This window comes from Bradyrhizobium sp. SZCCHNR1002, assembly GCF_032381435.1.
GTDB classification, from domain to species: domain Bacteria; phylum Pseudomonadota; class Alphaproteobacteria; order Rhizobiales; family Xanthobacteraceae; genus Bradyrhizobium; species Bradyrhizobium aeschynomenes.
On the sequence record NZ_JAUHIS010000005.1, the window covers coordinates 403,701 to 460,063 of the forward strand.

Consider the following 56,363-nt stretch of genomic DNA (forward strand, 5'->3'; position numbering starts at 1 on the left):
TCTGCCGTCATCGAAGGCGCGCTGCGGGGGCGATCCGGTCAGCGCTGGTCGCAACGGGAGTGCGGTATGCTCCAGGAGGCGTATGTCATGGACGTCGAGGGCGGCTCATCGCGTGTATCGGCGAGCGTCCGACCGTCGGATCCAGCCGCCGCTTCGTGGGTCGACTCTCCCGGCTATCTGCGACTGGCCGATACGCTGGTGGTGCTGACCGCGGTCGCGCTGCCGTGGTCGACGACGCTGACGGGGGCCTTGATGCTGGTCTGGCTTGCCGTGATCGTTCCGACCATCGATTGGGACGAGCTCATTCGCAGCCTGGCGCTGCCGGCCTGTGCCTTGCCGCTGGCGCTGTTCGTGCTGGCCGATGTCGGCGTGCTCTGGTCCGATGCCCCCTGGGAAGCCGGCTTGCAGGCGATCAATCCCGTATCGAAGCTGCTGCTGCTGCCGTTCCTGTTTCATCACTTCAGGCGCTCGGAGCGCGCGGCGTGGGTCTTCGTCGGCTTTCTCGCCTCGTCCGCCGTGCTCATGATGTCGTCGTGGACGATGGCCGATCTGTCCTCGACCAGGCTGCGCATCGGCTCTGCGGCCATTCCCGGCGAACCCACGCAAGGCCGAACGCTGCAATTCACGCTGTGCGCGCTGGGGCTTCTGGTGCCGGCGCTGCTCGCGCTGGTGCAACGCCGGCGGCTGATGGCGGCAACTTGGTTTGGACTCGGTCTCGCCTTCCTGGCGCACGATCTGTTCATCGTGCCTGCGCGCACCCTATGCCTGTATCTGCCGATCCTCCTGCTGGTGCTCGCGGGGCGCCATTTCAGCCGGCGCCTTGCGTCCATTCTCGTGCTGTCGGCGGCGCTCACCGGCGGCGTCGCCTGGGCGGCCGCGCCGTTTCTCGGCAAGCCGATCGCCGAGCTTGCCGCTCGGCATCGCGTCTATGTGAGTGGCGGGCCGGCGCAGGGACCCGGCGACTGGCCGCCTTCGGTCAGGGCGATCGGCGAGGCGCCGTTGTTCGGTCATGGCACGGGTTGGATCCGGAGGCCGTTCGAGCTCCAGCCCGACCGACAGGGGGCGCGCCAGACGGAGATCCGCCCGAGCGCCCCGGGCATGATGGTCGGCCTGCAATGGGGGCTTGCGGGACTGATCCTGCTTGCTGCGATGTGGATCAGCCATTTCAGGCTGTTTCGCAGCCCCGATTGGATGGCATGGGTCGGGCTGACGGTCGTCGTGCAGTCGGTCATCGGCTCGCTTCTGAGCATCAGCCTCCTCGACGTCAGCGAGGGATGGATCTACGTGCTCGGGGTCGGCGTTGCCGGCGGCGTCATGCTCGGCCGCGCCAATGCGCCGGATCGCGTCGATGGCCAACGATCCGGCGCCATTGACGGCGATCAGAGCGGTTGCCTCGATCCTCGATCGACCTGATCCCGCGCAGGCGTGCGCGCATCGTGCAGGATGAGCTGATTTGCCCGACGGGTTGAATTTCCGATAATCCGTCAAGTCGTTCAGAGAAAAAGAATTCACTTGCGCTGTCGGGCAAATCGGCCCCATTGATCGGGCGTCCCGTCCCACGAGAGGGGCGTACGCGTCGTCACGGATGTCGGGTGCGGGATGCGGTGGCCGTGAGGGTGGCGCTGGACGAGCGCCTGCTCCCGCGGACGACGAAGTCGTGTGGTCCTGGCGCCCCGATGCTGGCGTCAAGGTCGCTGGCCCGATGAGCTGCGCGGCCGACAGGGGCAAGAACGCCGGTCCCTGGGGAGATCACGTATAAGTCGTAAAGCCATCGCGCAGGGAAGGCCGGATGTTCGGCTCGTACCTGTGGCGACTACCGCGTGCTTTGTTGCACGCAACCACGGGTGCGGTCGGCACCCGGCCTTCCCTGCGCCCTCTCATTTCTGAGGGCGGATGAATGTCGCAGAGCTCGGGCCGGTGAGGTCGCGAGAGTGCGAACGCTCGTCCTCCATGCTGTTTGAGACGTGAATCGGACCCAACGCTCGCATCGGCGGGCAACGCGCCATTTCACGCGTAGTTTTAGCAATACTGGTGCTCTCGGCACGCTGCCCGTGACTGCGCCCTCGCCCCTTGTGGGAGAGGGCATGTTCGGCGGATCTACGTACTCGGTTGGGTGAGGGGTTTCTCTCCGCAATCTCGCTCGTAGATGCAGACCCCTCACCCAACCGAGCTTGCAGCTCTGTCCTACATGCCCTCTCCCACAAGGGGCGAGGGCGCAGTCGCTAGCTGTGCGACTCGCGGTACGACTTGGATGTCGACGTGATGAGTATCGCCATCGTCGTGCGAACAGAATAGTCGGCAGTAGGGTGGGCAAGGCGCTCGCTCGATGGCTGCTCCGGCCTCGCCTGTCGCGCGCTGTGCCCACCGTGCCGGCCGCGCGCGCATCTGCGATGGTGGGCACGTCACGATCGCCTCGCGATCGTGCCTTTGCCCACCCTACGATCTGAGCCGCTTGATTGCCAGCACCTCGCTCCCGCTCGCCTTGATGCGCGCGATGGCTTCCGCGATCGGCTCGAACTGAGTGGCCATGTGGAACGCGTTGGCGTGCACAAGCGTGTCGGCAGCGCTGATGATGGCGACGTGGCCCTTCCAGAAGATCAAGTCGCCGCGAGCTGACTTCTCATCATCAGCTAGCGCGCGGCCGAGCGATGCCAGCTGCATGTCGCTGTCGCGCGGGCATTCAAGCCCCGCAGCATTCAACGCCACCTGCACCAGCCCCGAGCAGTCGATGCCGAGGCTGCTCTTGCCGCCCCACAGATAGGGCGTTCCGACGAAGCGCTCGGCGACGGCGACATAGTCGGGCTCGACATGGTCGAGGCCAGCGACATGCTGCTTCGGCACGAACCAGCCTTCGGCCGCAACCACGAAGCTTGCATCCTCGTGTGTCACCGCGAGCGTGGACCCCATCAGCAACGTCTCGAGCGGCGGCAGTTTGATCGATGGTCCGGGGAAAGCGAAGGTCCGCAGCGCGATGATCCTGTGCGTCGGAGCGGCAGCGGACGCTGCCAGCGCAGCCTCCGGCAGCCAGCCGACATAGCTGTCGGCCGCGAGCTGGCCCCAAGCCCAGCCCTCGCCATTGCGGTCGTAGATCGTGACACGCTCGCCCTTCAGCGCCTGTGTCGCAAGCTCGGCGCTCGAAAACGGCTGCTGGCGCAGCGGCGCGATCGGATCGGTGACGACCAGCGTCTCGCCCTCGACGAAGCGCTCAGCGGTCACCTGTCCCTGGAGATGCCTGGCCGCGATGTCGCCGCGGGCAGGTGTGAGGCGGGGATCAGCCATAGCGCTCGCTCAGGAGCTTGTAGAGCGCGCGTGCCGCCTGGCACTCGCCGCCCTCGGGGCGGCCCGGCCTGGCCGACGGCGTCCAGGCGAAGATGTCGAGATGCAGCCAGCTCCTGGCATGCTCGACGAAGCGCTGCAGGAACAGCGCGCAGGTGATCGAGCCGGCGAAGCCGCCCGAGGGCGCGTTGTTGATGGTCGCGACCTTGGAGTCGAGCCATGAATCATAGGGCGCCCAGAGCGGCATCCGCCACAGCGGGTCGTTCTCGGCCGCGGCACAGCGCGCGACGTCGGCGGCGAGCGCATCGTCATTGGTGTAGAACGGCGGCAGCTCGGGGCCGAGCGCGACACGCGCCGCGCCGGTCAGCGTGCCCATGTCGATCAGCAGATCGGGCGTATCCTCGTCGGCCAGCGCCAGTGCGTCGGCGAGGATCAGCCGGCCCTCGGCGTCGGTGTTGCCGATCTCGACGGTGAGGCCCTTGCGCGAGGGAAACACGTCCATCGGACGGAAGGCATTGCCGGCGACGGCGTTCTCGACCGCGGGGATCAGCACGCGCAGCTGCAGCTTGAGCTTGGCATCCATCACCATCTGCGCAAGCGCCAGCACGTTGGCCGCGCCGCCCATGTCCTTCTTCATCAGCAGCATGCTGCTGGACGGCTTGAGGTCGAGCCCGCCGGTGTCGAAGCAGACGCCCTTGCCGACCAGCGTCACCTTGGGGTGTGATGGATCGCCCCACCGAAGCACGATCAGCCGCGGCGCCCGCGTCGAGGCGCGGCCGACGGCGTGAATGAGCGGATGGTTCTGGGCCAGCAGGTCGTCGCCGACGATGCTGCTGAAGCGGGCGCCGAAGCGGTCGGCGACCTGCTTCGCGGCGCTCTCCAGCTCCTCCGGTCCCATGTCGTTGGACGGCGTGTTGACGAGATCGCGCGCCAGCGCCGCCGCGTCGGCCAGACGGTTCAGCTCGGCGCCGTCGACGCCGTCGGGCGGAACGAGGCGGACCTCCGGCGTCTCGGCCTTGCGGTAGCGGCCGAAGCGGTAGCTGCCGAGTGCAAAGGCGAGCGCGGCGAGCCTGATATCATGCGGCGCGTTGGCGAAACGGTAGGTGCCCGCCGGCAGCTGGCCGGGCAGGGCGCCCGGGCGGAACAGGTCGCGGTGCTTGGCGTCGTCGTCCTCGAGGCCGAACAGCACCTGCGCGATGCGCCCCTCCGCATCGGGGAGGATGAGGCAGCTGCCGGGCTTGGCGCTGTAGCCATTGGCCTCGGCAAAGTTGCGCGCTTGCGCCGACAGGCCCTCTTTGATCCCCGGCCAGCTCGACTTCGTCACGAAGGTGATCGGGATGGCAGATGTCTCTGGGGCGGTCTCGTAGATCGACGGCATGCCTAATGGTTCCTTGACGGGCGCGCTGGCAGGCAGACTTCGCAGAGTTCGGCCGCCCCCGCAATCGCGCCGGCCGCATGGCCCGCAAGCCGACGCAGTGGCGACGGCGGCTGCCTTGCGCCATTAACCGGCTGTTAGCGTTAACAGTTTATTGCTGGCGCGTTCAATCCGCTCGTCCTTTCGAGTCCAGTGATCATGCGTCGACAGCCTCCCATCAGCCGGCTCCTCGCCTCGGCGGCGCTCGCCGCGCTCCTTGCTGCCGCTCTCGGCGGGTGCCAGACCGTGTCCGACGTCACGGGCTCGCTGGGCAGCCGTACCGCCGAGCCGCCGCCGGCGACGCCGCAGCGTGCGGCCGAGGTCTATGGCGAGCGCTATCGCGCCAACCCCAAGGATGCCGTCGCCGCGGTGGCCTACGGCCAGGCGCTGCGCAACAACGGCCAGCGCGAGCAGGCGGTCGCCGTGCTCGAGCAGGCGACGCTCGCCAACCCCGGCAACAAGGTGGTGCTCGCGGCGTACGGACGCGCGCTCGCCGACAACGGCAATTTCAAGCTGGCCTTCGACGTGCTGTCGCGCGCGCATTCGCCCGACAATCCCGACTGGAAGCTGCTGTCGGTGCAGGGCACCGCGCTCGACCAGATGGGCCGCCACGACGAGGCGCGGCGCTATTACGACAGCGCGCTGAAGATCGTTCCGGGCGAGCCCTCGGTGCTGTCCAATCTCGGCCTGTCCTACATGTTGACGCGGGAGCTGCCCAAGGCGGAGCAGGCTCTGCGCCAGGCCTACGGTTCGCAGCGCGCGGACGCGCGGGTGCGTCAGAACCTCGCGCTCGTCGTCGGCCTGCAGGGACGTTTCGCGGAAGCGGAGCAGATCGCGCGCGCCGATCTGCCGCCGGACGAGGCCGCGGCCAACGTCGCCTATCTGAAGCAGATGATCCAGGGCCAGCGCGACGGCCAGGGCAAGGGCAAGGCGCGGAACGCCGCGCCGATGGCCTCGCTCAGCCAGCCGGACTGACGATCGTCAGGCGCCCGCCAGCAGTCGCCGGCAGGTCTCGACGAACACGTCGGCGCCGGTGACGATATCAGCGTCGGACGTGTTCTCGGTCCAGTGATGGCTGATGCCGCCGATCGACGGCACGAACAGCATCCCCGCAGGCATGATGGTCGCCAGCACCTGCGCGTCATGCCCAGCGCCGCTCGGCATCCGCAGCGATCTGCCGCCGGCGAGTGCGCTGCTCGCAGCCTCGATCGCATCCTGGAATGCGCCGTCCATCATCGCCGGCGCTCCGGTGCGGATGCGTTCCACGGCGACCTGGCAGGGACCCGCCGCTGAGGCTTGCGACGCCAACTCGCGCAGCAACCCCTCGAGCCGGTCGATCACGGCGGGATTGTCGTCGCGGATCTGGAACAGCATCTCGGCCTGGCCCGGAATGATGCTCGGTGCGCCCGGATCGAGCGTGATCCGTCCCGTGGTCCACACCGTGCGCGGGCCGCAGGCGGCCGGAAAGCGCGCGTCGATCGCAACGCAGAATTTGGCGAGTGCGAGCCCGGCATCCTTGCGCACCGCCATCCGCGTCGTGCCGGCGTGGTTCTGTTCGCCGGTGAAGATGATGCGGTATTGCCAGATGCCGACGATCGAGGTGACGACGCCGACCTTGAGGTCGCTCTGCTCGAGCGTGTCGCCTTGCTCGATGTGAGCCTCGAGATAGCCGATGTGCCGGCCCCGCTCGGCCTGCAGGCGTGGTCGCCCCGCGAGGCCCATCTCGGCGAGCGCCTCGCGCATCGTGCGCGGGCTGCTGCGGTCGCGGGCGGCATCGATGTCGGCCTCGCTGACGTCGCCGACATAGGAGCGGCTGCCGAGGAAGGCGCCGAAATGGCCCTCCTCGTCGCACCAGGAGGCGACCTCGACGGCGCCTGCGATGGAGGGATCGGGATTGAGCACGCGGGCTGCTTCGAGCGCGTAGACCACGCCGAGCGGACCATCGAGCCAGCCAGCGTAGTTCTGGCTCTCCAGATGCGAGCCGGCCAGCAGCTTTGGACCCGGCCTGGTGCTGGTGCCGAGCACATTGCCGATGCCGTCGATCTCGGCCGTGAGCTGCGCGTCGGGGAGACGCGCGGCGAGCCAATCCAGCGACTGCCGGTGCGCCTCGGAAAAGGTCGGGCGGTGGACGCCGGTCTTGTAGGTGCCGAAGGCGCGCAGCGCGTTCAGGTCGGCGAGGACGCGGGCGCCATCGGCGCGGCGGAGAGTGTCGGACATCAGGCGGAGACCTCGATCATGCTCCGCCTAGCTTTCAAAGTGACGCCGCCTCCGCAAGCGATATTTCGCCGTGCGGGCCGTCGGCTACTGCATGGCCGCGACCTTGATGCCGGTCGGTCCCAGAATGACCACGAACAGCACCGGCAGGAAGAACAGGATCATCGGCACCGTCAGCTTCGGCGGCAGTGCGGCGGCCTTCTTCTCGGCCTCGTTCATGCGCATGTCGCGGTTCTCCTGCGCCATCACGCGCAGCGATTGCCCGAGCGGAGTGCCGTACCGCTCCGATTGCTGAAGCGCGAGACAGACCGACTTGACACCTTCCAGGCCGGTGCGGCGGGCGAGGTTCTCATAGGCCACCTTGCGATCCTGCAGGTAGGAGAGCTCCGCCGTGGTCAATGTGAACTCCTCCGACAGCGCGATCGACTGGCTGGAGATTTCGATCGCGACCCGGCGGAACGCGGCCTCGATCGACATGCCGGACTCGATGCAGATCAGCAGCAGGTCGAGCGCGTCGGGAAACGCGCGCTTGATCGACAGCTGGCGCTTGGAGATCGCGTTGCTGAGGAACAGCATCGGCGCCTGCAGCCCGAGATAGGCCATGCCGACGCAGATGCCGATCTTGACCGGCATCGACTTCTCGAGATGTGCGATCACGAAGACGTAGAGCACCGAGCCGACGAACAGGACGAGCGGCGTCACCAGGCGTGCGAACAGGAAGGTGATGTAGGGCGCCTGGCCGCGGTAGCCCGCCATGATGAGCTTCTCGCGGGCCGCCTCCTGGGCCAGCCATTTGGTGAGGTTGAAATCCTCCACCACGCGGGAGACGAGCTGCTTCGGCGTCTGTCGCAGCGAGACCTTTTCACCGGCATTCAGCCGCTCGCGCTCACGCTGCTTGATCCGTTCGCGCTCGCTGGCGACCGCCTTCATGCGCTTGTTCAGGTTCTCGCCCGCGAACAGCGGCATGATCAGCGTGTAGACGGTGGCCGACGCCGCGATGGCGGCGAAGAACATCGTCATGAAGTGCGGATCATGAAGCTTGGTGATCAGAAAGTCGACCATGGCACTACCTTAGAAATCGAAGTTGATCATCTTCTTCATGACCATGATGCCCATCGACATCCAGATCACGCAGCCGACCAGCATCAGCTGGCCGGTCGGATGGGTCCAGAGCAGCGAGATGTAGTCGGGCGTGCTGAGATAGACCAGCAGCATGACGATCGGCGGCAGCGAGCCGATGATGCCCGCGGAGGCCTTGGCTTCCATCGACATCGCCTGGATCTTCTCGGCCATCTTCTTGCGGTCGCGCAGCACCTTTGAGAGGTTGCCGAGCGCTTCCGACAGGTTGCCGCCGGACTTCTGCTGAATCGCGATGACGATGCCGAAGAAATTGGCCTCGGGCAGCGGCATCCGCTCATACAGTCGCGCGCAGGCCTCGCCCAGCGGCATGCCGATCGCCTGGGTCTCGATGATGGCCAGGAACTCGCCGCGCAGCGGCTCTGGCGCATCGGCGGCAACGACCTTGATGGATTCGAACAGCGGCAGGCCGGCCTTGATGCCACGCACGATCACGTCGACCGCGTCCGGCAGCGCCGCCAGGAATTTCTTCTCGCGCCGCTTCTTGAGGAAGCCGAGGATCCAGCGCGGCAGGCCGAGACCCGCCGCAAAGCCGAGGCCGAGCGCGCCGAGCGGGCCGCCGCCGGCGAAGAAGGCGATCGCGCAGACGGCAAAGCCGAGGACGCCGGAAATGATCCAGAACTTCTGAACGGTCCAGTCGAGCCCGGCCTGCGAGATCCGCATGTTCAGCGGAACCTTGCTCTGCTTCTGCGCCTTGGCCTCGAGATCCTTGAGCGAGGATTCGACCTGCTCGCGGCGCGAGCGCTGGCTGCGTTCGGCCTGACGGACCACAGGCTCCGATTTGGCGACGGTGCTGCGCCGCTGCTCCGCCTTCCGCTCGCCCGAGAGCAGAGGATAGAGGAACACCCAGGCGATGCCGCCGATGGCGGTCGCTGCGAGGAAGGCGAGTGCGAGAGCCTGAAACTTCATGGGGTCTCTCCGTTACTCCTTGCTCGCGACTTCGGCCGCATCGAGCGCAGCCGCGAGCCGCTTCTCCTCGCCGTAGTAGCGGGCGCGCTCCCAGAACCGCGGCCGGCCGATGCCGGTGGAGCGATGGCGGCCGATGATCTTGCCGTTCGCATCCTCGCCGACGATGTCATAGAGGAAGATATCCTGGGTGATGATCGTATCGCCTTCCATGCCCATCACCTCGGTGATGTGCGTGATGCGGCGCGAGCCGTCGCGCAGGCGCGCGGCCTGGACGATGACGTCGATCGAGGCGCAGATCATCTCGCGGATGGTCCGTGACGGCAGCGAGAAGCCGCCCATCGTGATCATGGATTCACAACGTGACAGCGCTTCGCGCGGGTTGTTGGCGTGCAGGGTGCCCATCGAGCCGTCGTGACCGGTGTTCATCGCCTGCAGCAGGTCGAACGCTTCGGGTCCGCGGACCTCGCCGACGATGATCCGTTCGGGACGCATACGCAGGCAGTTTCTCACCAGCTCGCGCATCGTGACCTGGCCCTCGCCCTCGATATTGGGCGGGCGGGTTTCCAGGCGGACCACATGAGGTTGCTGCAGCTGGAGCTCGGCTGCGTCCTCGCAGGTGATGACGCGCTCGTCATGATCGATGTAGTTGGTCAGACAGTTGAGCAGCGTGGTCTTGCCCGAGCCGGTGCCGCCGGAGATGAGAATGTTGCAGCGGACGCGCCCGATGATCTGCAGGATCTCCGCGCCTTCGGGCGAGATCGCGCCGAACTTGACCAGCTGGTCGAGCGTCAGCTTGTCCTTCTTGAACTTTCGAATGGTGAGCGCGGGGCCATCGATCGCCAGCGGCGGCACGATGGCGTTGACGCGGGAGCCGTCGGCGAGACGGGCGTCGCAGATCGGCGAGGATTCGTCGACGCGGCGGCCGACCTGGCTGACGATGCGCTGACAGATGTTCAGGAGCTGCTGGTTGTCGCGGAAGCGGATACCGGTGCGCTGGATCTTGCCGGCGACCTCGATGAAGACCGTGCCGGCGCCGTTGACCATGATGTCGGCGATGTCGTCGCGCGACAGCAGCGGCTCGAGCGGGCCATAGCCGAGCACGTCGTTGCAGATGTCGTCGAGCAGCTCCTCCTGCTCGGCGATCGACATCACGATGTTCTTGATCGCGATGATCTCGTTGACGATGTCCCGGATTTCCTCGCGCGCGGACTCGCCGTCGAGCTTGGCCAGCTGGGCGAGATCGATCGCTTCGATCAGCGCACCGAAGATGGTCGCCTTGACCTGATAGTAATTGTCCGAGCGCCGGGCCTCCACGACGGGGGGCGGCGGCGGAGGCGCCTGCCGGGTTGGGGCCAGAGGAGGTGCCGACACGGCCGGAGAAGCCGGGCGCGGCGCCGCCGCGGCCGGCTCGGGCGCCGGCGCGGCCGGCCTGAGGGTCCTGGTATCGCTGTCTAATCCGCTACGCTTACCAAACACGACTTAGAACTCCACGCGGGCTTATTTCGCCCTCAGCTTGTCAAGCAGAGGCGACAGGAAGGAGCCTTTCGGCTTCTTGGTCTCGCTGCGGCCGGTGAGCCGCTGCGCGACCTGAAGAAACATCTCGGTCGTCCGATGATTGGGTGACATCTCCGCAATCATCTGACCGTTGTTGGCCGCCGCGCCGAAGATCTGCGGTTCGAACGGGATCGTCACGATCGGCGGGCTTTCGATCGCCTTGGCGAACTCGCTGGCATTGATCTCCGGCCGCTTGGGCACGCCGACCTGGTTCAGGCAATAGAGCGGCGTGCGGTCATTGGGTCGCGCGGCCTTGAGAAGGTCGAACATGTTCTTGGTGTTGCGCAGCGAGGCGAGATCCGGCGCCGCGACGATCAGAATGTCGTCGGCGCTGATCAGCGCCCGCTTGGTCCAGCCGGACCATTGGTGCGGCACGTCGAGCACGATGCAGGGCATCGAGGCCCGCAGCGTATCGAACACCGAATCGAATGCCTCGGCGCCGAAATCGTAGACGCGGTCGAGCGTCGCCGGTGCGGCCAGCAGGCTCAGATGATCGGTGCATTTCGACAGCAGCCGGTCCATGAAGGCGATGTCGATCCGATCAGGCGAGAATACGGCGTCCGCGATGCCCTGGGCGGGATCCTGATTGTAGTCGAGGCCGGCGGTGCCGAAGGCCAGATCGAGATCGGCGACGACCGAATCCATCGCGAGATCGCGGGCGATCGCCCAGGCGATGTTGTGCGCGACGGTCGATGCGCCGACGCCGCCCTTGGCGCCGACGACGGCAATGATGCGTCCGACGGCCTTGGCCTCGGGAGCCGAGAACAAATTGCAGATAGAGCGGACGACGTCGATCGGCGTGACCGGGGACAGCACATAGTCGCTGACGCCGCGGCGCACGAGCTCGCGATACAGCGTCACGTCGTTGACGCGGCCGATCACGACGACGCGGGTGCCGGGATCGCAGACCGTCGCAAGGTGATCGAGGCCCGCAAGGATGTCGGTGCGGGCATCCGTCTCCAGGATGATCACGTTGGGCGTCGGCGCCGACCGGTAGGCCTCGATCGCAGCCGCCATGCCGCCCATCTGGATCTTCAGATGCGCCTTGCCGAGCCGCCGGTCCTCACCGGCGGCCTGCACGGTGGCGGCCGTTTCCACGGTCTCGCAGAACGCCTGCACCGAGACACGCGGCGCCGGCGCGATATGATCGTCGGCCGGCGGCGGCACGACGTCAGGCTGCTCCTCTTGGGTCTGTCGGGCGTAGCTGATCATTTGCCTGTGTCGCTGAGTTTGGCCTTGTCGGCTTCGGGATACGTGATCGCGGTTGACGCTCCCTTGCGGTATTTCTCGAACAACGCGGTGCGCCGGGTGGTGTAGGAGGGGGTCTCGGGTCGCGGCTGCACGAGATCGGACGGGTTGTCGACCATGGCGGCCATGTTGCGCTGATAGGCGCAGCCGAAGTTCCAATCAGGCTTGTTGTCGAACCAGTTCTTGTTCTTGATCGAGGGTCCGAGATCGTCCGGCCAGACGCCGCAGGGGCCCGCGGTGGCCGAAAGCTTCGGATAGCTCAGCCGGATCGCGGCCATCTGGCGCGGATCCTTCGGTTGATAGTTGCGGACGGTGATGCCGTGCGGAGGCACGCCCGCAGCCGCGAACAGGGACTGAATCTCGCGCATCGAGTCGGCGGCCGCGCGGGCATTCGGGGTGCCGCTCGGGACGTCGGCGCTGATCGCGCCCGTGCCTTGGCGCATCCAGCTCTGCGCCAGCCCCATCACATCGGCGCGCTGCTCGGCGGTCAAGCCGCCGCGGCCCTGGCCGACGAAGACGACCAGGGAATCCGGGGCTTCCTGCACCGCGATCGGGTGGCGCAGCCGATAGTCGTCAGGGATGCTGGCCGTGACGGCCGGATCTCTGCGGAAGTTACAGGCGCCGAGCAGGACCGCCGTGCCGGCCAGGGCGACGGCAAGCCGCAGTCGGCGGTGTCGAGCGGGGCTGGATTTCATGGTCATCGTTGCAAGTCCTTGTCCCAGCTCAGTCCGTGATGAAGCCATAGGTGCCGCGATAGTTGCGTCCGGGCTCGGTCCGGCCCGGCACGCCGTAGATGCGGTTGATGCTGCCCAGCAGGTCGGCCTGCGGGTCCGAAGCCGCCGCGAAGCCGTCATCCGGGCGGGACAGATCCTTCTGCGAGACGGCGCGCACGACGAACGGCGTCACCAGCACCATCAGCTCGGTCTGGTTGTTGACATAGTCCCGGCTGCGGAAAAGCGCGCCTAGCACTGGAAGCTGCATCAGGCCCGGCATGCCGCTGATCGCCATCTTGGTCTGCTGCTGGATCAGGCCGGCCATGGCCATCGCTCCGCCCGAGGGGATTTCGAGCGTCGTCTCGGCGCGACGGGTCTTGATCGAGGGCACGGTCAGCGAGTTCGTGGTGGTCGAGCTCACCGCCTGGGACAGCGTGATCGCATTCTCGTTCGAGAGCTCCGAAACCTCGGTCATCACCCGCATCGAGATCCGCCCCTCGCTCAGCACGACCGGCGTGAAGTTGAGCGAGATGCCGAACTTCTTGAAGCTGATCTGCGTGGTACAGACGTGGGTCGTAGGATCGCAGGAGTAGCCGGCCGGAACCGGAAACTCGCCGCCGGCGATGAAGGTCGCGGACTCGCCCGAGATCGCTGTCAGGTTGGGCTCGGCCAGCGTGCGGATCACGCCCGCGTTCTCCATGGCCCGGAGCGTGGCCTGAACCGATGGCGTCGCTCCCCCCAGCGCCGCGCTCACGGCATTGTTCGAGACAAGGTTGCTGCCATAGGCGGTGAATGGATTGGAGTTGGCGAATTTGACCACGGCCGTGCCGTAATTGAGCTGGCCCGAAAGATCGATGCCGAGCTGCTTGACGACCGAGCGTTGAACCTCGGCGACGGTCACCTTCAGCATCACCTGGTCGCGGCCGCGCACCGTGATCGAATTGACCACCTTGTCGGCGCCGCCGGCAAGGCGCGCGGCCAGCTCGCCGGCCTGCTGAGCCTCCATCTGGCTCGACGCCGAGCCGGTCAGCACGATGCCGTCGCCGATCCCCTCGATCTGGATCTCGGCATTGGGCAGCAGCTGCTTCAGCGCGGCCCGCGCGCCGTTCAGATCGCGCTTCACCGCGATGTCGTAAGCCGCGATCTGCTGGCCCTGGGCGTCGAAGAAGACGATGTTGGTCTGGCCGACCGCGGCGCCGATGATGTAGGCGCGCTGCGACGAGCGGACCACGGCGTTCGCGATCTTCGGATCGGCGACGAGGACGTCCTTGATGTCCCGCGGCAGATCGATGACCACGGACTTGCCGATCCCGAGAGCGAGGAAGCGTGCGTTGATCTGGCCGTCGGCAGCCGCGGCTGCGGCCGCCGGGCGGTAGTCCGCGGCGATCACCGGTGCAAGCGCCGGATTGAATGTCAGCGCAGCGGCGGCCGAAAACGACAGCGCGCGGACCATCAGGGTCCGCAGTTTCCGCTGATTTTCGCTGCAAATCATCTTGGTAGTCCTCTCGGTCACTTCTGCGTCGTCATCGTGCTGGGAATGCCGAAGCGAACCACGGCCACGCTGTCGCTGCGCCTGCGGCTGTTCTCGTCCGGACGTTTCTCGGCCATGTTGATATCGGCAATGCTGCGGAGCGCCAGCGACAGCGTTCCGGTCTGCCGCGCACGGGCGAGCGTCTCGGCCTGCTCCGGCTTCAGCTCCAGCGTGACGGTCTTGCCGACCACCGTCGTCTGGCCGTCCTTCTCCTTCGGAGCCTGATCGATCGCCAGCACGCGAATGTTCGACAGAATGATATCGGAGCTGACGACGTCACCCGCGTTGGGCTGATCCGGATTTCGCTCGCGCTTGGACAGGATGACGTCGACGCGATCATTCGGCAGAATGAAGCCGCCGGCACCGGTTTCCGGCGAGATCTCGGTGGAGACGGCCCGCATGCCCGCCGGCAGGATCGCCGCCATGAAGCCGGAGCCGTCGGACTTGACCAGCTTCTGCTCGCGAATGGGTTCGCCGGCAATGAACGGCGCCCGCGCGATCGTGCCCGTGACTTCGTTCTGACCTTCGGGCCGCTCGTTGCGCCTGATGAAGCTGGAACTCGCCGTCGCCGCCGGCCAGCTCTGCCATTGCAGGTGCTCGGGCTTGAGCGACTGGCCGAGGCCGATATCGGCTTTGGCGACGAGAACGTCGACGGTCGGCACCTGTGGCGCTGGCGCGGCAACCTGAGCCGGCCGATCGTCGGACCCGCTCGCCAGATATGCGGCCACGCCGCCAGCGCCCACAGCGATGGTCAGAACCACAATGCGTGCGGTATTCATACGCTTCACTTTCCACATTACGCCGCGACGCTTCCGCCGCCGTGATGGGAGTTGAGCAGTTATTCGTCAAAGCATGGTTAATGAGGCGTATCTAAATCGCCTTAACACCGCGTTCACACGGTGTTGTCAGAGAAACGCAAGACGTGCAGCGTCGATCGCCTTCACCCACTCGGTCTCCGGGTAGACCATCAAGGCGCCCAGTGCGAGCGCTATGCCATAGGGAACGCCGCTGTCCTTGGCGTGGAGGCGCGCAAGCCAAGGTTGCCCGGCGAGCATGTAGGGCAGGGGCCATTGCCGGAACTGCATGAGAGCGAGCGTGAGGACGCCGCCGAAGATCGAGGCGTACAACAAATAGTTCATCAGATGGGCGAAGCCGAACCACAGAGCGGCGGCCGAAGCGACCTTGGCGTCACCGCCGCCGATCCAGCCAAACGCAAAGCATGCGAAGGCGATCACCAGCAGCACCGCGCCAGCGCCGAAATGCATCAGCATGTCGTTCATGCTCATTCCGCTCAGCGGCGCCAGTACCAGGAAGCCCGCGACCAGCGCCAGCGAGACCCGGTTCGAAATGGTCATCGTGAACAGGTCGCTCGCCGCCGCGAAGGCCATCAGAGCCGGAAACAGCAGCAGGCGCGCGAGATCGAGGGTCATGGGCTCTCAACGGCATAGAACCGGCGCAGGATGCGCTGGCTCGCCAATCTAGCGGCAACAGATAAACGATCGGGAAACGATCCGCCCTCCCGCCGTTTTCGCCTCACCAGACGCTGGCGATGCGGGCCGCCAGAACCAGGATGGACAGAGCGAGCGCGCTGCAGATCAAACGCAGTGCCGCGTCGGCCTGCCGGAGCGGGCGCCGGGCTGCGACTGCGGTGGCAACATGGTTACGCATCACTGAACGCCGCGGAGCTGGACGTGGAAATGATAAAGGCCCCGGAAGTCCGGGGCCTTCTTTGCTCGGTCGTGATGACCGCTTACTTCAGCGACGAGTTGATCGAGCCGAACTTGGAGCTCAGGCTGGAGCCGAGACCGTTCACGGCCGCGATGATCGCGAGCGAGATGCCGGCGGCGATCAGGCCGTACTCGATGGCGGTCGCGCCGGATTCATCCTTCACGAAGCGAGCAAGAAGATTCTTCATAGGGTAACTCCATGTACACGTGGCTGGTCGAACAAATTCTGGTCGTTGCGGCGTTCTCAGCACCGTGACCATATGGGCACCCTAGGGGGCAGGAATTTCGGCGTAGTTAATTCAACCGATGAAACATCGCGACGGATGGCCGTTCTTGCGCAGAGTAAATTTCGGATGAACCGCGCTGGAAAAAACTGAAACAAACCGCTCGCGCATTCGAGGTTCGTCCACGGCATAGGAAATAGAGGCGCGGCACGTCGGGTCCGCGGGTCCTAGGATTCCTTGTACATTCTTCCCTCGGTGCGCAGGCTTGACCCAGCCGTGCTCGCGCCCGGATGCGCCGTGAGGTTCACGGCTCCTTAAGCGCCGGAGAGTACCTCTCGGGAAAGTTCACGTGATGAGGAATGTTATGTCCGGTCTGCCATGGGAAGTCGTGCTGATGCTCGGCCAGACCATCGAGAAGGTGCTGCCGATCACGCTGGTCCTGGCGGTCGTGTTCTCGGTGCTCAGCCATTTCTGGGCCTGCAATCCTGGCAAGCCATGGTGGCAGAAGCGCGAGCTTGTCACCGACATGGTCTACTGGTTCTTCGTGCCGGTGTTCGCGCGCGTCCTGCGCATCGGGCTGCTGGTGCTGGGGGCCGGCGTGATCTTCAAGATCCACGATGCGGATGAGCTGATCGCCTTCTACGAGAACGGCCATGGACCGCTGGCGCAATTGCCCGAATGGCTGCAGGGGCTGCTGTTCATCGTGCTCGCCGACTTTATGCTGTATTGGACCCACCGTCTGTTTCATGGCGGCGAGTTCTGGAAATACCACGCGGTTCATCACTCGTCGGAGGACCTCGAATGGATCTCGGCGGCGCGTTTCCATCCCGTCAACCTGATCATCGGCACGATTGCGGTCGACGTGATCCTGTTGATGGCCGGCATCTCGCCCAACGTGATGCTCTGGGTCGGCCCGTTCACGACCTTCCATTCCGCCTTCGTCCACGCCAACCTCAATTGGACGCTCGGGCCGTTCAAATATGTCCTGGCAACTCCCGTGTTCCATCGTTGGCACCACACCTCGATGGCGGAGGGCGGCAACACCAATTTCGCCGGCACTTTCCCACTCTGGGACATTCTGTTCGGCACGTTCCGGATGCCGGAGGGGCAGCTTCCGACGAGCTACGGCAAGGATGAAGCGACGATGCCCGGTGAGTTCGCCGGTCAGCTCGTCTTCCCGTTTCGTCGCTGATCGCCGCGCGCCCGCCGCCGAGAGAATTGGGGCGCGTTTGTAGATCGTTCACCAATTGAGCGCAGATTTGCCGCGTCGGGCGCCGTCACCGCTGCGTATCGCTTGAGACGGCTCGTCAAGGTCCCGGGGTTGAGTATGTCGTTCAGTGTGTCGTGTCGTCCTTATGTCTCCCTTGCTCTGCGGACGGCCGTGGCCGCGATGCTGTTGTGGCCGGCCGCGGCGTCGGCGGATCCAGATCCAGCGATCGCCGTGAACGTCGACCAGGCCAAGCTGGTCAAGCTGCCGGACCGCGTTGCGACCCTCGTGGTCGGCAATCCGATGATTGCGGACGTGACCCTGCAGAGCGGCGGCATCATCGTCGTGACCGGCAAGAGCTACGGCGCCACCAATTTCATCGCCATGGACCGCGGCGGCCAGGTGCTGATCGACCGCCAAATCCAGGTTGCCGGGCCGACCGACCGACTCGTCACGGTGTATCGCGGCGTCGACCGCGAGACCTATAGCTGCATGCCGGTCTGCCAGCGCCGGGTCACCCTGGGCGACGGCGACAGCTACTTCAAATCCGTGCTCGACCAGGCCGGGACGATGTCGAGCCAGGCCAGCGGCAATGCCGCGTCCGCCTCGAAGACCAACTAAGACTTCAAGTCGGGGCGCCCCTGCCGAGGCTGGGGCGTACCATGCTCGATCGGCAGCGCGTCCGGACCGCAATGAGCCGGACGGCGCTCTCGCGTGCAGTCTCGGCCAGCCACTGCAGAAGGTCAGCGGGGAGATTGCTGAACTTGGTTAGCGAGCGGTTGACGCCGCCGCCCATTTCGTTCGGATTGTGGGAAACCCTTTGCCAAGGAGTTTCCGCTATTTGTTTCACTCAGGTTGATGTGGGTTTCCAAATTCCGGGTCAGACAATGCAAGCCTCCGTTTCCGCGACCGGTTCGATCCGCAGGCTGCTGCGACGCTTTCGGCGCAATCGACGCGCGTCGGCCGCGCTCGAATTCGCGCTGGTTGCTCCGGTCTTCTTCGCGCTGCTGTTCGCGATCATCGAAACGGCCCTGATGTTCTTCGCCAGCCAGGTGCTCGAGACGATCACGCAGGACTCCGCCCGCATGATCCTGACCGGGCAGGCCCAGCAGGGCTCGTACACGCAGTCGCAATTCGCGAGCTACGTCTGCACCCAGGTTCCGGCGCTGTTCGACTGCAACAAGATCTACATCGACGTGAAGAGCTACTCCTCGTTCGGCAGCGTGACGATCAACAGCCAGATCGACAACACCGGCAACTTCGTCAACAACATGACCTATAGCCCGGGCGCGGCCGGCGACATCGTCGTCGTCAGGCTGTTCTATCAATGGCCGATCTTCGTGACCGGGCTCGGCTACAACATCGCGAATCTGACCGGCAGCAAGCGGCTGCTCGTCGGCACGGCCGCATTCAAGAACGAGCCGTATTCATAAGGGCGCCAGGAACCATCATGCGTTGTGCAGACAGACCGAGGTCGAAGATGGAATCCCAGCTGCTAAGTCGCCTCCGCGCGTTCGGGGCCGATCGACGCGGCGTCGCCGCGACCGAGTTCGCCTTCATCGTGCCGCTGATGCTGGTGATGTTCTTCGGCACGGTGGAGTTCTGCTCGGCGATCGCGGTCGACCGCAAGGTGACGCTGATGGCGCGAACGCTGTCCGACCTGACCTCGCAGTCGACCTCGGTCGGCGACAGCGACATGTCGAACTTCTTCGCGGCCTCGACCGGCATCCTGTACCCGTATTCGACGACGCCGGTGAACGCGACGATCACCGAGCTTTATGTCGATCCGACCTCGAAGCAGGCGACGGTGAAGTGGAGCAAGGGATCGGCGCCGCGGACGACGGGCACGACGGTCGGGGTTCCGGCCGATCTGCTGGTCAGCGGCACCTATCTGATCTTCAGCGAGGTGAGCTATCAGTACGTTCCCACGATCGGCTACGTGCTGGCCAAGACGGGCGTCAATCTCAGCGATGTCGCCTACACTCGCCCCCGGCAATCGACCTGCGTCTATTACAGTCCGGCAACGAGCTGCTGAGGGGCCCCGTCGGGCGGACCGGTCCGGCATCACGCGACGTGCGCGATGCGCCGGGCTTGAAATCAGGCGTCAATGACGATCGGACAATAAAAAAGGCCGCGCGAGGCGGCCTTTCGTTTCGTTCGCGAGCGATCGAAACCGCTCTTGCGCAGCTCAGTTGGCGGCGCGGAGATTGTCGGCCGACGACTTGCCCGAACGGCGGTCCGCCACGATCTCGTAGGAGATCTTCTGGCCTTCGCGCAGCGTGCCGAGACCAGCGCGCTCGACAGCGCTGATGTGCACGAACACGTCATTGCCGCCGTCATCCGGCTGAATGAAGCCATAGCCCTTGGTTGCGTTAAACCACTTCACGGTTCCCATGCTCACGGGGGTAGTTCCCTTCTCAGATATCAAATGCGTAACCCAGAAGTCTGGGCTGGTTAGATCGAATTTTTGGAAGGGTCGTCAGCGTCTGAACCGGCTGTACCGGTAATAGCTAATCTCGTCCGGCCGAAAATCGATTGCGGGCTATATTATTGGAAATGGCCGCGCAAAACAATCCTGAGGTGCGGGAGGGCGCACGATTTTTTGACGCGCCGGCCTGCGGCCGACGCGTTGAATTGTCGCTGATTGCGTAAGGGTTGATCAAGTCGCACGGCCGGGGCGGAGCATTCTTCCGCCCCAGGCGTCAGCGCCGGCGGAACTGTCCGCCACGCTGCGGTGCGCCACGCGGAGGGCCGCCCGCGCCGGCGGGGCGTTCGTCCTTGTGCCGGAAGATCAGGCGGCCTTTTTCCAGATCATAGGGCGACATCTCGACGGTCACGCGGTCGCCCGCGAGCGTCTTGATGCGATTCTTTTTCATCTTCCCGGCGGTGTAGGCGACGATTTCGTGCCCCGCGTCGAGTTGCACCCGGTAGCGCGCGTCGGGAAGGATTTCGGTGACCAGCCCTTCGAACTGGATCAGCTCTTCCTTAGCCATGTCTTTCTCCAGATCGATAGACGTCTAGTTTGGCCGTTGGTTGCGGTTGTGAGCGTGGTTTTTGGGTCTGCCTTCGCGATGCAGGAACGCAACGCCCTGAATCGACCCGGCCTTGCCGCCGCCTTGCGACGGACGTTGGGGCTCCTGACGATTGCCTGGCAGAGCCGGGATCTTAGCATTGGAACGGCGACGGCGGCGAGGGCCTTTTGCGGCGTTGCCACCCTCATTGGCCCGCGCGTTCTGCATGCCAGGACGGCCGCCACGATGCTGCTGCGGCTTGGCCGGCGGCGCGGCCTCGCGATGGCCCGGCGTGCGACGGTCCTCACGCGGCAGCGAGACCTTGATCAGCCGTTCGATATCCCGGAGATACGACATCTCGTCTGCTCCGGCGACCAGCGAGATCGCCACGCCCTCGGCGCCGGCGCGCGCGGTGCGGCCGATGCGATGGACATAGGTCTCGGGCACGTTCGGCAGGTCGAAATTGACGACATGGCTGACGCCGTCGACGTCGATGCCGCGCGCGGCGATGTCAGTCGCGACCAGGGTGCGGATCTCGCCGGTGCGGAACGCCGCCAAAGTGCGCTCGCGGTGGTTCTGCGACTTGTTGCCATGGATGGCCTGGGCCGGAATGCCGGCCTTCTCCAGGCCCTTCACGACCTTGTCGGCGCCGTGCTTGGTGCGGGTGAACACCAGGGCGCGGTTGACCGGCTCATCCTTGAGCAGTTGAGCCAGCAGGTTCGGCTTGGCGGAGTGATCGACCTGGATCACACGCTGGGCAATGCGTTCGACCGTCGAGGACACCGGGGTCACGGCGACCCGCGCCGGATCCCGCAGCATGGCATCGGCGAGCTCGGCGATATCCTTCGGCATAGTGGCCGAGAAGAACAGCGTCTGCCGCTTGATCGGCAGCTTCGCCACGATCTTCCGGATGTCGTTGATGAAGCCCATGTCGAGCATGCGGTCGGCCTCGTCGAGCACCAGGAATTCGACGTGGGACAGCTTCAGAGCGTTGCCCTGGACGAGGTCGAGCAGGCGGCCGGGGGTGGCGACCAGCACGTCGACGCCCGGCATCACCGCGCGGACCTGGCGGCCCATCGGGACGCCGCCGATGGCGAGTGTGGAGCTGAGGCGGATGTGACGGCCATAGGTGTTGAAGCTGTCGAGGATCTGGCCGGACAGCTCGCGGGTCGGGCTCAGCACCAGCACCCGGGCCGTCTTCGGCTGCGGCTTGATGCGGTTCTCGAGCAGGCGATGCAGGATCGGCAGCGCGAACGAGGCGGTCTTGCCGGTTCCGGTCTGCGCAATGCCGATCACGTCGCGGCCTTGCAGCGCGATCGGGATGGTCTGGGCCTGGATCGGGGTGGGAGTGGTGTAGTTCTCTTCCTTCAGCGCGCGCGTCAGCGCGTCGGCGAGGTTGAAGTCCTGAAAGGAGGTCAAAAGATGGGGCTTTCCATAAGAGGATATGCCCTCGTCGGCATGCGTGCCGGACGCGGGCGGGTGATTGAGACACCCGCGTGTTTGGAGCGCCTAGTGTGGAGTGCTGAGAATGCGGAGCCAAAAGCTCAGTCTGAGCTAGAGAACACGCGGCTCGCAAAGATCCGGCCGATTCGCCTCGATCTATCAGCTATATGGAACAGATGGACGCTCGTTTCAAGCCCGCTGCTCTCCGGCATGCCGCCGAAAGCGGTAATGGGCTGCTTTAAAATTAGCCATTTCAAACATCGTGCATAAATTTAATGCTGAGTGATGGCTGATTAGTCAGTTTGCATGCCCAGAATCGCGGCAGGTGGATGCGACCGTTCGCCGCGAACGTGCCGAGTTCCACATTCTGGTCAATGGCTTACGAGATGTGAACGGTATGGCACGCTTCTTGCGATTCTCTCGCCGCAGACCGCCGGCCGATTTGGCTGCGAAGCACGTCTGCGTCAGGGAGATATTATCGCATGCTTACTCGACTCACTCAGGAATTAACGGCGCCGTTCAGCCGCCGTCGCTGGCTGGCTGCTGCTGCCGGCCTGGCTCTCGGCGCTGCCGGCTTCGGCCCGGCGATGGCCGCTGACGACACCATCAAGGTCGGCGTTCTGCATTCTCTGTCCGGCACCATGGCCATCAGCGAGACCACGCTGAAGGACACGATCCTGTTCCTGATCGACGAACAGAACAAGAAGGGCGGCGTGCTCGGCAAGAAGCTCGAGGCCGTCGTCGTCGACCCCGCTTCGAACTGGCCGCTGTTCGCCGAGAAGGCGCGTGAGCTGATCACCAAGGACAAGGTCGCGGTCGTGTTCGGCTGCTGGACCTCGGTGTCGCGCAAGTCGGTGCTCCCTGTGTTCAAGGAGCTCAACAGCATCCTGTTCTATCCCGTCCAGTACGAGGGCGAGGAGAGCGAGCGCAACGTGTTCTACACCGGTGCGGCGCCGAACCAGCAGGCGATCCCGGCGGTCGATTACCTGATGAAGGAAGAGAAGGTGAAGCGCTGGGTGCTGGCCGGCACCGACTACGTCTATCCGCGCACCACCAACAAGATCCTGGAAGCCTACCTGAAGTCGAAGGGCGTGGCTCAGGACGACATCATGATCAACTACACGCCGTTCGGTCACTCCGACTGGCAGACGATCGTCGCCGACATCAAGAAGTTCGGCTCGGCCGGCAAGAAGACCGCCGTGGTCTCGACCATCAACGGCGACGCCAACGTTCCGTTCTACAAGGAGCTCGGCAACCAGGGCATCAAGGCGAAGGACATTCCGGTCGTCGCGTTCTCGGTGGGTGAAGAAGAGCTCGCCGGCATCGACACCAAGCCGCTGGTCGGCCATCTCGCCGCCTGGAACTACTTCCAGTCGATCAAGACTCCGGCGAACGAGAAGTTCATCAAGGAGTGGCAGGCCTACACCAAGAATCCGAAGCGCGTGACCAACGACCCGATGGAAGCGCATGTGATCGGCTTCAACATGTGGGTGAAGGCGGTCGAGAAGGTGAAGTCGACCGATGCCGACAAGGTCATCGACGCTCTTCCGGGCACCGAGGCGCCGAACCTGACCGGCGGCGTGTCGAAGATGCTGCCGAACCACCACATCACCAAGCCGGTGTTCATCGGCGAGATCAAGGGCGATGGCCAGTTCAGCGTCGTCTACAAGACCAAGGATCTCGTCCCGGGCGACGCCTGGTCGAAGGAGCTCGAGGGCTCCAAGGACCTGATCGGCGACTGGGTCGGCAAGAAGTGCGGCAACTTCAACACCAAGACCAACAAGTGCCTGGGCTCGGGTACCTGATCTGAGCCTTGCGACGTCATCAAGACCGGAGAAGGCGGCGACCTCCGCCGCCTTCTCTCTTCCTCCTGCCGGGGTGGTCCAGTGCCTGCCATTGTTCTCGCGCTTGTGCGCGGCCTTCTTCTGTCCATTGCCTTGATCGTCGCGACCGCTCCGGCTTTTGCCGCCAGCTTCGAAGAATCGGTCGCCAAATTCGCCAATGACGACTTCTCCGACACCGACGACGCCGTGGGCGAGATCGCGGTGTCCGGCAACCCGCTGGCCTTTCCGATCATCAGCGCGCTTCAGGACGAGCGGCTGATGTTCGATGCCGAGACCAAGAAGGTCTTCATCAAGCAGGCTGACGGCAAGATCATCGATGCCGCGACGGGAGCTGCCGTCGACAAGCTGCCGGACAACGCCGCGGCCGTGAGCCTCAACAACCGGTTGCGTCGCAGCGTCGATGCCGCGCTCGGCGGCCTGACCCTGCTGTCGCCCGACACCAACACCCGGCTGACCGCGGCCAAGTCCGTGTTCAAGTCGCACGAGGAGGCGACGCTGCCGACCGTGGAGTCGGCGCTCGCCAAGGAAACCAATCGCGCGGTGAAGCAGGCGCTCGCCGAGGCGCGCGCCGCCATCCTGCTGTTCAAGTCCGACGCCAGCGAGGTGGACAAGCTCGAGGCCGTCGCCACCATCAAGGCGCGCGGCGACCAGGAGGCGCTGGCGCTGCTCACCGAGATCAGCGGCGGCGACCAGCCGGCGAATGTCGCCAAGGCGGCGGCGAGCGCGATCTCCTCGATCCAGGGGACGCTCGCGATCTGGTCGGGCGTGCAGAACGCCTGGTACGGCCTGTCGCTCGGCTCAGTGCTGCTGCTGGCCGCGATCGGGCTTGCCATCACCTTCGGCGTGATGGGCGTCATCAACATGGCCCATGGCGAGATGGTGATGCTCGGCGCTTACACCACCTTCGTGGTGCAGGAAGTGATCCGCACCCGCTATCCGGCGCTGTTCGACTATTCGCTGCTGATCGCGGTGCCGCTCGCCTTCCTGGTGGCCGGCGCGATCGGCGTCGTGATCGAGCGCACCATCATCCGCTTTCTCTACGGACGTCCGCTCGAGACCCTGCTCGCCACCTGGGGCCTGTCGCTGATTCTGCAGCAGGCGGTGCGCTCGGCGTTCGGCCCCACCAATCGCGAGGTCGGCAATCCCTCCTGGATGAGCGGCGCCTTCGAGCTCGGCCAGATCACCATCACCTACAATCGGCTCTGGATCCTCTGCTTCACGATGGCCGTGTTCGCGATCCTTCTGGCCATGTTGCGCTACACCGCGCTGGGCCTGGAGATGCGTGCCGTCACGCAGAACCGGCGCATGGCGGCGTCGATGGGCATCGCGACCTCACGCGTCGATGCGCTCACCTTCGGGCTCGGCTCGGGCATCGCGGGCATCGCCGGCGTGGCGCTGTCGCAGATCGACAATGTCAGCCCGAATCTCGGCCAGAGCTACATCATCGACTCCTTCATGGTCGTGGTGTTCGGCGGCGTCGGCAATTTGTGGGGCACGCTGGTCGGCGCCTTCACGTTGGGCATCGCCAACAAGTTCCTGGAGCCGGTCGCCGGTGCCGTGCTCGGCAAGATCGCGATCCTGGTGCTGATCATCCTGTTCATTCAGAAGCGCCCGCGCGGCCTGTTCGCGCTCAAGGGCCGGGCGGTGGAAGCATGATGCCGCATCTGCTGACGAGGTCGTTGGACCGCGCCGCGACGATCTTCGTGCTCGTGGTCGCCGCCTGCGGCGTCCTGATCCCGCTATCGAACCTGCTGCTGCCGGCGGGATCTGCCTTGCAGGTGCCGACCTATCTGGTGGCGCTGTGGGGCAAATATGTCTGCTACGCCATCCTGGCGCTCTCGATCGATTTGATCTGGGGCTATTGCGGTATCCTTTCGCTCGGCCACGGCGCCTTCTTCGCGCTCGGCGGCTACGCGATGGGCATGTACCTGATGCGCCAGATCGGCACCCGCGGTGTCTACGGCAATCCGATCCTGCCGGACTTCATGGTGTTCCTGAACTATTCGAAGCTGCCCTGGTACTGGCACGGCTTCGACATGTTCTGGTTCGCCGCGCTGATGGTGCTGGTCGTGCCCGGCCTGCTGGCCTTCGGCTTCGGCTGGCTCGCCTTCCGGTCGCGCGTCACCGGCGTGTACCTCTCGATCATCACGCAGGCGATGACCTATGCGCTGCTGCTCGCCTTCTTCCGCAACGATTTCGGCTTTGGCGGCAACAACGGCCTGACCGACTTCAAGGACATTCTCGGCTTCAACGTCCAGGCCGAAGGCACACGTGCGGCCCTGTTCGCGCTGAGCTGCCTGGCGCTGATCCTGGCATTCCTGATCTGCCGGGCCGTGGTGTCGTCGAAGCTCGGCAAGGTGCTGATCGCGATCCGCGACGCCGAGTCGCGCACGCGCTTCCTCGGCTATCGCGTCGAGTCCTACAAGCTGTTCGTGTTCACGCTGTCGGCCTGCATGGCCGGCGTCGCCGGCGCGCTCTACGTTCCGCAGGTCGGCATCATCAACCCCTCGGAGTTTGCTCCCGGCAACTCGATCGAGGCGGTGATCTGGGTCGCGGTCGGCGGCCGCGGCACGCTGGTCGGTGCGGCGCTCGGCGCCGTCGTCGTGAACTATGCCAAGACGTTCTTCACCTCGGGCGTGCTGGCGCCGTACTGGCTGTTCATGCTGGGTGCGCTCTTCGTGCTGGTGACGCTGCTGCTGCCGAAGGGCATCGTGGGCACCTTCAATAGCTGGTGGGACCAGCTCGGCACAAAGCGGCCGAATGCCGACAGCGCCGCCCGCGAGGATGGCGTCACCGAACCCAAGATGGCGGAGTGAGCGGCATGAACGTGATGGATACGAGATCGACCTCCGCGCTGCTCTACCTCGACGGCGTGCACGTCTCCTTCGACGGCTTCCACGCCATCAACAATCTGTCCTTGACGCTCGAGCCCGGCGAGATGCGCGCCATCATCGGTCCGAACGGCGCCGGCAAGACAACGATGATGGACATCATCACCGGCAAGACCAAGCCCGACGAGGGCACGGTGCTGTTCGACGGCAAGACGGATCTCACGCGTCTCGACGAGACTCGGATCGCCGAGCTCGGCATCGGCCGCAAATTCCAGAAGCCGACGGTGTTCGAGAGCCAGTCGGTGGAGGACAATCTGCTGCTGGCGCTCAACGTCGACCACAGCGTCAAGGGCACCTTGTTCTGGCGCGGCTCCAGGGGCGAGGCGGAGCAGATCGACAAGGTTCTGGAGACCGTGCGGCTCAAGGATCTCCGGCGCAAGCTTGCCGGCAGCCTGTCGCACGGCCAGAAGCAGTGGCTGGAGATCGGCATGCTGCTGGCGCAGGATCCGAAGCTGCTGCTGGTCGATGAGCCCGTGGCCGGCATGACCGATGTCGAGACGCATCAGACGGCTGAGCTGCTCAAGGAAATCAATCGGGATCACACCGTCATGGTCGTCGAGCACGACATGACCTTCGTGCGGGAGCTCGGCGTCAAGGTCACCTGCCTGCATGAAGGCACGGTGCTGGCCGAGGGCACCATCGACCAGGTGTCGTCGAACGATCGCGTGATCGAAGTGTATCTGGGCCGTTAGGCGAATAGCGAGTGGCGAGTAGCGACTAGGGAAGCGCAGGAAAGAATGATCGGGACAGCAATTTCGATTAGCTATTCGCTATTCGCCATTCGCCCATCAGCGACCGGAGGTCGGTGATGCTCGACGTCAAGGACATCAATCTCTATTACGGCGCCGCCCAGGCGCTGCGTGGCGTCTCGATCGCGGCGGAGCCGGGCAAGGTCACCTGCGTGCTCGGCCGCAACGGCGTCGGCAAGACGTCGCTGCTGCGTGCGCTGGTCGGGCAATATCCGCTCGCGTCGGGCAGCATCACCTTCGACGGCACCGACATCACGCACCTGAAGCCCTACGAGCGGGCGCGGAAGGGCATCGGCTTCGTGCCGCAGGGCCGTGAGATCTTCCCGCTGCTCACGGTCGAGGAGAATCTCAAGACCGGCTTCGGCCCGCTCAAGCGCAGCGACCGCAGCATTCCGGACGACGTGTTCTCGCTGTTTCCGGTGCTGCAGTCGATGCTCGGCCGACGCGGCGGCGACCTGTCGGGCGGCCAGCAGCAGCAGCTCGCGATCGGGCGGGCCATGGTGATGCGGCCGAAGGTCCTGCTGCTGGATGAACCGACCGAGGGCATCCAGCCCTCGATCATCAAGGACATCGGCCGGGCGATCTCGTATCTGCGCAATCTCGGCAATATCGCCATCGTGCTGGTCGAGCAGTATCTCGACTTTGCCTGCGAACTCGGCGACAACTTCGCGGTCATGGATCGCGGCGCGGTGAAGTTCACCTGCACCCGCGCCAATCTCGATCCGGCCGAGATCAGCCGCCAGATGGCGCTGTGATCGTCATTTAGCTCTCAGGACGCGGCCTCACCGCGTCCGATCCCAAGGGGAGGGGATCGATGCGGGCCGATCCCGCCAGCGCCGCCGCCGACACCTTCGAGGCCAACCGCGCCCGCGGCGCGGTGCGTTTCGACGTGCGGCTGCAGGACGGCGTGACGCGGCGTCATCACCTGCACGAGTCCGGCTCGCTGCGCGTGCGCTTTCCCTCGCCCGAGGACGACGGCCTGTCGGCGATGTTCGTCAACACGGCCGGCGGCATCGCCGGCGGCGACCGCTTCGCGGTTGAAGTCGCGGCCGGCGAGGGCAGCCGCGTGACGCTGTCCAGCGCTGCCGCGGAGAAGGTCTATCGCGCGCCGGGCACGCCGGCCGAACTGGACATTGTGCTGAAGGCCGCTGCCGGCGCGCATATCTCGTGGCTGCCGCAGGAGACCATCCTGTTCGACCGCGCCCGCATCCACCGCCGCATCGACATCGATCTCGCCGACACCGCTTCGTTACTGTTGTGCGAGATCGTCGTGTTCGGCCGCACGGCCATGGGCGAGCGCATGCGCGAGGGCGAGTTCGTCGATCGCTGGCGGCTGCGGCGCGGCGGCAAGCTGGTGTTCGCCGAGACCGTTCGCCTCGACGGCGACGTCGGCGCCAAGCTGGCGGAGCCCGCGATCGCCAACGGCGCCGCTTCGATCGGCACTGCGCTGATCGTCCCCGGCGACGCCGCACTGGTGGAGCGCATCAGGGAGAGCCTGCCGGCGTTCCGGGGCGAGGCCGGGCTGTCGGCCTGGAATGGATTTGCAATGGCGCGCTTCTGTGCCCAAGATGCCGCAAGCCTGCGCGCCGACATGATGGCCGTGCTCGGCTGCGCCTCGACCGTGCCGCTGCCGCGGCTCTGGCTCAACTAGACATTTACCAAGCGACGCTTACCAAGTAACGATTACCAGAAGACGATCACCAGAGAGTCCGCATGAACCTGTCTCCCCGCGAAAAGGACAAGCTCCTGATCTCGATGGCCGCCATCGTGGCCCGCCGCAGGCTCGAGCGCGGCGTCAAGCTGAACCATCCCGAGGCGGTCGCCATCATCTCCGATTTCATCCTCGAAGGCGCGCGCGACGGCCGCACCGTCGCCGAGCTGATGCAGGCCGGCGCCCAGGTCCTGACCCGCGACCAGGTGATGCCCGGCATCCCCGAGATGATCCACGACATCCAGGTCGAGGCGACGTTTCCGGACGGCACCAAGCTGGTCACGGTGCACGAGCCGATCCGGTGATCATGGCATGTCATTCCGGGGCAGCCCGCAGGGCTGAACCCGGAATCCAGAGATTAATAGATCGAGATTCCGGGTTCGGTCCTGCGGGCTGCCCCGGAATGACGGAGAGGACAACATGATCCCCGGTGAACTCTTCATTCAGGACGGCGAGATCGAGCTCAATGCCGGCCGCAAGACCGTGACGCTCTCGGTCGCCAATACCGGCGACCGTCCGATCCAGGTCGGCTCGCACTACCACTTCTTCGAGACCAACCCGGCGCTGAAGTTCGACCGGAAGAAGGCGCGCGGCATGCGGCTCGACATCGCGGCCGGCACGGCCGTGCGCTTCGAACCCGGCCAGACCCGCGACGTGCAACTGGTGGCGCTCGCCGGCAAGCGCATGGTCTATGGCTTCCGCGGCGACGTGATGGGCAAGCTGTAAGCCGATGCTGACCGGATTGCGCCTCGTCTCCGAAGCCGCCGAGCTGGCCGCGCGTCGTCATGCCGGCCAGCAGCGCAAGGGGCGTGACGAAGAGCCGTACATCAATCATCTCGCCGAGGTCGCGAACATCCTGTCGGCAACCTGCAACGGCGAGGACGCCGAGCTCGTCGCGGCCGGCTGGTTGCATGACACTATCGAGGACACCGACACCAGCCACGACGAGCTGGCGCAGCGCTTCGGCGCGCGCGTCGCCGGGCTGGTCGAGGAGGTCACCGACGACATGACCCTGCCGAAGAGCGAGCGCCGCGCGGTCCAAATCATCGCGGCTCCCGGCAAATCTGATGGCGCCAAGCAGATCAAGATCGCCGACAAGATCAGCAACATCCGCGCGCGCGTCTTCTTCGAGCCGGACCTCGAGCAGCAGCTGGAGCTGATGGAGTATCTCGGCTGGGCCGAGCAGGTCGTCGCCGGCTGCCGCGGCGTCAATCCGGCGCTGGATGCGCTGTTCGACGAGACGGTGACCAATGCGCGGGGGACGCTGTGAGCGGCCTAGCGCGAATGTCCTCGGCGGCCATCTACAGCCTGTGCGCGGCATCGACCGTTGCGGGGTTTGCTGCCGCGGCTTCGGCAGCCGACGAGCGGCGCTGGCGGCTGTTCGAGCACGACGACGGCGCGTTGCTGTCGCCCAGTCGGAGCGATGAGGCGACCGACGACGTCGGATCGCCGTCGTTCCGCTGCAAGGCCAGGTCCGGCACCATCGCTGTCACGGGAGAGGCCGGCCAGGAGCTACGGAACGTAGTTGCGGATCTGCTGCGCTCAAACGGATATCCGGAGGTCGAGATGGTGCCGGCGAGCCGTTACGGGCAAACGCTGCTGAGCGTGTCCTACAGCGAGGCGGGATCGGTCTGGGAGTACAGCTTCGAGGTGGCGGCCGATGCGCCCGCTTTCGATGCTTTCAAGCGCACCGGACGCCTGACGTTCAAGATCGGCAAGACCACCATCCGCGAAGAGTTCAAGCCTGGTCTCGAGACCATCGCCAAGTTTCAATCGATCTGCGCGCGTGCGAAATGATCCGCGCGCTGGAAATAGTTGAGAGCTAGAGGCTGGAGCACGACATGTCCGTCAAGATCAAGCGTTCCGTCTACGCCGACATGTTCGGCCCGACCACCGGCGACAAGGTCCGGCTCGCCGACACCGATCTGATCATCGAGGTCGAGAAGGACTTCACCGTCTATGGCGAGGAGGTGAAGTTCGGCGGCGGCAAGGTGATCCGTGACGGCATGGGCCAGTCGCAGGCGACCAACAAGCAGGGCGCCGCCGACACCGTCATCACCAACGCGCTGATCGTCGACCACTGGGGCGTCGTGAAGGCCGACGTCGCGATCAAGGACGGCATGATCTCGGCGATCGGCAAGGCCGGCAATCCCGACATCCAGCCCGGCGTGACCATCGTGATCGGCCCGGGCACCGACGTGATCGCGGGCGAGGGCAAGATCCTCACCGCCGGCGGCTTCGACAGCCACATCCATTTCATCTGCCCGCAGCAGATCGAGCACGCGCTGATGTCGGGCGTCACCTCGCTGCTCGGCGGCGGCACCGGTCCCTCGCACGGCACCTTCGCCACCACTTGCACGCCCGGCCCGTGGCACATCGGCCGGATGATGCAGTCATTCGATGCGTTCCCAGTCAATCTCGGCATCTCCGGCAAGGGCAACGCCTCGCGCCCGGCGGCGCTGGTCGAGATGATCAAGGCGGGCGCCTGCGCGCTGAAGCTGCACGAAGACTGGGGAACGACGCCGGCCGCGATCGACAACTGTCTCTCGGTCGCCGACGATCACGACGTGCAGGTGATGCTGCACTCCGACACGCTCAATGAGTCGGGCTTCGTCGAGGACACCACCAAGGCGTTCAAGGGCCGCACGATCCACGCCTTCCACACCGAAGGCGCGGGCGGCGGCCACGCGCCCGATATCATCAAGGTCGCCGGCCTGAAGAACGTGCTGCCCTCGTCGACCAATCCGACGCGTCCGTTCACGCGCAACACCATCGACGAGCATCTGGACATGCTGATGGTGTGCCATCATCTCGATCCGTCGATCGCCGAGGATCTCGCCTTTGCCGAGAGCCGTATCCGCAAGGAGACGATCGCCGCCGAGGACATCCTGCACGATCTCGGCGCGCTCTCGATGATGTCGTCGGACTCCCAGGCGATGGGCCGGCTCGGCGAAGTCATCATCCGGACCTGGCAGACCGCGGACAAGATGAAGAAGCAGCGCGGCGCCTTGCCGCAAGACAAGGGCAAGGACAACGATAATTTCCGCGTCAAGCGCTACATCGCCAAATACACGATCAATCCGGCGATCGCGCATGGCGTGTCGAAGCTGATCGGCTCGGTCGAGAAGGGCAAGCTGGCCGACCTCGTGCTGTGGTCGCCGGCGTTCTTCGGCGTCAAGCCGGACTGCGTCATCAAGGGCGGCACCATCGTGGCGGCGCCGATGGGCGATCCGAACGCCTCGATCCCGACGCCGCAGCCGGTGCACTACCAGCCGATGTTCGGCGCCTTCGGCAAGTCGCTGACGGCCTCCTCGGTGATCTTCACCTCGAAGGCGGCGGTCGCCGGCGGCCTCGCGCGCAAGCTAGGCCTGTCCAAGAAGCTCTATGCGGTGCAGAACACCCGCGGCAAGATCTCGAAGAAGAGCATGATCCACAACGACGCGACGCCGAACATCGAGGTCGATCCCGAGACCTATGAGGTGCGCGCAGACGGCGAATTGCTGACCTGCGAGCCCGCCGAGGTGCTGCCCATGGCGCAGCGCTACTTCATGTTCTAAACTTGCTCCCGGTACCCCAAAACAGAAACGTACCGGGAGGACTGCTTCGTGATCTATGTCGTCGCCACCTTGACCATCAAGCCCGAAACGCGTGCCGAATTCATCGCCGCTGCCACCGCCTGCATCGAAGGGACCCGCAAGGAACCCGGCAATATCGCTTATGACTTGCACGAGAGCGTCACCGATCCAAGCAGGATGGTGTTCGTCGAGCAGTGGGAGAACGCCGAGGCGCTGGTGCCGCATCGCGCGACCGAGCACATGAAGACGTTCGGTCGCGTGGCCGTGAAGTGCATGGCGGCGCCGCCGAAGATCGAGATCATCACGCCCGAGAAGGTCGATGTCCGCTGAACGGAATAAGAGAATGAGGATTTCAGCATGATCCGCGCCACGCGCGTGCTCGGGCAGCATCGTTGGAAAGAGGCAGCCGCCGATTCCGTCCTGCTCGATTTCGACGACCGGCATCGCCGGCGGCTCGTGATGACCGGCACGCGCGGGCTCGAATTCCTGCTCGACCTCGAACACGCCACCGCCTTGCGCGGGGGCGATGCCCTGGTGCTGGAGGACGGCCGGCTGATCGAGGTCGTCGCGGCCGCCGAGCCTCTGCTCGAAATCCGCGCCAGTGATCCGCATCACCTGGTGCGGCTCGCCTGGCATCTCGGCAACCGGCATCTGCCAACCCAGATCATGGCCAAGGGCCTGCGCATTCGCCGCGACCATGTGATCGAGGCGATGGTGAAGGGCCTCGGCGCGCGCGTCATCGAGATCGAGGCGCCGTTCGATCCGGAAGGCGGCGCCTATGCCGAACCCAGCCATGCCCATGGCCATGATGATCATGATCACCACGGCCATGAGCATCACAGCCATGATCATCATCATGGTCATGGCTCCCACGATCATCACGATCATGCCCACGACCACGCGCATGACGATCATCATGTGCATGACGAGCACTGCGGCCACGACCAACATCATCATGGCCATTCCCATGCTCATGACCACAAGTGAGCGGACGCGCTCCTTGGAAGCAATGACTGAGCTCGATTCAGCCGGGCTCTACCGCGTGCTCACGTGGTTGTCACCGGCCTTTCCGGTCGGCGGCTTCTCCTACTCCGGAGGCATCGAATGGGCCGTCGAGGCCGGCGACATCAGCGACGCCGCCTCGCTTCGCGGCTGGCTCTCGGTGATGCTTACGGACGGCTCCGGCTTCTGCGATGCCGTGTTCCTCGCTCATGTCCATCGGGCGGTCGAGCTCGGCGACATGGAGGCGCTCCGCCGCACGGCCGAGCTCGCCGCAGCCTTCGTGCCATCGCGCGAGCGCCAGCTGGAGACAACGGCGCAGGGGCGGGCCTTCGTCGAAATCGCGCGTTCAGCCTGGAACTGTGACGGTCTCGACCAGACCGTGGCGCAATGTGAGACAGTCGTTTATCCCGTTGCGGTGGGGCTGGTCGGTGCGGCGCATGGCGTGTCGCTGGTGCCGTTGCTGCACGGTTTTCTGCACGCCTTGACATCGAACTGGATTTCCGCGGGCAGCCGCCTCGTTCCATTGGGGCAGACCGACAGCCAGCGTGTGCTCGGGGCGCTGGAGCCGATCGTCGCGGCGACCGCCGAACGCGCTCTGCGCGCATCGCTCGACGAGATCGGCAGCTCCACGTTCCGCGCCGATCTCGCCAGCCTTCGTCATGAAACGCAATATACGAGGCTGTTTCGGTCGTGACGAAGCAGAGCATGTTCGCTGCAAATTTGGGCCGAGCCCTGTGAATCGCGGCGGTTCCGCAGATCAATTATCACGGCTGCACAGCGGCTGGTTCGTCAATCACGACTGCGCGCCGTTGCGCGTGCAACAGAAGGATCTATGACATGGCATCGTCTCACGGTCCGCTCCGCGTCGGCGTCGGTGGTCCGGTCGGCTCGGGCAAGACTGCGCTGATGGACCTTCTGTGCAAGTCGATGCGCGAGCGATACGACATCGCCGCGATCACCAATGACATCTACACCAAGTGGGATGCGGAATATCTCGTCCGCTCCGGCTCGCTGACCCCGGATCGCATCGCCGGCGTCGAGACGGGCGGCTGTCCGCACACCGCGATCCGCGAGGATGCCTCGATGAATCTGGCGGCCGTCGCCGACATGCGCGCGAAGTTTCCCGGGCTCGATTTGGTGCTGATCGAATCCGGCGGCGACAATCTCGCCGCAACCTTCTCGCCGGAACTGGCGGACATCACGATCTATGTGATCGACGTGGCGGCCGGCGACAAGATCCCTTCGAAGGGCGGTCCAGGCATTACGCGCTCCGACCTGCTGGTGATCAACAAGATCGATCTCGCGCCGCATGTCGGCGCTTCTCTCGAGAAGATGGAGACCGATGCCAAGCGCATGCGCGGCGAGCGCCCTTTCGTCATGACCAACCTCAAGAAGAGCCAGGGACTCGACAGGATCATCGGCTTCATCGAGGCGAAGGGGGGGCTGACGCCGTCAGCCTGAGCGACTGATCCGTGCAGGACGGTCAATCGTTGCGAAGGAGAGACGCAGAGTTTGTTGCAAAACTTTGCAATACATTTCTGAGCTCTCCTCGCGGAAACTGATCGCATGCTCAAGGCTTTGACTTGGTAGAACTTTTGAGTTGACCGCGGCGAGGAGAACTCGCGAATAAGTGCCGCGAAGGCCGGCGCCGGACCGCCGGTGTAGTAGACGCAAAAAAGCCTCAACAAGCCGGAACAACTTGAGCTCCCGGATGTTGCCTCGACCCGGGGTGCGCCTTGCCAAGGGCGCATGATCGGCTCATGGATGGCCGGTATCCTGGGACTTCCGCTAAGATCCGATCGCTTCCGCTCGCCCCGAAGGTGCGCGTTACTTGAGTAGCAGGCCCGGTTATTGGATGACTCGTTTCCTCCTTCGCCAACCCTTGACCTTAGAGTGAACGAGTGCTGCGGCTGGGTGTCATCATCGGTGTGATTGCGCTGCTCGGGTCGGCGCTGTCCGGTTTGGCTGCGTATCGCGTTCACGACCAGGAACTGGCGCTCGACCGCATCGCCCTGGCGCGGGCCATCGACGTCCATGCCAGCCTGGTCCAGGACCGCCTGACCGAGCGCGAGCTGCTGGCCCGGGTGGCCTCGGGCCTGTTCAGGGCGCCGTCCGTGATCAAGGCCAACATGCTGGAGCCGCTGCGGTCGTCGATCTACGCCTTCAAGACCGATTTCGTGGTCGCGGCCTGGATCGCGCGGCTGCGCCCGGACGAGCTTACCGTCGCAGAAGCGGAGCTGCGTCAGGCCGGATTTCCGAACCCGACCATCCGCAATTTTGACGATACCCCGCTCGGCCCCAACGTCGATCGCCCGATCGACGTGCTCATGGATCTCGAGCCACGCAATTCCGAGACCTCGAAGCTTCCCGGCATGGCACTCGACCGGCAGCCCATCGTCGGGCCGATGCTGGCGCGGGCTATGGCGGAGGGCAAGCCGGTGGCCTCCGACCCCACACCGCTGTTACGCCCTGACGGTCCCGTCGGGATCGTCCTGGCGGCTCCGGTGGTCCCGCAGGGGGCGACCGCCCCGGCAGGCTTCGTGACCTTTTCCTACGAGATCGGGCCGCTGCTCCTGACCAATGACGACCTGTCCTTGTTCTCGGTCGCGTTGAAGGACCCGCGCAATGCCTCGGACGAGCTGGTCGCGAACGATCAGGGGGCGGTCAGCAACCGGACCCGCGGGCCGGACGATCCGGTGCCGTCGTCGACGCGCACGGTGACCTTCGGCAATCACGACTGGTCGCTGGTTTACTACGCCAAGAGCAACGCCGTGCGCCGGGCCCAGCAGACGGCAGCGATCGTCGGTGTGATCGGGCTCGCACTGACCGGCATCATCTGCGGCCTGTTCGGCTATGTCGCCTACAACAATCTGCGGCTCAGCCGTGAAATTCAGGTGCGGATCGGCTTCGAACGGCGGTTGACGGCGGTCATCGACGAGCTGAATCACAGGGTCAAGAACATCCTGGCGGTGATCCAGTCGATCGTGACACGCACGCTGCGTCACGGCAGTGACATCGATGTCGCCCGCGAGCTTCTGATCGGTCGCATCCATGCGATGTCGAACGTGGTCACCCTGCTGAGCGAGAGCCAATGGCAGGGCGTCCAGCTGCGCGGCCTGTTCGAAGCCCGGGCCATTCCGCATGCCGAGCGGATCGCGGTCACCGGACCAGATATCACCGTCAGCGCGCGCGCCGCCCAGAGCCTGTCGCTGCTGTTCTTCGAGCTCGCCTCGCATTCCGACGAGGGACTTTCGTTGGTCGGCAAGCACCCGCATATCACAGCGAAGTGGGAGGTAACGGGCGAGGAGCCGAATGCCGTGTTCCATTTCCGCTGGGAGGAGTGCAACACCAGCGAAGCGACGCGGCGGCCGGACAGTGATTTCGGCCTGATCCTGCTCGATCGAGTCGCGCCGGAGGCGCTCGGCGGCACGTCGAAGCGGTTCTTCACCGAGGCGAGCTACGTCTACGAGCTGACTGCGCCGATGGATACGGTGATCGACATGACCGAGCGCGATCGCACCGAGCAGTTTTCCGCGCCCGTGCATCCGCCGCGTTGATCACCGCCGCGCCTTCCGGCGAAGCAGGTCTCTTGAGAAGGAATTCGCGAAACGACGAAAGAGGCGGCCCCGTTCGAGAGCCGCCTCTTCGCGTTTCGCTCAGCACAGCGGTGGTGATCAGCCGCCGCTGCCGCCGATCACGGCCCGCACGGTCTCGTCGGGGCCGAAATCCTCGGCCCCTTCGACATAGAGCAGGGCCGCGAGCTTCGAGCGCGCGCGGTTGACGCGGCTCTTGATCGTACCGACCGCGCAGCCGCAGATCGCTGCCGCATCCTCGTAGGAGAAGCCGGAAGCCCCCACCAGGATCAGCGCTTCGCGTTGGTCCTGAGGCAGCTTTTCCAGTGCCGCGCGAAACTCCTCGAACTCGAGATGAGCCCCCTGTGAGGGATGCGTCTTGAGCGTCTTGGCGTAGTTGCCCTCGGCATCTTCAACTTCGCGCCGCCGTTTTCGGTAGTCGGAGCGGAACAGGTTGCGCAAAATCGTGAACAACCACGCGGGCAGGTTCGAGCCCGGTTGAAACGAGTCGATGTTGGCCAGCGCCCGGAGCAGAGTTTCCTGCACCAAGTCGTCGGCGCGATCGCTATTACCGCTCAAGGAAATCGCGAATGCACGGAGGCTTGGGACGGCCGCAAGGATATCGTCCCGCAAAGAATCAGTGAGAGGCATTCACTCCCTCCCGTCGTTCTGGTCGGTGGATCCCCCGCCGTTCTCTACGTGGGACTGAGCTGCCGGCCCATCAAGCTTGCGGATCAGATCCGTGAAGCGGTCTGGAACCCCCTGACGAACGACGTCGTCGTACATCGCGCGGAGTTGATGACCGATCCTGGATTGAATCTCCGCGTTGAGTCCGCCGGGCTTGCGCGGTGCCGCATTCTTGCTGGCTTGAGACTTTACATCTTTCATGACCTTTTCCACGTTTCCCCGAGAGTTAAGTCCCTGAAGCTTCAAGAATTATCCTCGCCATCGAGGGGGTCTGATCGGGAACTAATGCAACCGGGCGCTAAAAGTTCCACGGGTTCGTGGAACTTTTGTTCGTTTCGGGCGTAATCAGCTCATCATGGAACCCGGGCGGGAAGCCCAGAATACCGAATGGAGTGGGGATGAGCCGATCACAGCTAGTTGCTGAACATTTGCCGCTGTTGCGCCGGTATGCGCGTGCCCTCACGGGCAGTCAGGGTTCAGGAGACGCTTACGTCGGCGCGATGCTGGAAGCTCTGATCCAGGATCCGGCCTTGCTGGACGAGCGCTACGGTCCTCGTGCAGGCCTGTTCCGGCTGTTTACCCAGATCTGGAACTCGGTCGCGCTCAACGACGACGCCGAAGTGGCGACATTGCCGATGCCGCCCGAGCGTCGCCTCTCCAATATCACTCCACTCCCGCGCCAGGCGTTCCTGCTGCTCTCCCTGGAGGGGTTCCCGGAAGAGGAGGTGTCGTTCGTTCTCGACATCGACGTCGCCGAGACTCGGCGGCTGGCCGATGCCGCAGGCCGGGAGCTGGCAGCGGAGATCGCGACCGACGTGCTCATCATCGAGGACGAGACCTTCATCGCGATGGACCTCGAAAGCCTGGTGAAGAATCTCGGTCATAACGTGATCGGCGTCGCACGCACCCATTCGGATGCGGTCGCGCTGGCGAAGAACAAGAAGCCCGGTCTCATCCTCGCCGATATCCAGCTCGCCGACGGCTCGTCAGGCCTCGATGCCGTCAACGAGCTCCTGCGAACGTTCGAGGTTCCCGTCGTCTTCATCACCGCCTATCCCGAGCGGTTCCTCACCGGTGAGCGGCCGGAGCCGGCGTTCCTGATCTCCAAGCCGTTCCAGCCCGCCATGGTCTCGGCTGTTGCCAGCCAGGCGCTGTTCTTCCAGCGTAACTCGCGCAACAGGATGCCGAAGCCGGCGGCCTAATCGTTGCAGCCCGATAGCGGATTTGAGGCTAGACTGTCCTCGGCGCGCTTTTCGGAGCGCGCCGTTTTTGTTGCGACGCATTGCCGTAAGAGGTCGATCAGCATCCTCGGCAAACGCCCTTCAATCTCGCCCTCAGTGCGGCGTCGTCTGGTCCGATGTCCTCGATGAGGTTCGACTTTGGTCTTGGCGGGAAGACGATCCGTACGCGCAGCGTCAAGGTGTCTTCGCCCACATCGGGTGGTGGGGGAGGAAATGGCTGAGCCCGTTCGACGATCGCCAGCGCCTCCTTGTCGAGGGCCGGGTCACCAGCGCTCTCGGCAAGCGCTGCAGAGAGTAGATGTCCTGAGCGGTCGATGTGGAAGACGACCCTCGCGGTCCCGCCCTGGCCCGTGGCCTGAGGCGGATAGCGCCGCTGCGCCGTCAGCTTGACGCTGAGGCTGTTGATCCAGACGTCCTTGGTGCCCTCTGCCGCAGCGATCCCGGGTACGATCATCGCAATTGCCAGCGCTGTGCCGGCTCCCCGCAACATGCTCATCTATTATCCCACCCGATACACAAAAGGGTGCATCAGCGCCCCACGACACGCAGGCGAGCATAGGACGTCGAACAAGCGGGTTGGAACAGCGGTTTCGGCCGTGTGACCGAAAAGATGCGGGGCACCGCCGGCATCACCACGGCGGTGCCCCGCGTCGCCGGTCAATGGGGCAGGGGGAATAACCGGCTGCCTTGATGACGCACGACCCCTGAAGTCGTTCCTGGAAGCGCCGAATATTTTCGCCGCCGGACCTGTTAAGACACGGTTAAGTGATTTGCCCGTCCGAGAACCCACCCCGTGCGACTAACGTTGGAAATGCCGATCGCCTGCAGGCGAGGGGAGCAGAGACAATGTCGCAGACAGGTAAAGTTGTCATTCTGGGCACACTCGCGGCGTCCGGCTTGCTCGTGGGCGCGATGCAATTTGCCTCGGGGCATGATCTCGCCTCTGCGCTGCCTGTGCAGGCCGCGAGCCAACCCCAGACGGCGTCGGTCGTGGACAACGTGAACCGCGCGAACAAGACGGATCGGGCTGCCGTGCGGGTAGACTCCGCGCAAACGCAAACCGTATCTATCAAGCTTGCTGCGTTCGCCGATACCTCTTTCCTGCTGCGCTTGCCGCTGGCCGGCGCCGCGGCGCCCGGCCGGCAGGTGGCGCCCCCGCAGGGATCTCAGATCATCACCACCGAAACCGAGCGGCGCGAGGCCAAGCGGCCGGTCGCCTGCGAGCCGTCCGTCTCCGTGCTTACGGAAATCGCCAAGCGATTGCAGCCGGGCCGCTGCATCACCTGAAACATGGTCCACCGCCGTCAACTCGGCTGACGACGGCACCACGACGTGATCTTGCACAAGGTGCTTTCCGGCAATTCACCGCGCGTTACTCGGCCGGCTCCGCCTCGTCCGCCATCTGGCTGCGGACCAGGAGGCCGAGCGCCAAGCCTCCCACGGCGAGAAGGGGAACAAGCCGTTTGACCCCGATCATGCGTACGACCTGCAGGCCGCTGGCGAGCAGCATCGGATCAGCGAGAAGCGACTGAGCCGCAGATCGTGCCGCCTCCGCCGGCCGCGGCGCATGCTTCGCAACCGTGCGCTTGCGCGCCATGTAGCTGATTGCAGCAATCAACGTCACGACGAAGAAGATCGCCGCTCCCGTCAGGCAGGCTGCGACGAGGCCGTAGCGTTCGAGCACCGCGACGAACGCCGCCGCGCACAGGAAGCAGGTGGTTACGAACAATCCGACTGCAGCCGCCAACGCGAGAGAGGTCAGCCTGACGGTATGTCCGGTCGATTCCTTGACCTCTTCGATCATGCGATGAAGCATGTGACTTCTCCCCTCGTCTCTCGATGGCTGGCCGATAAACTCGAATCGGCGCCGCGAGCGGCGCCGATTGATTGGTTCGGAAGTGGCCTCGCGGCTTGAAAAGCCTAGCGCTTCCAGGTCACACCGATCAGGAAGCCGAGACCGAGCGCGAGCCCGACGGTCGCCAGCGGCCGCTGTGAGATCACGTCCTCCAATCGCTCTTCGAGGGAGTTTGCCGCATCCTGCGCCGCGCCCAGCATGGCGCCGCCGCGCTCGGACATGTCGTCGAACGTCTGGTCCATGTTCTCGCGCGCCTGGCGATAGCCGCTGCGGGCCTGCTTGCCGGCCTGACCCGCGAAGGCGTTGAGGGCGTCGGTGATCTGTTCGGTGAGGGCTGCGATATCGTTCTTCACGGCGTGGACATCCTTCTGCAGGCGTTCATAGTTCGCTTTGTCGGCGAGATCCTTCAACGCGGTCTCACCATCGGTCGATGGCATGGGAGGCTCCGGAGCAAGCTGGTGTGCGGACGTTCGGCAAACGCGTCGTTTCGGCCGAAGTTCCCGGTGCAGAAACCGAATCAGTCCGCAGGCAGTTGCGGCGAATCGTCCGGCAGCAGGTGCTCCTTGACGATGAGACCGACGATCAGCAGCGGTGACGCGAGAAAGGCGCCCATCGGTCCCCATAGCCAAGTCCAGAACGCCAATGCAATGAAGACGGCGAGCGCGTTAAGGGCGAGGCGCCTGCCGATGATGGTGGGCGTGACGAAGTGGCCTTCCATGAAGGTGATGACGGCGAAGATGAGCGGGGCGACCATGCCGCCGCTCAGGGTCGGGAATGCGATGACGCCCACCACGACCAGCACCGCGAACATCGCGATCGGGCCGATGATCGGGATGAAGTTCAGCGTCGCCGCCAGCGCGCCCAGGCCGGCCGGATTCGGCATGCCCGCGATCGCGCAGGCGAGCCCGGCCGCAATGCCGACCCCGGTGTTGATGAGCGTGACCGTCAGCAGATAGTTGCCGAGGTGCAGCTCAAGCTCGTTGAGGATTCGCAGCGTCCGCAGCCGGGCCTCGTGATCGGCGAAGGTCATGATCAGCGTTCTGCGCAGATCGCGCCAGCTCGCGATGAACAGAACCAGCGTGGCGAAGAACAGCAGGAATTCGGTGAAGGTCGGCGACAGGAATTCGATCGTCGGCTGCACCCAGTCGAACTTCGGCAGCTCCAGGCTGGTCGCGACCTGCGTGCTTCCGCCACCGATCGCGGCCTGCATCTCGTGCCACAGCGCCAGCGGCCGATCGAACACGTGCAGCTTCGCCTTGAGCGTTGCGGCGAGCTCGGGAAGGCGGTTGGTCCAGTCGAGCACCGGTGCCGAGATCAGGCCGATGATGAAGGCGAGCCCCGCTGCAACGGCGATCACGATCAGCACGGCGCCGATGCCGCGGGGCACGCGATGGCGTTCGAGAAAATTGGCGGCGGGCGACAGCATGGTGCCGACGACGAACGCCATGACGATCGGCAGAAAGAATCCTCGGGCGACATAGAGGGCGCCGGTGACGCAGATCGCGGCGAGGATGACGAGCGCGACGGCGACGACCTCCGCCCGTTTGATCACTGGAGGCAGATCATGGCGGCTTTCGTCCAGGGCAGAGCCGTCCCTGCCGCTGGCGAGCAGCCGCTCGGTGGGAAGTACACGCACCATGATTCCCCGATGGAGCCGTTCGCGCGCGACTCGCGTGATGACGTTCTACATTCACTCAACCGTCGAAGGGGCGTGAGGTTCCGTCGCGAGAACGTGAGAGCTGCCGCACTTGACTGACGCAGCGCGACCACATCGCAGCCGGAACTGCGGCGACCTCTCTCGCGTTTGTGGAGGCAATTGAGCATCGCATCGCGGTGCTCGTCCACAGGGGGCATCCCATGACAAACCTCGTTTCCGGTCAACGCTGCCGCGTGCAGCGAACCGCATCGATGATCGCCATCGCCGCAGCGCTCCTGCTGGCACCGGGTATCACCGCGTCCTACGCGCAGAGCCTCGGCTATGCGCCTGTCGAGCAGCAGATGTTTCCGCCGGACGACCAGACTGCGCCTGCGGCCAGCCAGGATCAGGATGAGGACAGCCTGCTGCCTGATCGGCTGCGCCGCACGATCGTCACTCTCGACACGCGCGAGGCGCCCGGCACGATCATCATCGATACGGCCAACACCTATCTCTACTACGTGCTCGGCGGCGGCCGTGCGTTGCGCTATGGCGTCGGCGTCGGGCGCGAAGGCTTCACCTGGTCGGGCGTGCAGACGGTGACGCGCAAGGCGGAATGGCCGGACTGGCATCCGCCGGCCCAGATGATCGCGCGCCAGCCCTATCTGCCGCGCTTCATGGCCGGCGGTCCGGGCAATCCGCTCGGAGCGCGCGCGATGTATCTCGGCTCGAGCGAATATCGCATCCATGGCACCAACGATCCGACGACGATCGGCAAGTTCGTGTCCTCCGGCTGCATCCGCCTGACCAATGAGGATGTCTCGGACCTGTTCAGCCGCGTGCAGGTCGGCACCAAGGTCGTGGTGCTGCCGAAGAATGCGTCACTGCAGGCAAGCGCCGGTCGCGTGCCGCGCGTGACGTCGTTGCCCTCCGGCCGGCAGGCGATGTCGCTGCCGGTGGCCGCTGTCAATTGATCGGGAGTGCGTTCATGACCAGCCGAAGGGCCCTTGCAATCATCTCGCTCGCGACCGTGGTCGGCGCCGGTGCGCTGGCTGCGCCGAGCGCCGCCCGTGCGCAGGATTTCTTCTCCGCGCTGTTCGGCGGCTTTCAAGCCCGGCCGGCGCCACAGCCCTACATCCGCATGCCGTTCGCGGATGAGGCGCCGCCGGCGCCTCGCCCGGCGCCGCGGGGCGATGTCACGTACCGCGGCGGCAGCAGCAGCGTCGCCTGGTGCGTGCGCACCTGTGATGGCCGCTATTTCCCGCTCGGCGCCACCGGCGACCAGGGCAAGGAGGCGACGTGCAACAGCTTCTGCCCGGCGTCCAAGACCGAGGTCGTGTATGGCAGCTCGATCGACAGCGCCGAGACTGACGGCGGGAAGCCGTATTCGGCACTGCCCAACGCATTCAAGTACCGGACCGAGGTGGTCGACGGCTGCAGCTGCAACGGCAAGGACCATTTCGGCCTTGCGAAAGTGTCGATCGACAACGACCCGACCCTGCGCAAGGGCGACGTCGTTGCCAGCGAGGACGGCCTGAAGGTCGCCAACCGCAGCGCCGGCCGCAAGAGCGCCGAGCTCAACTTCTCGCCGGCGCCGGCGGCGTTGCGCGCCAAATATGAGCGCGCGCCGGTCATGGCGTCGGACTGAGCACGGCGCGGCATCAGGCCGCGCGGATCTTGCCGAGGAAGTCCGTGACCTGATGACCGAGGCTCCTGCTCTGCTGCTCCAGCGTCTCCGAGGCGTTGCGAACATTGTCCGCCGCGGCGGCAGCGGCATCGGCGTCCGACTTCACCCCGGTGATGTTGTCGGACACGTTCTTGGTGCCGTCGGCGGCAAACTGCGTGCTGCGTGAGATCTCCTGCGTCGCGGCACCTTGCTCCTGCACGGCGGCTGCGATGGCGGTGGCGACCTCGTTGACTTCGCCGATGATGCCGCCGATGCGCTGGATGGCGTCGATCGCATCATTGGCGACCCGCTGGATGTCGGCGATCTGCTCCGAGATCTCATCGGTCGCCTTCGCGGTCTGGCTTGCCAATGTCTTCACCTCGGAGGCGACGACGGCAAAGCCCTTGCCGGCCTCGCCGGCGCGCGCGGCTTCGATGGTCGCATTCAGCGCCAGCAGGTTGGTCTGCGAGGCGATGCTGTTGATCAGGCCGACGACCTCGCCGATGCGGTTGGCCGATTGCGAGAGGCCCTGCACGGTGCCGTCCGTCATGCGCGCCTGCTCGACGGCGCGACTGGCGATCCCCGCCGCATGCGAGGCCTGCTTGGAGATGTCGGCGATCGAGGCGTTCAGCTCTTCCGCCGCGGACGCGACGGTCTGCACGCTCATCGACGCGTCATTCGAGGCCTTCGAGGCCACCTCGGCGCGGGCATTGGTCTGCCGGGACACGTTGGTCAGGCCCGCCGACGTCGCCTGCATGTCGGTCGAAGCTCGGCCGAGCTGCTCCAGGGACGCGCCGACGAGGCCTTCGAACTCGGCCACATAGGCTTCGATCGCGCGCTGGCGCGTGGCCGTGGCGGCATTGCGCTCGCGCTCCTGAGCCTCGATCGCAAGCTTGTCCTGCGCCTGCTGCTTGAACGTCTCGAGCGCACGGGCCAACGCGCCGATCTCGTCCTGACGCTGGATGTAGCCGGTGTTGACGGCGAGATCACCCGCGGCGACCTTCAGCATCGCGTCGCGCATCGTGTGGAGCGGAACAATCACGTGCCGGCTGATGGCCATGATGGCGCCGGTCGCGGCGATGATGGCCAGAATGAGCAGCGCGGACTGCAGCAGCAGCGAGCGCAACGCCGCGGCATTCTGGACGCTGGCCTGCTGTTTCGCCGCATCGAGCGCGGCATCCGCGACGGTGATCGCGGTGGCCATGCGCCCCACCGCGAGCGGGCTCCATTGCGTGGTCGTGATCTCCGGCTTCTCGCCCTTGACGACGGCCGCAACGAGCCGGTCCGCGAGTCCCGTATATTGCGGCTCGAAATAGGCGGTCTGCGCCGCCTTGAGTGCCGTCGAGAGGGCCGGCGGCAGCTCCATGCCGCTCGTCGAGAGCTGCAGCGCCGTCCAGCTCGCCTCGGCTCCCCCCATGAGCTTGGTATAGGCGAGCTGGTTCTCGGGCGAGATGCTGCCGGAATTGATGGCGTTGCCGACGATCGACGACGCCTCGCCCGCGACGCTGCGCAGCAGCCAGGCGAACTGCTTGATCGACAGCAACTGGTCGATGGCCGCATCCTGATGATTGACGCTGGTGACCAGCGCCGTGCTGATCTTGTCGAGTGTCGTCAGCAGCGCGCTGACCGTCTGCACATAATTATCTGCGAGCGCCAGGCGACGCTGGGATTTCGGCTTGGCGACTTCGCTCCAGAACTCGGTTTGATAGCCAATAAGCGCTTTCTCGAGCCGCTCGAGCTCCGGGATGAGGGATTGGCTCTGCGCGAATTCGATCGTCGGCAGCAGCTCGCGGGCGCGCGCCAGCGCGGGCATTTCGGTGTCGCGCAGTGAGCGCACATATTTTTCGGCTGCCGGCTCCATCGCCTGTTCGGCATTGATCGCGCGGGGGGTGGTCGACCGGTCGCTGCGCAGGTTGGTCATCGCCGTGAACAGGAATGCCGAGGCGTCGGTAACCTTGAGGATGTTGCCGGTGACCTGCAGCCGCCGCCATGACTCCCACGAATTCCAGGCGAAGGTGCCGATGATGATCAGCGCGGCAATGGTGATGACGGTCTTCAGGATCGCGGCGACGGTGAAGCGACTAAGCATGGGTCTCTCGAACTCTCCGGGTCTTCCCGTGTGCTAGTTGGTAACAAGTTAAATCCGAGTGATCTCCACAAGTCGTCAGGCCGCCCGAATCTTGCCCAGGAAGTCCGTGACCTGATGGCCGAGGCTCCTGCTCTGGTGCTCCAGCGTCTCCGACGCATGCCGCACGTTCTCCGCCGCAGCCGCTGCCGCGTCGGCATCCGACTTCACGCCGGTGATGTTGTCGGAGACGTTCTTGGTGCCGTCGGCCGCGAACTGGGTGCTGCGTGAAATCTCCTGGGTCGCCGCGCCCTGCTCCTGCACAGCCGCGGCGATCGCGGTGGCCACCTCATTGACCTCGCCGATGATGCCGCCGATGCGCTGGATGGCGTCGATCGCGTCGTTGGCGACGCGCTGAATGTCGGAGATCTGCTCGGAGATTTCGTCAGTGGCCTTGGCGGTCTGGCTCGCCAGTGTCTTGACCTCGGAGGCCACCACCGCAAAGCCCTTGCCGGCCTCGCCGGCGCGCGCCGCCTCGATGGTCGCGTTCAGCGCCAGCAGGTTGGTCTGCGAGGCGATGCTGTTGATCAGTCCGACCACCTCGCCGATGCGGTTCGCCGACTGCGACAGGCCCTGCACCGTGCCATCGGTCATGCGCGCCTGCTCCACGGCCCGGCTGGCGATCCCCGCGGCATGGGAGGCCTGCTTGCTGATATCGGCGATCGAGGCGTTGAGCTCCTCCGCGGCGGAGGCCACCGTCTGCACGCTCATCGAGGCGTCGTTCGAGGCTTTCTCGGCGACCTCGGCGCGGGTATTGGTCTGCCGCGACACGTTGGTCAGGCTGGCCGATGTCGCCTGCATGTCGGTGGAGGCCTGGCCCAGCTGGTCCAGCGATTTGCGCACCAGTCCCTCGAACTCGGCGACATAGGCTTCGATCGCGCGCTGGCGCGTCGCGGTTGCGGCGTTGCGCTCGCGCTCCTGGGCTTCGATCGCGAGCTTGTCCTGCGCCTGCTGCTTGAATGTCTCGAGCGCATTGGCCAGCGCGCCGATCTCGTCCTGCCGATGGGTGTAGCCGGTGTCGACGCTGAGGTCGCCACCTGCGACCGCGAGCATGGCGTCGCGCATCCGGTGCAGCGGACGGATGACGCGCCCGGTGACGGCAGCCATGGCCGCGCCGCTCAGGACCAGGGCGGTGAGCAGCAGCACCAGCTGAAGGATCAGCGACTCCGTCGCTGCGCTCTGCTGCGCGCTGGAATGCTCCTTGGCGGCGTCGAGCGCCGCTTCGGCCAGGGCGACGGCGCTTGTCATCTTGTTCACCGAAAACGGACTCCACTGATAGGCGGTCAGCTCCGGCTTCTCGCCCTTCTGCAGCGCGGCCAGCAGGCGCTCGCGCAGGCCGGCATAGTCCGGTGTGAAATAGGCCTTCTCCGTGGTCGACATGGCGGCAGAGAGCGCGGGGGACATCTCCATGCCGGCGGCGGCGAGCTGGACGGCCTTCCATCCGGTCTCGATGCCGCCGACCAGCTTGTTGTAGGCCAGCACCGCGTCCGGGGAGACCTTGCCTGTGGTCAGTCCGTTGCTGACGACCAGCGACGCTTCACCGGCCGTGTTGCGCATCAGCCAGGCCATCTGCTTGATCATCAGCAACTGGTCGACGGTCGCGCTCTGGTGGTTGACGCTGGCGGCGACATTGACCGAAATCTTGTCGAGCAGCGCCAGCAGTGCGTCGAACGTCTCGCCATATTCCTTCGCCAAGCCAGCCCGGCGGGCGGCCTTCGGCTTGACGATCTCGGTCCAGAATTCGGCATGCTCGGCCGTGATGGTCTTGTTGAGCCGGTCGAGATCGGCGATCAGGGCCTGCGCTTGCGCAAAATCGATGCTCTTCAACAGATCCAGGCTGCGGTTCAGCGCCGGCACGTAGATGTCGCGGGCCGAGCGCAGGAACTTCTCGGTGTCGGCATCCATCGCCTGGTCCGCGTTGAGCACCCTGATCGTCGTCGAACGGTCGCTGCGCATGCTGTTCATCGCCTTGAACACGACGCCCGACACCTCCGCCACCCGCGCGATCCGCTGGGCGGATTGCAGCCTGCTCCAGGAGGTCCAGGCGTTGAGCGAAAAGAGGGTGATGACGGCAAGGGCGGCCGTGACGATCACCGTCTTCAGCAGTGAGGAGATGGTCAGGCGGTTCAGCATGGCGGTCTCTTGAATCCTTGAAAGCTCAGGGATTTTGCGGGCCAACGGTAAAGATTCGGCCGTCGCTTCGACTCGGTAGAACTACGGGACCAGTGCCTCTCATGCCCAAGTTCCGGGCACGGAACCAACGCTCGACAGGCGGGTTAGGTCGGCAACCGCAGTCCATGCCTTGCAGAGGGGTCGTTCATGCTCATCAGTGCTCTCGTCACGTTCCTCGTCGTCATCCTGATCCTGTATCTGATCAACCTGCTGCCGCTGGACGGCCGGGCCAAGCAGATCTGCCGCGTGATCGTGATCGTGCTGGGCGTGATCTCGCTGCTGCGCTACATCGCGGTGATATGAACTAGCATCATGTTACCTCCTGCAGATCAAAAAAAGCCCTGGCCGATCGCCAGGGCTTTGCAGTGTCAGGCCTGAGCCTTCGCCTCGCGCCGCCGCGCGGTGAGGATGTACTCGGTGTAGCCGTTCGGCTGGGTCCGGCCCTCGAACACCAGGTCGCAGGCCGCCTTGAACGCGACGCCATCGAACGAGGGCGCCATCGGCTGGTACAGCGGGTCGCCGGCGTTCTGCTTGTCGACGACGACGGCCATGCGCTTGAGCGAATCCATCACCTGGTCCTTGCTGACCACGCCGTGGTGCAGCCAGTTGGCGAGATGCTGGCTGGAGATGCGCAACGTCGCACGGTCCTCCATCAGGCCGACGTCGTGGATATCAGGCACCTTGGAGCAGCCGACGCCCTGGTCGATCCAGCGCACGACATAGCCGAGAATGCCCTGGCAGTTGTTGTCGATCTCCTGGCGGACGTCATCCGGCGCCCAGTTGGAGTTCGACACCGGGATGGTGAGGATGTCGCCGAGCTTGGCGCGCGGGCCGCCCTTGGTGAGCTCGTCCTGACGGGCGTGCACGTTGACCTGGTGATAGTGCAAAGCGTGCAGCGTGGCCGCGGTCGGCGACGGCACCCAGGCGGTGGTGGCGCCGGCCGAGGGGTGACCGATCTTCTGCGCCAGCATGTCGGCCATCTTGTCCGGCGCCGCCCACATGCCCTTGCCGATCTGGGCATGGCCGGGCAGGCCGTCGATCAGGCCCATGTCGACGTTCCAGTCTTCGTACGCCTTGATCCAGGGCTGCGCCTTCATCTCGTTCTTGCGGATCATCGGACCCGCTTCCATCGAGGTGTGGATCTCGTCGCCGGTGCGGTCGAGGAAGCCGGTGTTGATGAAGACGATGCGCTTGGACGCCTGCTGAATGCAGGCCTTCAGGTTCACCGTGGTGCGGCGCTCCTCGTCCATGATGCCGACCTTCATGGTGTTTTCCGGCAGGCCGAGCAGCTTCTCGACGCGCGCGAACAGCTCCACCGTCAGGGCGACCTCGTCCGGGCCGTGCATCTTCGGCTTGACGATGTAGATCGAGCCGGTGCGGCTGTTCTTGACCTTGGAGTTGCCCTTGAGGTCGTGGATCGCGAGCAGGCCGGTCACGGCGGCATCGAGAATGCCTTCCGGAATCTCTTCGCCGTCAGCGCCGAGCACGGCGTCGGTGAACATGTGGTGTCCGCAGTTGCGGATCAGCAGCAGGCTGCGGCCATGCAGGGTCAGCGTGCCGCCCGATGGCGTGGTGTAGCTGCGGTCGCTGTTCAGCGCGCGCGTGAGCGTCTTGCCGCCCTTCTCGAAATCGGCGGACAGCGTGCCGTTCATCAGGCCGAGCGTGTTGCGATAGACCAGCACCTTGTCCTCGGCGTCGACGGCGGCGACCGAGTCCTCCATGTCGAGGATGGTCGAGACCGCGGCTTCGAGGATCATGTCGGACACGCCGGCCGGATCGTCCTTGCCGATCACGTGGCTGCGGTCGATCACGACCTCGATGTGCAGGCCGTTATTGGCGAGCAGGATCACCGACGGCGCCTCGGCCGAACCCTGATAGCCGGCGAATTGTGCGGCGTCCTTGAGCGCTGTGGCGTTGCCGCTCTTGAGCTTGGCCGAGAGCTGGCCGGCGATGACGCTGTAGGCGGTGACGTCGGTGTGGCTGCCGGTGGCGAGCGGCACGGCCGCGTCGAGGAACGCCTTGGCCTTGGCGATCACCTTGTCGCCCCTGGCCTTGTTGTAGCCCTTTCCACCCTCGCTCGGATCATGCGGGATGGCATCGGTGCCGTAGAAGGCGTCGTACAGCGAGCCCCAGCGCGCATTGGCGGCGTTGAGCGCGTAGCGGGCATTGGTCAGCGGCACCACCAGCTGCGGGCCGCAGATCTTGCCGATCTCCTCGTCGACATTGGCGGTCTCGACCTTGTGGGTCGCCGGCTCCGGCAGCAGATAGCCGATCTCCTTCAGGAACGCCGTGTAGGCGCCGAGGTCGAAAGCCTTGCCCTTGTTGGCGAGGTGCCAGGCGTCGATCTTGTCCTGCAGCGTGTCACGGAACGCGAGCAACTCGCGGTTCTTCGGGCCGAGATCGCGCAGGATCGCGGCGACGCCGGCCCAGAACGCGTCCGGATCGATTCCCGTCTTGGGCGCGGCCTCCTTGGCGATGAAGTCGAACAAGACGGGGGCGATCTTCAGTCCATGGGCATCGATACGGGTCATGATGAGACGTTTCTCTCGAATAGGGGCGACGTTGCGCGTGATCTGGTCAGGCTGAAATGGCCGCCTCCGGGGCAGCTTGTGCAGTGCATTTAGCGCCAAAGCGAGGGCCAAGGAAGGGGGGAGGGGTATCGCAGTTGGTCGGGGGTTCGGGGGCCTCGCGAGCTTGGGCGCTCCCGGAACAACCCCAGGCCGCCGCATTCGATCCTGTCGCCACCGCCTCCGCTGTCATCACCCGCGAAAGGTCCATCGCTTTGCTGTGGCTGTCGCCATCTCCACCACTGTCATCACCCGCGAAAGCGGGTGATCCAGTACGCCGCGGCCTCTCATGGAGCCTCTGGCGTCTCTGGAATACTGGATCGCCCGGCGAGCCGGGCGATGACGGCTGTGGGTGGGGCAGTAGCGTCGATCTCATTGTCCTCGCAGGTCCACCGCTTCGCTGTAGCTGTCGCCATCTCGATCGCTGTCATCACCCGCGAAAGCGGCTGATCCAGTACGCCGTGGTCTCTCGTGGAGCCTCTGGCGTCTCTGGAATACTGGATCGCCCGGTCGAGCCGGGCGATGACAGCTGTGGGTGGGGAGGCAACGCCCAACCCAGCGAGATCATCGCTCGTGGAGGTCATGGCTCATGCGACTTCGTTCTCGCGCCGCGCGTTCGCGTCCGAGCTTTGCTCTTGCTCGCCCCTCGATCACGAGAGGCGCAGGGAAGGCCGGGTGCGGGCTGCACCCATGGCCCGCCTGCAGAAAAAATGCAGGCGGCAGAAACCACAGGCTCAGCCGAACACTCCGGCCTTCCCTGCGCGATGGATTTACGGTTGCTCCGTGGTCTCCCCGGTGCCCGGGCTTGTGGTCACCGTTGCCCGCGCGACGCGTTGGCGTCAGCGCCGGCGTGGCATCAGCATCGGGATGCCAGAACCCCACGACTTGGCCGTGCGCCTTGAGGACTGTCCGCCAGCATGATCGCTCACGCCGCAGCCCAAGACGCCCACCGCATCCCGCACCCGACGTCCGTGACGGTCGCGAACTGTCCCTCGTGTGGGACGGGATGCACGGATAAGAGCATGGTTTCTGGAAAAAAGAAATAGAAAAATCTTTGCGCCCGGGACTGGACAGGCCAAATCAGGTTGGGGACGTTGATGAATTCGGATTTGCGGATGAATCTCGATGCATGCGCCTGGCCGTCGCCACCTACCAGATGACAAGCTACTCGTAGAAAGAACTGAAGCGCGAGCATGGGCTCGTGCGTGCGTCTCGCAAGGACTTTGTCCGCGCCGATTCATTGCCCCTGCACAGTCCCACTTCGGACGTAAAGGCTGTCGATAACGACTTGCATCTAGCGTGTCGGGGGGAGACGGGTGATGTCGTTCACTGGGCTGCGGTCGGTCGTCCTGTGTCTGGGCCTGCTCACGCTGCCCGCGCTTGCGGCGGACAAGTCGGTGACGCCATATCTCCGCCCGGCCGAGACGAAGCCGGCGCCGACGCTGATGCAGCTGCTCGTCGCTGCGTTGAAGCCGAAGTCCGTGCATGCGGCCGAGCCTGCTCACAAGCCCAGGGTTCGACCCGCTGCCGCCGCGGCGAAGAAGCCGAAGACTCCGCCCGCCACCGCAGCGACCGAGCCGCCGCCGGCGCAGTCCACCACGGCTGGTGCGACGGAGCCGCCGGCGCAGTCCACGACGGTTGGCGCGGCGGTGACGCCGCCCGGGCCGCTGTCCGAGACCGAGCTCGCCGCCAAGGGGCTGGAGCTGTTCAACGATACGAGCCTGTCGGGCGGCAACAAGGCGTCCTGCGCCACCTGCCACTTCTCGACCGGACACACCAACAACAAGACCTATGTCGGCCTCGATGTCGTTGCCGACGGTGACCCGAATGGCCGCAACACGCCGACCTTGTGGGGCGTCGGCGAGCGCGCGGTGTTCGGCTGGGCGGGGCAGGCGGCGACGCTCGAAGACAGCATCCGCGGCATCATCGTCAACCGCATGAAGGGGGCGGAGCCGTCGCAGCAGACCTTGGCGGCGCTGGTCGCCTATGTGCGCACCTTGAACTATCCGGCCAACTGGCAGGTCAAGGAGGACGGCACGCCGCGGCCCGATGCGAGCGCGGCCGTGAAGCGCGGCTATGATCTCTATATCGGCGATGGCGGCTGCGGCACCTGTCATCAGTTGCCGAGCTTCGACAAGAAGAGCAAGGACGACATCGGCACCGGCGGCAAGTTCAAGGTGCCGACCTTGCATGCGGTCGCATCGACCGCGCCGTACTTCCACGATGGCCGCACCGCATCGCTGCGCGATGCCGTCAAGCTCATGTGGGACGTCTATGCCAAGAAGATGGACTCGCGGCTGCCGACCGAGGACGAGGTCGACGATCTCACGGCGTATGTCGGGGCGCTGTAGCGCGGGTCTGAGCAGTCACCACATCGAGCTCTGACGTCCTGCCCGTCATTCCGGGGCGATCGGCAATGCGCAGCCGCGAAGCGGTTGTGCGTTGACGATCGAACCCGGAATCTCGAGGTTGTTCGGAAAGAATGCAATAACGTCGAGATTCCGGGTTCAAGGCCTGCGGCCTTGCCCCGGAATGACGTGGTGTGGGAACCAAGACGTCAGATGTTCGCGCCGAGGTCGGCGATGTCGTCGAACAGCACGCCCGTTTTCGACAGCAGCGATTCGAGCTCGTCGGTGGCGTCGGCGATGCCGCGCGTCGCGGTGTCGATGACGAGCTCCGCATCCAGCGGCGGCTCGTAGTCGGTGCCGATGCCGGTGAAGTTCTGCAAGTTTCCGGCGCGGGCCTTGGCGTAGTGTCCCTTGGGGTCGCGGCTCTCGCAGATCTCGGCGGCGGTGGCGACATAGACCTCGCGGAACAGGTCGCCGGCCACGCGGCGCGCGGCGGCGCGATCCTCGCGCGCGGGCGACACCGCGGCGACGATCGCGATATGGCCGTTGCGGGCGAGATGCGTCGCGACCTCGGCGAGGCGGCGGATGTTCTCGGCGCGGTCCTCCGGCGTGAAGCCGAGATCCCTGTTGAGGCCGGCGCGCACGGTGTCGCCGTCGAGCAGCACCGGCGCGCCGCCGCGGCTGAACAGCCGCCGCTCCAATGCGCGCGCGAGCGTGGACTTGCCGGCGCCGGGCAGGCCGGTCATCCAGACCACCGCGCCCTTGTGACGATAGCGGTCGGCGCGCTCCTGCGGCTGCAGCGCCGATTCCACCGGCATGATGTCGACCGGCGCGGCGCGCTTGCCCGCTGCGATCGACAGCACCAGCCCGCCGCCGGCGATGCGGCCCTGCACCTCGATGACCAGGCGGCCGGTGCGCGCATTCTCGGTGTAGGGGTCGACGGCGACCGGCTGGGTCAGCGCGATCTCGATCTCGCCGACATGGTTGCGCGCGATCGACGCGTTCTCCTCGTTCGACAGCGAGCCGGGATCGACCGCCTTCTCGATCGCGACCACGCTGCCGCGGGCCTCGCGAGTGCCGAGCCGCACCAGGATGTTGTCCCCCCTGGCGAGCGGCTGGTCGTGCAGCCAGAAGATGCGGGCATGCAGCCGGCGCGCGGCCTGCGGCTCGCAGCCGACATGGGCGATGACGTCGCCGCGCTCGATGAACAGCTCGCGGTCGAGCGTGATGCCGACCGAGCGTCCGGCGCCTTGCGGCGTCGTGACCGGCGTCTGCGGCCAGCCCTCGACGGTCTTGATCTTCGCGATCTTGCCGGCCGGCATGATCACGATCTCATCGCCGGCGCGCAATTCGCCCGCCTCGACGCGGCCGGCGACGATGCGGCGGTCGTCGAACTTGTAGATCGCCTGCACCGGCAGGCGCAGCGGCAGGCTCGACAGCGGCTTGGCCGGCTCCAGGCCGTCGAGCGCTTCGACAACGGTCGGACCGCCATACCAGCCGATCCGCGAGGTCAGCTCGGCGACGCCGTCGCCGTCGCGCGCGGAGATCGGGATGACGGCGACCGGCTTGACGCCGAGGCCTTCGAGATGTGCCGAGATCTCGGCCTTGATCGCGTCGAACCGATCCTCGCTGAAGTCGACGCGGTCCATCTTGTTGACGACGACGGCGACCTGCTTCACGCCGAGCAGATGCAGCAGATAGCCGTGGCGGCGGGTCTGGTCGCGCACGCCTTCGAGCGCGTCGATGATCAGCACCGCGCCGTCGGCCTGCGCGGCGCCGGTGATCATGTTGCGCAGAAACTCGGCATGGCCGGGCGCGTCGATCAGCACGACCTCGCGCGCATTGGTGCGGAAGCGGATCTGGGTGGTGTCGATGGTGATGCCCTGGTCACGCTCGGTCTGCAGCGCGTCGAGCAGGAACGACCATTCGAACGGCATGCCGCGGCGCGCCGACACCGCCTGCAGCATCTCCAGCTTGCCCTCGGGCAGGCTGCCGGTCTCATGCAGCAGGCGGCCGACCAGGGTCGACTTGCCGTGATCGACATGGCCGACGATGACGATGCGAACCTGCGGACGGGTGGTGCCGTTCGGCGTGGCGGGAGCGGCGGCCGGGACTCTCATGTTCATGATCCTCGGGCTCCGCTTTAGAGATAGCCGGCGACGCGCAGACGCTCGAAGGCGTCCTCGGTCTCATGGTCGAGCGCGCGTCCCGCGCGCTCCGGGACCTTGGTGCTTTCCAGCTCGGCGAGAATTTCCGCGATGTTCGAGGCGTTCGATGCGACGGGGAAGGTGATGTCCTGGTCGCCGAGCGAGCGATAGCGCTTGCCGTTCTTCGACAGATACAGCGGGATGATCGGGATGTTCTCGCGCGCGGTGTAGGCCCAGATGTCGGCCTCGGTCCAATGCAGGATCGGATGGATGCGCAAATGCGCGCCCTGCGGCGGCGAGGCGTTGAAGTGGTCCCAGAACTCCGGCGGCTGGTCGCGGACGTCCCAGTTGCCCTCGGCGCCGCGCGGCGAGAACACGCGCTCCTTGGCGCGCGTCGCCTCCTCGTCGCGGCGAATGCCGGCGATCAGGCCGTCGAAGCCGTGCTTGGCGAGCGCCATCTTCAGGCCCTCGGTCTTCCGTGCAGCCGAGCGCGCAGCGGGGGGCAGCGTCGGATCGACCGCATCGATCGGCGGGCACGGCTCGATCTTCAGGTCGAGGCCCCATTCCTTGGCGTAGGTGTCGCGGAAGGCGTACATCTCCGGAAACTTCTTGGCCGTATCGACATGCATCGCCGGGAACGGTACGCGGCCGAAGAACGCCTTGCGCGCCAGCCAGATCATCACGTTGGAATCTTTTCCGAGCGACCACAGCAGCGCGAGCTTCTTCAACCGTGCAAAGGCCTCGCGGAGAATGTAAATGCTCTGCGCCTCCAGCTGATCGAGATGGTCCATCGTGGGCGCGGCGCTGAGGACGCGCGGCATGGAAGATGCTTGCTCGATCTCGGATGAGGGCAACCGGTCTCTGGAAACGTCGTTGGTGAGAATGTGCATGCTGTCAGCCATCGCCTGCTTGGGAGAAAATTCTATGGCGAAGCCAAGGAATAATTTTCTCTTTACGTCCGCGGCGT

54 protein-coding genes are annotated in these 56,363 nt (G+C 65.2%); 28 read left to right on the plus strand and 26 right to left on the minus strand.

The window, feature by feature from the left end; translation table 11 throughout:
• The first annotated feature begins 66 nt into the window (after positions 1 to 66).
• Positions 67 to 1,413, plus strand: a complete 1,347-nt coding sequence (locus QX108_RS24400) for an O-antigen ligase domain-containing protein (protein ID WP_315783423.1) — start codon at positions 67 to 69, stop codon at positions 1,411 to 1,413.
• A 1,023-nt stretch (positions 1,414 to 2,436) separates the two neighbouring features.
• Here the strand turns inward: QX108_RS24400 and QX108_RS24405 are convergent.
• A complete protein-coding gene (locus QX108_RS24405; RefSeq protein WP_315783424.1) occupies positions 2,437 to 3,279 on the minus strand; it encodes an NlpC/P60 family protein in 843 nt (280 codons plus the stop codon).
• Positions 3,272 to 4,654, minus strand: coding sequence for a leucyl aminopeptidase family protein (locus QX108_RS24410; RefSeq protein ID WP_315783425.1), 1,383 nt, complete (start codon positions 4,652 to 4,654; stop codon positions 3,272 to 3,274). The genes QX108_RS24405 and QX108_RS24410 overlap by 8 nt, the downstream gene beginning before the upstream one ends.
• Positions 4,655 to 4,849: 195 nt before the next feature.
• On the opposite strand from QX108_RS24410, the gene QX108_RS24415 reads away from it, so the two are divergent.
• Positions 4,850 to 5,665 carry a tetratricopeptide repeat protein gene (locus tag QX108_RS24415; RefSeq protein WP_315783427.1) on the plus strand — a complete coding sequence of 272 codons (816 nt, stop codon included), beginning with the start codon at positions 4,850 to 4,852 and terminating at the stop codon, positions 5,663 to 5,665.
• A gap of 6 nt (positions 5,666 to 5,671) precedes the next feature.
• On the opposite strand, the gene QX108_RS24420 is transcribed toward QX108_RS24415, so the two are convergent.
• The 10 genes from QX108_RS24420 to QX108_RS24465 all read right to left on the minus strand — a co-directional run bounded on the left by QX108_RS24420 (position 5,672) and on the right by QX108_RS24465 (position 15,911).
• Positions 5,672 to 6,907 carry a Zn-dependent hydrolase gene (locus QX108_RS24420; RefSeq protein WP_315783429.1) on the minus strand — a complete coding sequence of 412 codons (1,236 nt, stop codon included), beginning with the start codon at positions 6,905 to 6,907 and terminating at the stop codon, positions 5,672 to 5,674.
• Positions 6,908 to 6,991: 84 nt separating this feature from the next.
• Positions 6,992 to 7,966 carry a type II secretion system F family protein gene (locus QX108_RS24425; protein WP_172110093.1) on the minus strand — a complete coding sequence of 325 codons (975 nt, stop codon included), beginning with the start codon at positions 7,964 to 7,966 and terminating at the stop codon, positions 6,992 to 6,994.
• Between the two features lie 9 nt (positions 7,967 to 7,975).
• On the minus strand, positions 7,976 to 8,950 hold the full coding sequence (locus tag QX108_RS24430; protein ID WP_172110092.1) for a type II secretion system F family protein: 975 nt from the start codon (positions 8,948 to 8,950) through the stop codon (positions 7,976 to 7,978).
• Between the two features lie 12 nt (positions 8,951 to 8,962).
• The gene (locus QX108_RS24435) at positions 8,963 to 10,426 is read right to left on the minus strand and encodes a CpaF family protein (protein WP_315724353.1); all 1,464 of its coding nucleotides are present in this window, start codon (positions 10,424 to 10,426) and stop codon (positions 8,963 to 8,965) included.
• Positions 10,427 to 10,447: 21 nt separating this feature from the next.
• Positions 10,448 to 11,716 carry a CpaE family protein gene (locus tag QX108_RS24440; protein ID WP_315724355.1) on the minus strand — a complete coding sequence of 423 codons (1,269 nt, stop codon included), beginning with the start codon at positions 11,714 to 11,716 and terminating at the stop codon, positions 10,448 to 10,450.
• Positions 11,713 to 12,453, minus strand: a complete 741-nt coding sequence (locus QX108_RS24445; RefSeq protein ID WP_315783432.1) for a CpaD family pilus assembly protein — start codon at positions 12,451 to 12,453, stop codon at positions 11,713 to 11,715. Before QX108_RS24445 ends, QX108_RS24440 begins: the two co-directional genes overlap by 4 nt.
• A gap of 22 nt (positions 12,454 to 12,475) precedes the next feature.
• Entirely contained in the window at positions 12,476 to 13,957 is a 1,482-nt protein-coding gene (locus tag QX108_RS24450; RefSeq protein WP_315783434.1) for a type II and III secretion system protein family protein, read from the minus strand.
• A gap of 17 nt (positions 13,958 to 13,974) precedes the next feature.
• Positions 13,975 to 14,775: a Flp pilus assembly protein CpaB gene (gene cpaB, locus QX108_RS24455; RefSeq protein WP_172110087.1), complete on the minus strand. Its 801-nt coding sequence runs from the start codon at positions 14,773 to 14,775 to the stop codon at positions 13,975 to 13,977.
• Positions 14,776 to 14,901: 126 nt separating this feature from the next.
• On the minus strand, positions 14,902 to 15,426 hold the full coding sequence (locus tag QX108_RS24460; RefSeq protein WP_315783435.1) for a prepilin peptidase: 525 nt from the start codon (positions 15,424 to 15,426) through the stop codon (positions 14,902 to 14,904).
• 320 nt (positions 15,427 to 15,746) lie between these two features.
• Positions 15,747 to 15,911 carry a Flp family type IVb pilin gene (locus QX108_RS24465; protein WP_008964729.1) on the minus strand — a complete coding sequence of 55 codons (165 nt, stop codon included), beginning with the start codon at positions 15,909 to 15,911 and terminating at the stop codon, positions 15,747 to 15,749.
• A 400-nt stretch (positions 15,912 to 16,311) separates the two neighbouring features.
• Here QX108_RS24465 and QX108_RS24470 point away from each other — a divergent pair, with 400 nt between their 5' ends.
• The 4 genes from QX108_RS24470 (at position 16,312) to QX108_RS24485 (ending at position 19,189) form a co-directional block, all read left to right on the plus strand.
• Positions 16,312 to 17,139: a sterol desaturase family protein gene (locus QX108_RS24470; protein ID WP_172110085.1), complete on the plus strand. Its 828-nt coding sequence runs from the start codon at positions 16,312 to 16,314 to the stop codon at positions 17,137 to 17,139.
• Positions 17,140 to 17,337: 198 nt separating this feature from the next.
• A complete protein-coding gene (locus QX108_RS24475; RefSeq protein ID WP_172110563.1) occupies positions 17,338 to 17,775 on the plus strand; it encodes a pilus assembly protein N-terminal domain-containing protein in 438 nt (145 codons plus the stop codon).
• Between the two features lie 266 nt (positions 17,776 to 18,041).
• Positions 18,042 to 18,587 (plus strand): TadE/TadG family type IV pilus assembly protein, encoded by a 546-nt coding sequence (locus tag QX108_RS24480; protein WP_172110084.1) that lies wholly within the window; start codon positions 18,042 to 18,044, stop codon positions 18,585 to 18,587.
• Between the two features lie 47 nt (positions 18,588 to 18,634).
• Entirely contained in the window at positions 18,635 to 19,189 is a 555-nt protein-coding gene (locus QX108_RS24485) for a TadE/TadG family type IV pilus assembly protein (RefSeq protein WP_315724365.1), read from the plus strand.
• Positions 19,190 to 19,342: 153 nt separating this feature from the next.
• On the opposite strand, the gene QX108_RS24490 is transcribed toward QX108_RS24485, so the two are convergent.
• From QX108_RS24490 to QX108_RS24500, 3 genes are all read right to left on the minus strand, one after another.
• Positions 19,343 to 19,555, minus strand: coding sequence for a cold-shock protein (locus tag QX108_RS24490; protein WP_006612155.1), 213 nt, complete (start codon positions 19,553 to 19,555; stop codon positions 19,343 to 19,345).
• Between the two features lie 301 nt (positions 19,556 to 19,856).
• The gene (gene infA, locus QX108_RS24495; RefSeq protein WP_172110082.1) at positions 19,857 to 20,147 is read right to left on the minus strand and encodes a translation initiation factor IF-1; all 291 of its coding nucleotides are present in this window, start codon (positions 20,145 to 20,147) and stop codon (positions 19,857 to 19,859) included.
• A gap of 24 nt (positions 20,148 to 20,171) precedes the next feature.
• The gene (locus tag QX108_RS24500; protein WP_315783439.1) at positions 20,172 to 21,584 is read right to left on the minus strand and encodes a DEAD/DEAH box helicase; all 1,413 of its coding nucleotides are present in this window, start codon (positions 21,582 to 21,584) and stop codon (positions 20,172 to 20,174) included.
• 506 nt (positions 21,585 to 22,090) lie between these two features.
• Here QX108_RS24500 and urtA point away from each other — a divergent pair.
• The 16 genes from urtA (at position 22,091) to QX108_RS24580 (ending at position 36,937) form a co-directional block, all read left to right on the plus strand.
• Entirely contained in the window at positions 22,091 to 23,413 is a 1,323-nt protein-coding gene (urtA, locus tag QX108_RS24505) for an urea ABC transporter substrate-binding protein (protein ID WP_315783441.1), read from the plus strand.
• A 132-nt stretch (positions 23,414 to 23,545) separates the two neighbouring features.
• Complete coding sequence (urtB, locus tag QX108_RS24510) at positions 23,546 to 25,108, plus strand: urea ABC transporter permease subunit UrtB (protein WP_210268043.1); 1,563 nt, start codon at positions 23,546 to 23,548, stop codon at positions 25,106 to 25,108.
• Positions 25,105 to 26,268: an urea ABC transporter permease subunit UrtC gene (gene urtC, locus QX108_RS24515; RefSeq protein ID WP_315724373.1), complete on the plus strand. Its 1,164-nt coding sequence runs from the start codon at positions 25,105 to 25,107 to the stop codon at positions 26,266 to 26,268. The genes urtB and urtC overlap by 4 nt, the downstream gene beginning before the upstream one ends.
• Before the next feature lie 5 nt (positions 26,269 to 26,273).
• Positions 26,274 to 27,035 (plus strand): urea ABC transporter ATP-binding protein UrtD, encoded by a 762-nt coding sequence (urtD, locus tag QX108_RS24520; RefSeq protein WP_315783443.1) that lies wholly within the window; start codon positions 26,274 to 26,276, stop codon positions 27,033 to 27,035.
• A gap of 116 nt (positions 27,036 to 27,151) precedes the next feature.
• Positions 27,152 to 27,847, plus strand: a complete 696-nt coding sequence (gene urtE / locus QX108_RS24525) for an urea ABC transporter ATP-binding subunit UrtE (protein ID WP_315783445.1) — start codon at positions 27,152 to 27,154, stop codon at positions 27,845 to 27,847.
• A gap of 59 nt (positions 27,848 to 27,906) precedes the next feature.
• On the plus strand, positions 27,907 to 28,743 hold the full coding sequence (locus QX108_RS24530) for an urease accessory protein UreD (RefSeq protein ID WP_315783447.1): 837 nt from the start codon (positions 27,907 to 27,909) through the stop codon (positions 28,741 to 28,743).
• A 62-nt stretch (positions 28,744 to 28,805) separates the two neighbouring features.
• Entirely contained in the window at positions 28,806 to 29,108 is a 303-nt protein-coding gene (locus QX108_RS24535) for an urease subunit gamma (protein WP_015669637.1), read from the plus strand.
• Positions 29,109 to 29,223: 115 nt separating this feature from the next.
• Positions 29,224 to 29,529 (plus strand): urease subunit beta, encoded by a 306-nt coding sequence (locus QX108_RS24540; protein ID WP_006612145.1) that lies wholly within the window; start codon positions 29,224 to 29,226, stop codon positions 29,527 to 29,529.
• A 4-nt stretch (positions 29,530 to 29,533) separates the two neighbouring features.
• On the plus strand, positions 29,534 to 30,073 hold the full coding sequence (locus QX108_RS24545) for an HD domain-containing protein (protein WP_315783450.1): 540 nt from the start codon (positions 29,534 to 29,536) through the stop codon (positions 30,071 to 30,073).
• Positions 30,074 to 30,087: 14 nt separating this feature from the next.
• Positions 30,088 to 30,600, plus strand: a complete 513-nt coding sequence (locus tag QX108_RS24550) for a hypothetical protein (protein WP_315783452.1) — start codon at positions 30,088 to 30,090, stop codon at positions 30,598 to 30,600.
• A gap of 44 nt (positions 30,601 to 30,644) precedes the next feature.
• Positions 30,645 to 32,360: an urease subunit alpha gene (gene ureC, locus QX108_RS24555; protein WP_315783454.1), complete on the plus strand. Its 1,716-nt coding sequence runs from the start codon at positions 30,645 to 30,647 to the stop codon at positions 32,358 to 32,360.
• Between the two features lie 48 nt (positions 32,361 to 32,408).
• Positions 32,409 to 32,708 carry a putative quinol monooxygenase gene (locus tag QX108_RS24560; protein ID WP_008964711.1) on the plus strand — a complete coding sequence of 100 codons (300 nt, stop codon included), beginning with the start codon at positions 32,409 to 32,411 and terminating at the stop codon, positions 32,706 to 32,708.
• 27 nt (positions 32,709 to 32,735) lie between these two features.
• Positions 32,736 to 33,365, plus strand: a complete 630-nt coding sequence (locus QX108_RS24565) for an urease accessory protein UreE (protein WP_315783457.1) — start codon at positions 32,736 to 32,738, stop codon at positions 33,363 to 33,365.
• A complete protein-coding gene (locus QX108_RS24570; protein WP_315783577.1) occupies positions 33,352 to 34,074 on the plus strand; it encodes an urease accessory protein UreF in 723 nt (240 codons plus the stop codon). Before QX108_RS24565 ends, QX108_RS24570 begins: the two co-directional genes overlap by 14 nt.
• Before the next feature lie 143 nt (positions 34,075 to 34,217).
• Positions 34,218 to 34,841 (plus strand): urease accessory protein UreG, encoded by a 624-nt coding sequence (gene ureG, locus QX108_RS24575; RefSeq protein WP_172110069.1) that lies wholly within the window; start codon positions 34,218 to 34,220, stop codon positions 34,839 to 34,841.
• A gap of 440 nt (positions 34,842 to 35,281) precedes the next feature.
• Positions 35,282 to 36,937, plus strand: a complete 1,656-nt coding sequence (locus tag QX108_RS24580) for an HWE histidine kinase domain-containing protein (RefSeq protein WP_315783459.1) — start codon at positions 35,282 to 35,284, stop codon at positions 36,935 to 36,937.
• Positions 36,938 to 37,054: 117 nt separating this feature from the next.
• On the opposite strand, the gene QX108_RS24585 is transcribed toward QX108_RS24580, so the two are convergent.
• Together QX108_RS24585 and QX108_RS24590 are read right to left on the minus strand one after the other, a co-directional pair.
• Complete coding sequence (locus QX108_RS24585; RefSeq protein WP_006612137.1) at positions 37,055 to 37,603, minus strand: sigma-70 family RNA polymerase sigma factor; 549 nt, start codon at positions 37,601 to 37,603, stop codon at positions 37,055 to 37,057.
• The gene (locus QX108_RS24590; RefSeq protein WP_172110067.1) at positions 37,604 to 37,840 is read right to left on the minus strand and encodes a NepR family anti-sigma factor; all 237 of its coding nucleotides are present in this window, start codon (positions 37,838 to 37,840) and stop codon (positions 37,604 to 37,606) included.
• A 197-nt stretch (positions 37,841 to 38,037) separates the two neighbouring features.
• Here QX108_RS24590 and QX108_RS24595 point away from each other — a divergent pair, with 197 nt between their 5' ends.
• Positions 38,038 to 38,841: a response regulator gene (locus QX108_RS24595; RefSeq protein WP_315783579.1), complete on the plus strand. Its 804-nt coding sequence runs from the start codon at positions 38,038 to 38,040 to the stop codon at positions 38,839 to 38,841.
• A 97-nt stretch (positions 38,842 to 38,938) separates the two neighbouring features.
• Here QX108_RS24595 and QX108_RS24600 read toward each other — a convergent pair whose 3' ends face one another.
• Complete coding sequence (locus QX108_RS24600; RefSeq protein ID WP_315783461.1) at positions 38,939 to 39,376, minus strand: TonB family protein; 438 nt, start codon at positions 39,374 to 39,376, stop codon at positions 38,939 to 38,941.
• 350 nt (positions 39,377 to 39,726) lie between these two features.
• Between QX108_RS24600 and QX108_RS24605 the strand changes: the two genes are divergently transcribed.
• Positions 39,727 to 40,167: a hypothetical protein gene (locus QX108_RS24605; protein ID WP_315724399.1), complete on the plus strand. Its 441-nt coding sequence runs from the start codon at positions 39,727 to 39,729 to the stop codon at positions 40,165 to 40,167.
• Positions 40,168 to 40,252: 85 nt separating this feature from the next.
• Here QX108_RS24605 and QX108_RS24610 read toward each other — a convergent pair whose 3' ends face one another.
• The 3 genes from QX108_RS24610 to QX108_RS24620 all read right to left on the minus strand — a co-directional run bounded on the left by QX108_RS24610 (position 40,253) and on the right by QX108_RS24620 (position 42,371).
• Positions 40,253 to 40,696 carry a hypothetical protein gene (locus QX108_RS24610; protein ID WP_315783463.1) on the minus strand — a complete coding sequence of 148 codons (444 nt, stop codon included), beginning with the start codon at positions 40,694 to 40,696 and terminating at the stop codon, positions 40,253 to 40,255.
• Positions 40,697 to 40,800: 104 nt separating this feature from the next.
• Positions 40,801 to 41,172, minus strand: a complete 372-nt coding sequence (locus QX108_RS24615) for a YqjD family protein (protein ID WP_315724403.1) — start codon at positions 41,170 to 41,172, stop codon at positions 40,801 to 40,803.
• Between the two features lie 80 nt (positions 41,173 to 41,252).
• Complete coding sequence (locus tag QX108_RS24620; protein ID WP_315724405.1) at positions 41,253 to 42,371, minus strand: AI-2E family transporter; 1,119 nt, start codon at positions 42,369 to 42,371, stop codon at positions 41,253 to 41,255.
• Between the two features lie 221 nt (positions 42,372 to 42,592).
• Here QX108_RS24620 and QX108_RS24625 point away from each other — a divergent pair, with 221 nt between their 5' ends.
• Together QX108_RS24625 and QX108_RS24630 are read left to right on the plus strand one after the other, a co-directional pair.
• Positions 42,593 to 43,345, plus strand: a complete 753-nt coding sequence (locus tag QX108_RS24625; RefSeq protein ID WP_315724407.1) for a L,D-transpeptidase — start codon at positions 42,593 to 42,595, stop codon at positions 43,343 to 43,345.
• 14 nt (positions 43,346 to 43,359) lie between these two features.
• Entirely contained in the window at positions 43,360 to 44,019 is a 660-nt protein-coding gene (locus tag QX108_RS24630; protein ID WP_315724409.1) for a DUF2865 domain-containing protein, read from the plus strand.
• A gap of 13 nt (positions 44,020 to 44,032) precedes the next feature.
• On the opposite strand, the gene QX108_RS24635 is transcribed toward QX108_RS24630, so the two are convergent.
• Entirely contained in the window at positions 44,033 to 46,126 is a 2,094-nt protein-coding gene (locus QX108_RS24635; RefSeq protein ID WP_315724411.1) for a methyl-accepting chemotaxis protein, read from the minus strand.
• A gap of 75 nt (positions 46,127 to 46,201) precedes the next feature.
• Positions 46,202 to 48,295: a HAMP domain-containing methyl-accepting chemotaxis protein gene (locus QX108_RS24640; protein WP_315783466.1), complete on the minus strand. Its 2,094-nt coding sequence runs from the start codon at positions 48,293 to 48,295 to the stop codon at positions 46,202 to 46,204.
• 186 nt (positions 48,296 to 48,481) lie between these two features.
• Here QX108_RS24640 and QX108_RS24645 point away from each other — a divergent pair, with 186 nt between their 5' ends.
• Positions 48,482 to 48,637, plus strand: coding sequence for a Thivi_2564 family membrane protein (locus QX108_RS24645; protein ID WP_172110058.1), 156 nt, complete (start codon positions 48,482 to 48,484; stop codon positions 48,635 to 48,637).
• Positions 48,638 to 48,702: 65 nt separating this feature from the next.
• On the opposite strand, the gene QX108_RS24650 is transcribed toward QX108_RS24645, so the two are convergent.
• Positions 48,703 to 50,865 carry a malate synthase G gene (locus tag QX108_RS24650; protein ID WP_315783469.1) on the minus strand — a complete coding sequence of 721 codons (2,163 nt, stop codon included), beginning with the start codon at positions 50,863 to 50,865 and terminating at the stop codon, positions 48,703 to 48,705.
• A 1,355-nt stretch (positions 50,866 to 52,220) separates the two neighbouring features.
• Between QX108_RS24650 and QX108_RS24655 the strand changes: the two genes are divergently transcribed.
• Positions 52,221 to 53,252, plus strand: coding sequence for a cytochrome-c peroxidase (locus QX108_RS24655; RefSeq protein ID WP_315783471.1), 1,032 nt, complete (start codon positions 52,221 to 52,223; stop codon positions 53,250 to 53,252).
• Between the two features lie 206 nt (positions 53,253 to 53,458).
• Here QX108_RS24655 and cysC read toward each other — a convergent pair whose 3' ends face one another.
• Together cysC and cysD are read right to left on the minus strand one after the other, a co-directional pair.
• The gene (gene cysC, locus QX108_RS24660; RefSeq protein ID WP_315783473.1) at positions 53,459 to 55,375 is read right to left on the minus strand and encodes an adenylyl-sulfate kinase; all 1,917 of its coding nucleotides are present in this window, start codon (positions 55,373 to 55,375) and stop codon (positions 53,459 to 53,461) included.
• Positions 55,376 to 55,392: 17 nt separating this feature from the next.
• On the minus strand, positions 55,393 to 56,187 hold the full coding sequence (gene cysD / locus QX108_RS24665; RefSeq protein ID WP_172110560.1) for a sulfate adenylyltransferase subunit CysD: 795 nt from the start codon (positions 56,185 to 56,187) through the stop codon (positions 55,393 to 55,395).
• Between the last annotated feature and the right edge of the window lie 176 nt (positions 56,188 to 56,363).

Coding starts and splice junctions, on each gene's coding strand:
- QX108_RS24400 (WP_315783423.1), top strand. CDS start 67: ATGCTCCAGGAGGCGTATGTCATGGACGTCGAGGGCGGCTCATCGCGT.
- QX108_RS24405 (WP_315783424.1), bottom strand. CDS start 3,279: ATGGCTGATCCCCGCCTCACACCTGCCCGCGGCGACATCGCGGCCAGG.
- QX108_RS24410 (WP_315783425.1), bottom strand. CDS start 4,654: ATGCCGTCGATCTACGAGACCGCCCCAGAGACATCTGCCATCCCGATC.
- QX108_RS24415 (WP_315783427.1), top strand. CDS start 4,850: ATGCGTCGACAGCCTCCCATCAGCCGGCTCCTCGCCTCGGCGGCGCTC.
- QX108_RS24420 (WP_315783429.1), bottom strand. CDS start 6,907: ATGTCCGACACTCTCCGCCGCGCCGATGGCGCCCGCGTCCTCGCCGAC.
- QX108_RS24425 (WP_172110093.1), bottom strand. CDS start 7,966: ATGGTCGACTTTCTGATCACCAAGCTTCATGATCCGCACTTCATGACG.
- QX108_RS24430 (WP_172110092.1), bottom strand. CDS start 8,950: ATGAAGTTTCAGGCTCTCGCACTCGCCTTCCTCGCAGCGACCGCCATC.
- QX108_RS24440 (WP_315724355.1), bottom strand. CDS start 11,716: ATGATCAGCTACGCCCGACAGACCCAAGAGGAGCAGCCTGACGTCGTG.
- QX108_RS24445 (WP_315783432.1), bottom strand. CDS start 12,453: ATGACCATGAAATCCAGCCCCGCTCGACACCGCCGACTGCGGCTTGCC.
- QX108_RS24450 (WP_315783434.1), bottom strand. CDS start 13,957: ATGATTTGCAGCGAAAATCAGCGGAAACTGCGGACCCTGATGGTCCGC.
- cpaB (WP_172110087.1), bottom strand. CDS start 14,775: ATGAATACCGCACGCATTGTGGTTCTGACCATCGCTGTGGGCGCTGGC.
- QX108_RS24460 (WP_315783435.1), bottom strand. CDS start 15,426: ATGACCCTCGATCTCGCGCGCCTGCTGCTGTTTCCGGCTCTGATGGCC.
- QX108_RS24465 (WP_008964729.1), bottom strand. CDS start 15,911: ATGAAGAATCTTCTTGCTCGCTTCGTGAAGGATGAATCCGGCGCGACC.
- QX108_RS24470 (WP_172110085.1), top strand. CDS start 16,312: ATGTCCGGTCTGCCATGGGAAGTCGTGCTGATGCTCGGCCAGACCATC.
- QX108_RS24475 (WP_172110563.1), top strand. CDS start 17,338: ATGCTGTTGTGGCCGGCCGCGGCGTCGGCGGATCCAGATCCAGCGATC.
- QX108_RS24480 (WP_172110084.1), top strand. CDS start 18,042: ATGCAAGCCTCCGTTTCCGCGACCGGTTCGATCCGCAGGCTGCTGCGA.
- QX108_RS24485 (WP_315724365.1), top strand. CDS start 18,635: ATGGAATCCCAGCTGCTAAGTCGCCTCCGCGCGTTCGGGGCCGATCGA.
- infA (WP_172110082.1), bottom strand. CDS start 20,147: ATGGCTAAGGAAGAGCTGATCCAGTTCGAAGGGCTGGTCACCGAAATC.
- urtA (WP_315783441.1), top strand. CDS start 22,091: ATGCTTACTCGACTCACTCAGGAATTAACGGCGCCGTTCAGCCGCCGT.
- urtC (WP_315724373.1), top strand. CDS start 25,105: ATGATGCCGCATCTGCTGACGAGGTCGTTGGACCGCGCCGCGACGATC.
- urtD (WP_315783443.1), top strand. CDS start 26,274: ATGAACGTGATGGATACGAGATCGACCTCCGCGCTGCTCTACCTCGAC.
- urtE (WP_315783445.1), top strand. CDS start 27,152: ATGCTCGACGTCAAGGACATCAATCTCTATTACGGCGCCGCCCAGGCG.
- QX108_RS24530 (WP_315783447.1), top strand. CDS start 27,907: ATGCGGGCCGATCCCGCCAGCGCCGCCGCCGACACCTTCGAGGCCAAC.
- QX108_RS24535 (WP_015669637.1), top strand. CDS start 28,806: ATGAACCTGTCTCCCCGCGAAAAGGACAAGCTCCTGATCTCGATGGCC.
- QX108_RS24540 (WP_006612145.1), top strand. CDS start 29,224: ATGATCCCCGGTGAACTCTTCATTCAGGACGGCGAGATCGAGCTCAAT.
- QX108_RS24545 (WP_315783450.1), top strand. CDS start 29,534: ATGCTGACCGGATTGCGCCTCGTCTCCGAAGCCGCCGAGCTGGCCGCG.
- QX108_RS24550 (WP_315783452.1), top strand. CDS start 30,088: ATGTCCTCGGCGGCCATCTACAGCCTGTGCGCGGCATCGACCGTTGCG.
- ureC (WP_315783454.1), top strand. CDS start 30,645: ATGTCCGTCAAGATCAAGCGTTCCGTCTACGCCGACATGTTCGGCCCG.
- QX108_RS24565 (WP_315783457.1), top strand. CDS start 32,736: ATGATCCGCGCCACGCGCGTGCTCGGGCAGCATCGTTGGAAAGAGGCA.
- QX108_RS24570 (WP_315783577.1), top strand. CDS start 33,352: ATGACCACAAGTGAGCGGACGCGCTCCTTGGAAGCAATGACTGAGCTC.
- ureG (WP_172110069.1), top strand. CDS start 34,218: ATGGCATCGTCTCACGGTCCGCTCCGCGTCGGCGTCGGTGGTCCGGTC.
- QX108_RS24585 (WP_006612137.1), bottom strand. CDS start 37,603: ATGCCTCTCACTGATTCTTTGCGGGACGATATCCTTGCGGCCGTCCCA.
- QX108_RS24590 (WP_172110067.1), bottom strand. CDS start 37,840: ATGAAAGATGTAAAGTCTCAAGCCAGCAAGAATGCGGCACCGCGCAAG.
- QX108_RS24595 (WP_315783579.1), top strand. CDS start 38,038: ATGAGCCGATCACAGCTAGTTGCTGAACATTTGCCGCTGTTGCGCCGG.
- QX108_RS24600 (WP_315783461.1), bottom strand. CDS start 39,376: ATGAGCATGTTGCGGGGAGCCGGCACAGCGCTGGCAATTGCGATGATC.
- QX108_RS24605 (WP_315724399.1), top strand. CDS start 39,727: ATGTCGCAGACAGGTAAAGTTGTCATTCTGGGCACACTCGCGGCGTCC.
- QX108_RS24610 (WP_315783463.1), bottom strand. CDS start 40,696: ATGCTTCATCGCATGATCGAAGAGGTCAAGGAATCGACCGGACATACC.
- QX108_RS24615 (WP_315724403.1), bottom strand. CDS start 41,172: ATGCCATCGACCGATGGTGAGACCGCGTTGAAGGATCTCGCCGACAAA.
- QX108_RS24625 (WP_315724407.1), top strand. CDS start 42,593: ATGACAAACCTCGTTTCCGGTCAACGCTGCCGCGTGCAGCGAACCGCA.
- QX108_RS24630 (WP_315724409.1), top strand. CDS start 43,360: ATGACCAGCCGAAGGGCCCTTGCAATCATCTCGCTCGCGACCGTGGTC.
- QX108_RS24635 (WP_315724411.1), bottom strand. CDS start 46,126: ATGCTTAGTCGCTTCACCGTCGCCGCGATCCTGAAGACCGTCATCACC.
- QX108_RS24640 (WP_315783466.1), bottom strand. CDS start 48,295: ATGCTGAACCGCCTGACCATCTCCTCACTGCTGAAGACGGTGATCGTC.
- QX108_RS24645 (WP_172110058.1), top strand. CDS start 48,482: ATGCTCATCAGTGCTCTCGTCACGTTCCTCGTCGTCATCCTGATCCTG.
- QX108_RS24650 (WP_315783469.1), bottom strand. CDS start 50,865: ATGACCCGTATCGATGCCCATGGACTGAAGATCGCCCCCGTCTTGTTC.
- QX108_RS24655 (WP_315783471.1), top strand. CDS start 52,221: ATGTCGTTCACTGGGCTGCGGTCGGTCGTCCTGTGTCTGGGCCTGCTC.
- cysC (WP_315783473.1), bottom strand. CDS start 55,375: ATGAACATGAGAGTCCCGGCCGCCGCTCCCGCCACGCCGAACGGCACC.
- cysD (WP_172110560.1), bottom strand. CDS start 56,187: ATGGACCATCTCGATCAGCTGGAGGCGCAGAGCATTTACATTCTCCGC.